Origin of the sequence: Myroides sp. WP-1, assembly GCF_014145635.1 — a bacterium.
GTDB lineage: Bacteria > Bacteroidota > Bacteroidia > Flavobacteriales > Flavobacteriaceae > Flavobacterium.
Genome location: NZ_JACHTC010000007.1, coordinates 1 through 57,671, shown reverse-complemented (window position 1 = coordinate 57,671; position 57,671 = coordinate 1). Strand labels below are relative to the sequence as shown.

At 37.1% G+C, this 57,671-nt stretch carries 56 protein-coding genes, 3 tRNA genes and 1 riboswitch (1 of these 60 running past the window's edge); of the genes, 31 read left to right on the top strand and 28 right to left on the bottom strand.

Going from position 1 to position 57,671, the window contains the following annotated elements:
* Nucleotides 1–566, top strand: partial view of a M56 family metallopeptidase gene (locus tag H4K33_RS08670; RefSeq protein WP_182648062.1) — the 3' end only. It extends 673 nt beyond the left edge of the window; only the last 566 of its 1,239 coding nucleotides appear in the window; the start codon falls outside the window, past its left edge; its stop codon occupies nucleotides 564–566.
* A 2-nt stretch (nucleotides 567–568) separates the two neighbouring features.
* Entirely contained in the window at nucleotides 569–1,345 is a 777-nt protein-coding gene (locus H4K33_RS08665; protein ID WP_182648061.1) for a hypothetical protein, read from the top strand.
* Between the two features lie 69 nt (nucleotides 1,346–1,414).
* Here H4K33_RS08665 and H4K33_RS08660 read toward each other — a convergent pair whose 3' ends face one another.
* From H4K33_RS08660 to ruvC, 4 genes are read right to left on the bottom strand one after another with little or no spacing between them, the layout of a single operon-like run.
* On the bottom strand, nucleotides 1,415–1,774 hold the full coding sequence (locus tag H4K33_RS08660; RefSeq protein WP_182648060.1) for an MmcQ/YjbR family DNA-binding protein: 360 nt from the start codon (nucleotides 1,772–1,774) through the stop codon (nucleotides 1,415–1,417).
* Nucleotides 1,775–1,785: 11 nt separating this feature from the next.
* On the bottom strand, nucleotides 1,786–2,556 hold the full coding sequence (locus H4K33_RS08655) for a cyclase family protein (RefSeq protein WP_182648059.1): 771 nt from the start codon (nucleotides 2,554–2,556) through the stop codon (nucleotides 1,786–1,788).
* Nucleotides 2,557–2,560: 4 nt separating this feature from the next.
* Nucleotides 2,561–3,694, bottom strand: coding sequence for a radical SAM family heme chaperone HemW (gene hemW, locus H4K33_RS08650; protein WP_182648058.1), 1,134 nt, complete (start codon nucleotides 3,692–3,694; stop codon nucleotides 2,561–2,563).
* Nucleotides 3,694–4,248, bottom strand: a complete 555-nt coding sequence (gene ruvC, locus H4K33_RS08645; protein ID WP_182648057.1) for a crossover junction endodeoxyribonuclease RuvC — start codon at nucleotides 4,246–4,248, stop codon at nucleotides 3,694–3,696. The genes hemW and ruvC overlap by 1 nt, the downstream gene beginning before the upstream one ends.
* A gap of 60 nt (nucleotides 4,249–4,308) precedes the next feature.
* On the opposite strand from ruvC, the gene H4K33_RS08640 reads away from it, so the two are divergent.
* Nucleotides 4,309–5,247 carry a hypothetical protein gene (locus tag H4K33_RS08640; RefSeq protein ID WP_182648056.1) on the top strand — a complete coding sequence of 313 codons (939 nt, stop codon included), beginning with the start codon at nucleotides 4,309–4,311 and terminating at the stop codon, nucleotides 5,245–5,247.
* Here H4K33_RS08640 and H4K33_RS08635 read toward each other — a convergent pair whose 3' ends face one another.
* On the bottom strand, nucleotides 5,248–5,727 hold the full coding sequence (locus H4K33_RS08635) for a hypothetical protein (RefSeq protein WP_182648055.1): 480 nt from the start codon (nucleotides 5,725–5,727) through the stop codon (nucleotides 5,248–5,250).
* Nucleotides 5,728–5,778: 51 nt separating this feature from the next.
* On the opposite strand from H4K33_RS08635, the gene H4K33_RS08630 reads away from it, so the two are divergent.
* Nucleotides 5,779–6,297 (top strand): DUF456 domain-containing protein, encoded by a 519-nt coding sequence (locus tag H4K33_RS08630; protein WP_182648054.1) that lies wholly within the window; start codon nucleotides 5,779–5,781, stop codon nucleotides 6,295–6,297.
* Here the strand turns inward: H4K33_RS08630 and H4K33_RS08625 are convergent.
* The 8 genes from H4K33_RS08625 to trxA all read right to left on the bottom strand — a co-directional run bounded on the left by H4K33_RS08625 (nucleotide 6,277) and on the right by trxA (nucleotide 14,187).
* The gene (locus H4K33_RS08625) at nucleotides 6,277–7,149 is read right to left on the bottom strand and encodes a DMT family transporter (protein ID WP_182648053.1); all 873 of its coding nucleotides are present in this window, start codon (nucleotides 7,147–7,149) and stop codon (nucleotides 6,277–6,279) included. The two genes, H4K33_RS08630 and H4K33_RS08625, sit on opposite strands and share 21 nt — an antisense overlap.
* Before the next feature lie 146 nt (nucleotides 7,150–7,295).
* Nucleotides 7,296–8,384, bottom strand: coding sequence for a DUF4465 domain-containing protein (locus H4K33_RS08620; protein WP_182648052.1), 1,089 nt, complete (start codon nucleotides 8,382–8,384; stop codon nucleotides 7,296–7,298).
* Between the two features lie 7 nt (nucleotides 8,385–8,391).
* Nucleotides 8,392–9,336, bottom strand: a complete 945-nt coding sequence (locus tag H4K33_RS08615) for a PKD domain-containing protein (protein WP_182648152.1) — start codon at nucleotides 9,334–9,336, stop codon at nucleotides 8,392–8,394.
* Between the two features lie 21 nt (nucleotides 9,337–9,357).
* Entirely contained in the window at nucleotides 9,358–10,491 is a 1,134-nt protein-coding gene (locus H4K33_RS08610; protein ID WP_182648051.1) for a YncE family protein, read from the bottom strand.
* A gap of 4 nt (nucleotides 10,492–10,495) precedes the next feature.
* Nucleotides 10,496–12,565, bottom strand: a complete 2,070-nt coding sequence (locus tag H4K33_RS08605; protein WP_182648050.1) for a TonB-dependent siderophore receptor — start codon at nucleotides 12,563–12,565, stop codon at nucleotides 10,496–10,498.
* Between the two features lie 104 nt (nucleotides 12,566–12,669).
* A riboswitch (cobalamin riboswitch) is annotated at nucleotides 12,670–12,853 on the bottom strand.
* 224 nt (nucleotides 12,854–13,077) lie between these two features.
* Nucleotides 13,078–13,154: transfer RNA gene (locus H4K33_RS08600), tRNA-Asp, on the bottom strand.
* A 114-nt stretch (nucleotides 13,155–13,268) separates the two neighbouring features.
* A tRNA-Asp gene (locus H4K33_RS08595) sits at nucleotides 13,269–13,342 on the bottom strand.
* A 527-nt stretch (nucleotides 13,343–13,869) separates the two neighbouring features.
* Entirely contained in the window at nucleotides 13,870–14,187 is a 318-nt protein-coding gene (gene trxA, locus H4K33_RS08590; protein WP_182648049.1) for a thioredoxin, read from the bottom strand.
* A 260-nt stretch (nucleotides 14,188–14,447) separates the two neighbouring features.
* Between trxA and H4K33_RS08585 the strand changes: the two genes are divergently transcribed.
* Nucleotides 14,448–14,954 (top strand): MepB family protein, encoded by a 507-nt coding sequence (locus H4K33_RS08585; RefSeq protein ID WP_182648048.1) that lies wholly within the window; start codon nucleotides 14,448–14,450, stop codon nucleotides 14,952–14,954.
* A 60-nt stretch (nucleotides 14,955–15,014) separates the two neighbouring features.
* Here the strand turns inward: H4K33_RS08585 and dnaE are convergent, their stop codons facing one another.
* Entirely contained in the window at nucleotides 15,015–19,547 is a 4,533-nt protein-coding gene (dnaE, locus tag H4K33_RS08580) for a DNA polymerase III subunit alpha (RefSeq protein ID WP_182648047.1), read from the bottom strand.
* A 117-nt stretch (nucleotides 19,548–19,664) separates the two neighbouring features.
* The gene (locus tag H4K33_RS08575; RefSeq protein WP_182648046.1) at nucleotides 19,665–20,261 is read right to left on the bottom strand and encodes a DUF6252 family protein; all 597 of its coding nucleotides are present in this window, start codon (nucleotides 20,259–20,261) and stop codon (nucleotides 19,665–19,667) included.
* Between the two features lie 490 nt (nucleotides 20,262–20,751).
* Between H4K33_RS08575 and H4K33_RS08570 the strand changes: the two genes are divergently transcribed.
* From H4K33_RS08570 to H4K33_RS08555, 4 genes are all read left to right on the top strand, one after another.
* Nucleotides 20,752–21,276 carry a 30S ribosomal protein S16 gene (locus H4K33_RS08570; RefSeq protein WP_182648045.1) on the top strand — a complete coding sequence of 175 codons (525 nt, stop codon included), beginning with the start codon at nucleotides 20,752–20,754 and terminating at the stop codon, nucleotides 21,274–21,276.
* 12 nt (nucleotides 21,277–21,288) lie between these two features.
* Entirely contained in the window at nucleotides 21,289–21,819 is a 531-nt protein-coding gene (gene rimM, locus H4K33_RS08565; RefSeq protein ID WP_182648044.1) for a ribosome maturation factor RimM, read from the top strand.
* Nucleotides 21,820–22,142: 323 nt separating this feature from the next.
* The gene (locus H4K33_RS08560; protein WP_182648043.1) at nucleotides 22,143–22,838 is read left to right on the top strand and encodes a DUF1003 domain-containing protein; all 696 of its coding nucleotides are present in this window, start codon (nucleotides 22,143–22,145) and stop codon (nucleotides 22,836–22,838) included.
* A 479-nt stretch (nucleotides 22,839–23,317) separates the two neighbouring features.
* Nucleotides 23,318–23,848 (top strand): ATP-binding cassette domain-containing protein, encoded by a 531-nt coding sequence (locus H4K33_RS08555; protein ID WP_182648042.1) that lies wholly within the window; start codon nucleotides 23,318–23,320, stop codon nucleotides 23,846–23,848.
* Between the two features lie 33 nt (nucleotides 23,849–23,881).
* Here the strand turns inward: H4K33_RS08555 and H4K33_RS08550 are convergent, their stop codons facing one another.
* Both H4K33_RS08550 and H4K33_RS08545 read right to left on the bottom strand, forming a co-directional pair.
* The gene (locus H4K33_RS08550) at nucleotides 23,882–24,082 is read right to left on the bottom strand and encodes a helix-turn-helix transcriptional regulator (RefSeq protein ID WP_182648041.1); all 201 of its coding nucleotides are present in this window, start codon (nucleotides 24,080–24,082) and stop codon (nucleotides 23,882–23,884) included.
* A 4-nt stretch (nucleotides 24,083–24,086) separates the two neighbouring features.
* The gene (locus H4K33_RS08545; RefSeq protein ID WP_182648040.1) at nucleotides 24,087–24,551 is read right to left on the bottom strand and encodes a hypothetical protein; all 465 of its coding nucleotides are present in this window, start codon (nucleotides 24,549–24,551) and stop codon (nucleotides 24,087–24,089) included.
* 214 nt (nucleotides 24,552–24,765) lie between these two features.
* On the opposite strand from H4K33_RS08545, the gene H4K33_RS08540 reads away from it, so the two are divergent.
* From H4K33_RS08540 to thrA, 4 genes are all read left to right on the top strand, one after another.
* Nucleotides 24,766–25,473, top strand: a complete 708-nt coding sequence (locus H4K33_RS08540) for a tRNA1(Val) (adenine(37)-N6)-methyltransferase (RefSeq protein WP_182648039.1) — start codon at nucleotides 24,766–24,768, stop codon at nucleotides 25,471–25,473.
* A 303-nt stretch (nucleotides 25,474–25,776) separates the two neighbouring features.
* Complete coding sequence (locus tag H4K33_RS08535) at nucleotides 25,777–27,051, top strand: O-acetylhomoserine aminocarboxypropyltransferase/cysteine synthase family protein (RefSeq protein ID WP_182648038.1); 1,275 nt, start codon at nucleotides 25,777–25,779, stop codon at nucleotides 27,049–27,051.
* 49 nt (nucleotides 27,052–27,100) lie between these two features.
* Nucleotides 27,101–28,060, top strand: a complete 960-nt coding sequence (locus H4K33_RS16530) for an alpha/beta fold hydrolase (protein ID WP_255493622.1) — start codon at nucleotides 27,101–27,103, stop codon at nucleotides 28,058–28,060.
* A gap of 12 nt (nucleotides 28,061–28,072) precedes the next feature.
* Nucleotides 28,073–30,475, top strand: a complete 2,403-nt coding sequence (thrA, locus tag H4K33_RS08530; RefSeq protein ID WP_255493621.1) for a bifunctional aspartate kinase/homoserine dehydrogenase I — start codon at nucleotides 28,073–28,075, stop codon at nucleotides 30,473–30,475.
* Nucleotides 30,476–30,603: 128 nt separating this feature from the next.
* On the opposite strand, the gene H4K33_RS08525 is transcribed toward thrA, so the two are convergent.
* Nucleotides 30,604–31,719, bottom strand: a complete 1,116-nt coding sequence (locus H4K33_RS08525) for a TlpA disulfide reductase family protein (RefSeq protein WP_182648037.1) — start codon at nucleotides 31,717–31,719, stop codon at nucleotides 30,604–30,606.
* Nucleotides 31,720–31,928: 209 nt separating this feature from the next.
* On the opposite strand from H4K33_RS08525, the gene H4K33_RS08520 reads away from it, so the two are divergent.
* The 9 genes from H4K33_RS08520 to H4K33_RS08480 all read left to right on the top strand — a co-directional run bounded on the left by H4K33_RS08520 (nucleotide 31,929) and on the right by H4K33_RS08480 (nucleotide 39,300).
* A complete protein-coding gene (locus tag H4K33_RS08520) occupies nucleotides 31,929–32,738 on the top strand; it encodes a DUF4349 domain-containing protein (RefSeq protein WP_182648036.1) in 810 nt (269 codons plus the stop codon).
* A 270-nt stretch (nucleotides 32,739–33,008) separates the two neighbouring features.
* Nucleotides 33,009–34,187: an acyl-CoA dehydrogenase family protein gene (locus H4K33_RS08515; protein WP_182648035.1), complete on the top strand. Its 1,179-nt coding sequence runs from the start codon at nucleotides 33,009–33,011 to the stop codon at nucleotides 34,185–34,187.
* A 90-nt stretch (nucleotides 34,188–34,277) separates the two neighbouring features.
* Nucleotides 34,278–35,048: a DUF3050 domain-containing protein gene (locus H4K33_RS08510; RefSeq protein WP_182648034.1), complete on the top strand. Its 771-nt coding sequence runs from the start codon at nucleotides 34,278–34,280 to the stop codon at nucleotides 35,046–35,048.
* A gap of 27 nt (nucleotides 35,049–35,075) precedes the next feature.
* Entirely contained in the window at nucleotides 35,076–35,795 is a 720-nt protein-coding gene (locus H4K33_RS08505; RefSeq protein ID WP_182648033.1) for a 3-ketoacyl-ACP reductase, read from the top strand.
* A 119-nt stretch (nucleotides 35,796–35,914) separates the two neighbouring features.
* Entirely contained in the window at nucleotides 35,915–36,610 is a 696-nt protein-coding gene (gene mtgA / locus H4K33_RS08500) for a monofunctional biosynthetic peptidoglycan transglycosylase (RefSeq protein WP_182648032.1), read from the top strand.
* A gap of 77 nt (nucleotides 36,611–36,687) precedes the next feature.
* Nucleotides 36,688–37,143: a hypothetical protein gene (locus tag H4K33_RS08495; RefSeq protein WP_182648031.1), complete on the top strand. Its 456-nt coding sequence runs from the start codon at nucleotides 36,688–36,690 to the stop codon at nucleotides 37,141–37,143.
* Between the two features lie 161 nt (nucleotides 37,144–37,304).
* The gene (locus H4K33_RS08490) at nucleotides 37,305–37,778 is read left to right on the top strand and encodes a Dps family protein (protein ID WP_182648030.1); all 474 of its coding nucleotides are present in this window, start codon (nucleotides 37,305–37,307) and stop codon (nucleotides 37,776–37,778) included.
* Between the two features lie 90 nt (nucleotides 37,779–37,868).
* On the top strand, nucleotides 37,869–38,483 hold the full coding sequence (locus H4K33_RS08485; protein WP_255493620.1) for a DUF1684 domain-containing protein: 615 nt from the start codon (nucleotides 37,869–37,871) through the stop codon (nucleotides 38,481–38,483).
* Between the two features lie 61 nt (nucleotides 38,484–38,544).
* The gene (locus tag H4K33_RS08480) at nucleotides 38,545–39,300 is read left to right on the top strand and encodes an SDR family oxidoreductase (RefSeq protein ID WP_182648029.1); all 756 of its coding nucleotides are present in this window, start codon (nucleotides 38,545–38,547) and stop codon (nucleotides 39,298–39,300) included.
* 56 nt (nucleotides 39,301–39,356) lie between these two features.
* Here H4K33_RS08480 and H4K33_RS08475 read toward each other — a convergent pair whose 3' ends face one another.
* The 5 genes from H4K33_RS08475 to H4K33_RS08455 form a co-directional block, all read right to left on the bottom strand.
* Complete coding sequence (locus tag H4K33_RS08475) at nucleotides 39,357–41,477, bottom strand: prolyl oligopeptidase family protein (RefSeq protein ID WP_255493619.1); 2,121 nt, start codon at nucleotides 41,475–41,477, stop codon at nucleotides 39,357–39,359.
* 112 nt (nucleotides 41,478–41,589) lie between these two features.
* Complete coding sequence (locus H4K33_RS08470; protein ID WP_182648028.1) at nucleotides 41,590–42,120, bottom strand: DUF4625 domain-containing protein; 531 nt, start codon at nucleotides 42,118–42,120, stop codon at nucleotides 41,590–41,592.
* 59 nt (nucleotides 42,121–42,179) lie between these two features.
* Nucleotides 42,180–42,503, bottom strand: coding sequence for a hypothetical protein (locus tag H4K33_RS08465; RefSeq protein ID WP_182648027.1), 324 nt, complete (start codon nucleotides 42,501–42,503; stop codon nucleotides 42,180–42,182).
* Nucleotides 42,503–44,869 (bottom strand): TonB-dependent receptor, encoded by a 2,367-nt coding sequence (locus H4K33_RS08460; protein WP_182648026.1) that lies wholly within the window; start codon nucleotides 44,867–44,869, stop codon nucleotides 42,503–42,505. The genes H4K33_RS08465 and H4K33_RS08460 overlap by 1 nt, the downstream gene beginning before the upstream one ends.
* A gap of 70 nt (nucleotides 44,870–44,939) precedes the next feature.
* Complete coding sequence (locus tag H4K33_RS08455; protein WP_182648149.1) at nucleotides 44,940–45,296, bottom strand: DUF2946 domain-containing protein; 357 nt, start codon at nucleotides 45,294–45,296, stop codon at nucleotides 44,940–44,942.
* 544 nt (nucleotides 45,297–45,840) lie between these two features.
* Between H4K33_RS08455 and H4K33_RS08450 the strand changes: the two genes are divergently transcribed.
* From H4K33_RS08450 to H4K33_RS08435, 4 genes are read left to right on the top strand one after another with little or no spacing between them, the layout of a single operon-like run.
* Nucleotides 45,841–47,034 (top strand): aromatic amino acid transport family protein, encoded by a 1,194-nt coding sequence (locus H4K33_RS08450; protein ID WP_182648025.1) that lies wholly within the window; start codon nucleotides 45,841–45,843, stop codon nucleotides 47,032–47,034.
* 30 nt (nucleotides 47,035–47,064) lie between these two features.
* On the top strand, nucleotides 47,065–48,213 hold the full coding sequence (locus tag H4K33_RS08445; protein WP_182648024.1) for a BamA/TamA family outer membrane protein: 1,149 nt from the start codon (nucleotides 47,065–47,067) through the stop codon (nucleotides 48,211–48,213).
* A gap of 11 nt (nucleotides 48,214–48,224) precedes the next feature.
* Nucleotides 48,225–49,946, top strand: a complete 1,722-nt coding sequence (locus H4K33_RS08440; protein ID WP_182648023.1) for a phosphoethanolamine transferase — start codon at nucleotides 48,225–48,227, stop codon at nucleotides 49,944–49,946.
* 4 nt (nucleotides 49,947–49,950) lie between these two features.
* On the top strand, nucleotides 49,951–50,916 hold the full coding sequence (locus tag H4K33_RS08435; RefSeq protein WP_182648022.1) for a PCMD domain-containing protein: 966 nt from the start codon (nucleotides 49,951–49,953) through the stop codon (nucleotides 50,914–50,916).
* 78 nt (nucleotides 50,917–50,994) lie between these two features.
* Here H4K33_RS08435 and H4K33_RS08430 read toward each other — a convergent pair whose 3' ends face one another.
* The 3 genes from H4K33_RS08430 to H4K33_RS08420 form a co-directional block, all read right to left on the bottom strand.
* Nucleotides 50,995–51,372 carry a DUF805 domain-containing protein gene (locus tag H4K33_RS08430; protein ID WP_182648021.1) on the bottom strand — a complete coding sequence of 126 codons (378 nt, stop codon included), beginning with the start codon at nucleotides 51,370–51,372 and terminating at the stop codon, nucleotides 50,995–50,997.
* 172 nt (nucleotides 51,373–51,544) lie between these two features.
* On the bottom strand, nucleotides 51,545–52,159 hold the full coding sequence (locus H4K33_RS08425; RefSeq protein WP_182648020.1) for an FAD-dependent oxidoreductase: 615 nt from the start codon (nucleotides 52,157–52,159) through the stop codon (nucleotides 51,545–51,547).
* A gap of 6 nt (nucleotides 52,160–52,165) precedes the next feature.
* A complete protein-coding gene (locus H4K33_RS08420) occupies nucleotides 52,166–52,360 on the bottom strand; it encodes a hypothetical protein (protein ID WP_182648019.1) in 195 nt (64 codons plus the stop codon).
* Nucleotides 52,361–52,713: 353 nt separating this feature from the next.
* Between H4K33_RS08420 and H4K33_RS08415 the strand changes: the two genes are divergently transcribed.
* Nucleotides 52,714–53,283 (top strand): DUF3109 family protein, encoded by a 570-nt coding sequence (locus H4K33_RS08415; protein ID WP_182648018.1) that lies wholly within the window; start codon nucleotides 52,714–52,716, stop codon nucleotides 53,281–53,283.
* A gap of 2 nt (nucleotides 53,284–53,285) precedes the next feature.
* Here H4K33_RS08415 and H4K33_RS08410 read toward each other — a convergent pair whose 3' ends face one another.
* Nucleotides 53,286–53,723 carry a retropepsin-like aspartic protease gene (locus tag H4K33_RS08410; protein ID WP_182648017.1) on the bottom strand — a complete coding sequence of 146 codons (438 nt, stop codon included), beginning with the start codon at nucleotides 53,721–53,723 and terminating at the stop codon, nucleotides 53,286–53,288.
* A gap of 80 nt (nucleotides 53,724–53,803) precedes the next feature.
* Between H4K33_RS08410 and H4K33_RS08405 the strand changes: the two genes are divergently transcribed.
* From H4K33_RS08405 to H4K33_RS08390, 4 genes are all read left to right on the top strand, one after another.
* A complete protein-coding gene (locus H4K33_RS08405) occupies nucleotides 53,804–54,574 on the top strand; it encodes a TatD family hydrolase (RefSeq protein WP_182648016.1) in 771 nt (256 codons plus the stop codon).
* 54 nt (nucleotides 54,575–54,628) lie between these two features.
* Nucleotides 54,629–55,765, top strand: a complete 1,137-nt coding sequence (locus tag H4K33_RS08400; RefSeq protein WP_182648015.1) for a 1-acyl-sn-glycerol-3-phosphate acyltransferase — start codon at nucleotides 54,629–54,631, stop codon at nucleotides 55,763–55,765.
* Complete coding sequence (locus H4K33_RS08395; RefSeq protein WP_182648014.1) at nucleotides 55,755–56,783, top strand: asparaginase; 1,029 nt, start codon at nucleotides 55,755–55,757, stop codon at nucleotides 56,781–56,783. Before H4K33_RS08400 ends, H4K33_RS08395 begins: the two co-directional genes overlap by 11 nt.
* A 7-nt stretch (nucleotides 56,784–56,790) precedes the next feature.
* Nucleotides 56,791–56,875, top strand: a tRNA-Ser gene (locus H4K33_RS08390).
* Between the two features lie 317 nt (nucleotides 56,876–57,192).
* Here H4K33_RS08390 and H4K33_RS08385 read toward each other — a convergent pair.
* Nucleotides 57,193–57,546 (bottom strand): hypothetical protein, encoded by a 354-nt coding sequence (locus tag H4K33_RS08385; protein ID WP_182648013.1) that lies wholly within the window; start codon nucleotides 57,544–57,546, stop codon nucleotides 57,193–57,195.
* Nucleotides 57,547–57,671: the final 125 nt, after the last annotated feature.

Here is a 57,671-nt window from a genome sequence, read left to right as displayed (position 1 = left end):
AACTATTGTTGAAGCAAACTTATCAACAAAATGAACTCCCACTGAGTAGTTCTTTCAACTTTAACCTAACTAAAAAACGTTTTACTATGTTAACCAAAACCAACAATCCCATACAAAATACCTTAGCTATTTTGGGAACATCTACGCTGTTGTTGCTCATTGGAGCCACGACTGTTTTTGCACAATCGACAGCTAAACAAACCGAGACAATTACACCTGCTACACCATCAAACGATCCTGACGAGGTTTATATAGCGGTGAGTGAACCAGCGAGTTATCCTGGAGGGATGCAAGCATTTAATCAGGCGTTTATTTCCAATTTTAAAACACCTCCATTTGAGGGAGCCTCAATCCGTGTAATTATCATGTTTATCGTGGAAAAAGATGGTAGTTTAAGCGAAGTAAAATTAGTGAGAGATCCGGGCTATGGTGTAGGTGAAGCTGCTTTAGCTGCTTTAGCACAAACGGATAAATGGATTCCTGCCAAAGAAAAAGGGCAAGTTGTACGCAGCCAGTTTACACTTCCTATCACGATTCAAGGAGTTCCTGCAAACAAAGATTCATAAAGATGAGAGCTCTTTTACACCTTGTAGTGTTTGGTTTATTACTTGTAACTGGTCAGACTTATGCACAATCGAAAGACAATTCTTTACAAAATTACAGTGATTTCCTCGAAATATTATTCTATGAGTCAACACCTTACATCAAAGTAAAAAAAATTGATGCTACGAGTTCACATGCGGCGGTAGTTAATGAACAATCGTCCTTTTGGGAATTTATTACGACCAATTATATTGCACGGTTGGACTATGATGCTTTACAACAAATCAAAGACACCACAGTTGTAGAAAAGCAAGTAATGTATCACATGGAACAAGACACTACTTTTAACCATCTTGTCAGCACCTATCAAGCCAAGGTAATTGATCATACGCAACCCAAAGACACGGTTACTATAGACAACATACTCAATGTAGCGGTTAAGTTTTTTAATATCACAGGAATTAATACGCAAGGACACTATACCGGTAGAATATGTGTAGGTATACATGCGCTACCCAAAACAGAGAAAAAGCGATCTCCCTATTTAGAAGCCTTTGCTTTTGATGCGATTATCAATCATCTAACTAGTGAAACCTATCCGTTTTACGACGATTATAAGGAGAGTATATACAATGTGTATAAGCTCAATTTAGGGACAAATGACGAAGAACAACTACTACGCACCCAAGGTGCTATATTCATTCAGATGTTTCAATCCCCTCAACTCAAGCAACTCCTTTTGGATGAGTATGAACGCAAGAAAGACATTCTTCCTTTTATACTCAAAAGCAAAACTTCCTAAAAACGACAAAAGAGCGATTCAATCGCTCTTTTGTCGTTTTATATCGCTATTCCTTTTACGGGTTTTCTTCTACGATAAACTATCTTTCACTTTTTTTGTCAAGCTCGCATAAACCAGTTCATATGAGTGATCAATTAATTCTTTCAATAAACTCCACTGAACAGATCCTCCCAATTGTACGCTATTCCAATGTTTTTTACTCATGTGATAACCAGGAGTAATTTCACTGTAATCTGCTCGTAATTCTTCTGCCTTTTCAGGATCACATTTTAAATTGACAAAACAATTTCCCTGCTCCCATTTTGTTAAGTTGAGTAATAAATAAATCTTTCCTCCTACTTTAAAGGTCAGCGTTTCCTCGTCAAAAGGAAAATCTTCTGTTGTTCCTTTTTTATTGAGACAATAATCGTAAATCACATGTACATCCATCGCGTATGAGATTAAAAAATTTGATACAAAATTGGTTTACTTGGTGAGGCATCGTTTACAAAAGAGGCTATTTGTATATTCAAGATATAAAAATCGTCTTTTACTGTTGTAGGCACGTAAATCATTTCGGTAATGGTTGCATCGAATTGAGCATCGGCATTGACTTGATCTACATCATCTACTTTCCAAAAGGCCTTATGTGCTAAGAGTTTTCCTTCGTCTTTTTCTTTATCCACACTGGGTAAGTCGATCAACAAATGTTTAATGCCTTGTTCGCGTAAAAAAGTAGCAGCTTCAGCGGCTAAATACGGTGGATTGGTATGTGAGTATTTGCTGTGTTTCTTTACTTCTTCATTGGGCAAGGTACGAATTACAATGGCCTGTTGTCCTTTCTCTTGCCACAATTGACGAATTTGCCCCAAAGTAATTACTGCGTCTCCATTGCTTATTTTTTCAGGCTGAATAGTAACTACTTGCGCTAAAAAAACAAATGTTTTCAAGGTATCATTAATGCTGTAAAAGTTGCGCGTAATATGCCCTAAACACTCCGTATGTGTACCGTGTCCATGCGGATTAAAGGCGATATTATTGAAGTTTGTAGACGATTGTCCTTCGCTAACTTTCCCAATCCAATCACCCATACGTACAGGTTCAATGATTGGTGTATCAAGATACCACGCAATGGGATTTTTTTCCGTATTCGATAGGGGAATTGAAATATCAATAGGTTGAGAAAAATCAACCGTATAGTTATGGTCAGAAATAGAGAGGGTTGCTTTCACTGTTTTAGTTCAAATCTAACCAAAATAAATCAGATGCAATACCGTCACTTAAAAATTTTCCTTTATCTGTTATCGTTAATATACCTGCTGCTTCATGCATCAATCCATCTGCAATAAAAGAAGCCGATTCTCGCACTAGATACTCATGTAACGTTGAACCAAATTCATGTTCAATACGCGCTAAGTCAACCCCCCAAATGGTGCGTAAACCTGTCATTACGTATTCATTGTAACGATCAGTGATGGACAATTCTTCGATTTCTGAAGGTAGCTCACCTGCTTCAATTGCTTTGATATACAAGGGGTTATTGGAAATATTCCAACTGCGATACTTTCCATCAAAACTATGTGCTGAAGGACCAATACCCAAATACTTTTTACCGAGCCAATAGGCCGAGTTATTTTTAGAATAGTAGCCCGGTTTGGCAAAATTAGACAACTCGTAATGGATATAGCCGCTTTGTTTTAACTTGTCGATCAACAGCATAAAATGAGCATGAGCAACCTCTTCTTTTGGACTAGGAATAACTCCTTTTTGAATCAGTTTGTTCAATGCAGTTCGTTCTTCAACCGTCAATGCATAGCAAGAAATATGAGGAATACCAAGATCTAAAACACGTTGAATATTGGCTAACCATCGCTCATTAGACAAATTGGGTATTCCGTAAATTAAGTCAATCGAAATATTGTCAAAATACTGAACTACCTCTTGTAGACAAGTAATGGCCTCCGTAGCGTTATGCGCGCGATTCATCATTTTCAAATCTTCTTCACCAAATGATTGAATCCCTATACTCAAGCGATTGACCTTGGATTGCGCTAATCGCAAAATTGTAGCAGAATCTAAATCGTCTGGATTGGCTTCTAAGGTAATTTCAGGTTGATCTACAACGGTGTAATTTTGATAAACTGCTTCGATCAACGCATTGATTTCGTCCATAGCAAGGATACTCGGTGTTCCACCTCCAAAGTAGATTGTTTCAATTTCTTCTCCATTGAGTTCTTGTTTTCTCAAGAAGAGTTCGTGCTTCAGCGCGGCTAACAACTCCTGCTTTTTCTTCAGCGAAGTAGAGAAGTGAAAATCACAATAATGACACGCTTGTTTACAAAACGGAATATGAATATAAATACCTGCCATTATTTCTTTACTCGATCTTGATTTTGTTTGACAAAAGCATCCCATCCGCTATAAGATTTCCCTACTACCGTTTTTCCAGAGTTAAAGAAATGACATACAGCAGCAGCTAATCCGTCAGTACTATCTAAGTTTTTAGGCAATTCTTTTAACCCTAAAAGTTGTTGTAACATTTTTGCTACTTGTTCTTTACTGGCATTTCCATTGCCTGTAATAGCCATTTTTATCTTTTTAGGTTCGTACTCTGTAATGGGAATTCCCCTCGAAAGTCCTGCTGCCATTGCAACTCCTTGTGCGCGTCCCAATTTTAGCATAGACTGTACATTCTTTCCAAAAAAGGGTGCTTCAATGGCAATTTCATCTGGACAATGGGTTTCAATCAGCTCAATGGTTCGTTCAAAAATTCGACGTAATTTGGTATAGTGATCCTCATACTTATTCAATTGCAATTCGTTTAACTGAATAAATTCCATCTTCTTATTAACCACGCGAATGAGTCCAAATCCCATAATCGTCGTCCCTGGATCAATACCTAATATAATTCTATCTATTGTCAAATTCTTAATTTTTGTTATTGTAATCATCAAGACACGAAAAAAAGGATTTACTTTGTGTTGATGAAAATTCTATCCAACAAAACTAAGCAATTCCTCGTACTTCTACTGAAGATAATTGTTGTATGTAGTGCTTTTTATTATATCTATAACAAACTATCTAGTGACAAGACCTTAGATCCTGCTTTATTGCAAGAAGTTTTGCTCAATCCACAACATACATGGGCTTTAGTTGCTTTGCTTTTGTTGACTTTTTCCAACCGATTTGTCGAAATTTTAAAATGGCAAAACCTGTCATCCTTGATACAACCCGTTTCAGTAGGACAAGCGACCAAACAGGTTTTAAGTGCTTTAACATTGGGGATTTTCACTCCTAATGGTATAGGCGAATATGCGGGCAAAGCCTTGTATTTTCCAAAAAAAGACACGGGAAGAGTCATTTTTCTCAATATGGTTTGCAATGGAGTACAAGTCATTTACGCTATTGTTTTTGGGCTCATTGGGTTAACCATCCTCAATCATAAACACGAGTTCATCCCTCCCTATTACCTTTGGATACTCTATGGAATTGCCTCGACCATTCTACTCCTGTTTTTCTCCTTGCGTCGCCTAACAATAAAGGGGTATTCAATCAATACCGTTCTTGAGATGTTACGGGATATTCCCCAAAAAACGCATCGCAAAAATTTGTTTTTAGCATTGTTGCGCTATGCTTCTTTCACTCACCAATATGTTATTTTGTACTATTTATTTGGTGTAAGTATTCCATATTTTGAACTGTTATGCGCCGTTTCTGCTATCTATCTGTTAGCGTCTTCTTTACCTAATTTTCAATTTTTGGAATTTGCGGTAAAAGGCAGTATTGCCATGTTCATTTTTACTGCTCTAGATGTCAATCAATGGGTAGTTGCTTTAGTTGCAACCTTGATTTGGTTACTGAATATTGTGTTGCCGATCTCTATTGGCAGCTATTTTGTCTTGACGTTTAGGTTGAAAAAATAACTATTGCTTGTGCAAAACCAAAGGCAGTACAAATTGACTGGTTACAGGAACGCCTCTTTTGATTGCTGGTGAGAGATGGTGAAAATTTTTGCTCTTTTCTTGTAGGAGACTATCGACACTTTTTAGTTGTTGTTTGAGGCTGTCATTCAACTGATACAACGACAAAGACACTTGAGCGTTAGACTGAATGGTAACCAATATGTTGAGTGTATCTACCTGTGCAAAGGTTCCTCTCAGGGTGTCAACGCGAAGTTTTTCTTCTAATTCAGCAGTAATATAACTAAAGAAGCAATCTTTACGGGCTTCATCGTCAAAGATGGAGTCACAGCTAGCCACACTTGGGTAGGTATCGACTTTAGTCCAATCGATTTTATTTAATTCTTCCTCCAATAATTGTTGCTCATCAGGGAGTCTATTGGACATCCACTGACAAGAAGTGATTAAAAAGGGAAAAAAGAAAACGATCCAACTGAGTTTCATCAAACAATATTGTTGTAATTTTAGTTAATCAAAAATACGAAAAAAAAAGAGATGGACTATTTCTTATTACTATTAAGCGTTTTACTGTTAGTTTTTGGGATTATTGGCAGTGTTCTTCCAGCGTTACCTGGACTACCTTTGAGTTGGCTTGGCATTTTGTGCTTGTACTTTGTCGATGGTATCACCATGAGCAGTTTTGCCCTTTGGGGAAGTTTAGCGATTACGCTTGTTATTTCAGTGTTAGACTATGTAATTCCAGCGCAAGGAACTAAACGGTTTGGCGGTAGTAAATACGGTGTTTGGGGAACTAATATTGGATTGATTGTAGGTATTATTACACCTATCCCATTAGGCTTTATTATTGGCCCATTTCTAGGCGCTTTGATTGGTGAGTTAATCTTTGACAGTCGCGATATTTCTCGTGCCTTAAAAGCTGCTATAGGTTCTTTTATTGGATTCTTAGCGTCTACCTTTTTAAAAGTAGTCTTTGCTCTTGCTTTTCTGATTTGGGGAATTGTATTAATTGTTGGAAAGTTCTCCTCTCAAGCTTTATTTTGGTCGTCCAATTAGCGGTTTATTGACAAAGGTAATTCCGATACCAAACAAAATAATACAACCACCTACAACCATTTGTAGGGAAATCGCTTCATCTAAGAAATACCAGGCAAGTAAGGCTGCAAATAGGGCTTGACTTAACAGACTCAAGGATACACGGGTAGCTCTCATATGTTGTGTAGCATAGCTAATGAGTAACCACGCGAGTAGCTGACATACAACACCTTGCACCACAAGTGTCATCCAACCTTCTATTGAAAATCCAGTAAAAGCAGATCCCATAATTCCGTTTAAAATAGCGAGAAAAATTGTTGATACTGAAATACTATAAGACATAAAAGGCACAACCTCGACTTGTCCTAATACCCTTTTACTCAATAAAATATAAGTTGCATAGAGCAAACCAGAAAGAATACTGAACAGAAATGGAATATCAAAAGACAGGTTCACGAAAACATCGATCCCAACAAGCGTAACCATACCGATGAGAGCTAATAAAGTTCCTATCCAAAAATTAACGGATGGTTTGATCTGAAGAAAAAAGTAGCTCCCGATTCCCACCCATACTGGTGCTAAGTTACCTAACAAGGTTGCTTGGGTAGCAGTAGAGCCTTGGATGGCAATATTCCAAACCCCAATATCCAAACCAAAACACATCCCACACAACACCATTAAGGTTGTTGTTTTTCGATCGTATACTTTGATCTGTTTGGTAAAAAAAGCATAGGGAACAATAAACAAAGCCGCGATAGCCATGCGATAAAAGGCCGAAATTAACCCTGGTACAAGGGCCATTTTGACCAACACTGGAAAAATAGAAATACACAAAATACCAATAAACAGTGCTATTCTAGGTTTAGATCCCATTTTTTATGCTTTTTAGTTTCGCTGCAAAATACGGTAGTTTTTCTGTGTTTCTGTCCTTTTTCTCTTAGTTTTTTACTTTTAATCTCGAGGAAAAAAAAGCCTCACCGCAAAGGGCAAGGCTTTCTATTATTGTATACTAGTTCTTCTTATTGAACTGGATTAACTGTTAATTGATCCATTGTAAAATAAAGTGCTGTATTAGCGTATCCTTGTGCATTTTTATCTGTTGTATCAAGGAAGAACAATAGGTATTTTACTTCACCTAATGAAGATAAATCTACTTTGTTCCAATCTTTACTAATGGTGTTAACTCCATTTCTAAAGTCAACAAAATAGTGCGTTACAGGCTCTGCAGCAGTTAATTTCATGTCTGCATCAACTCCATATACTTTAAGCGCAAAGTAATCTCCTGTTTCAAATTTAGTAGCGAAGTCATCCCCTTCTGTGATACCGTAGTAAGCCCAAGGACTCATAGCTACTTGTGTACTGATCGCTTGATACTTAGCTTCATCATCTAACGTCACAACAGCGCTGTAATCTTCAACATTAACCGTTGCTCCTTGTTGCAATCCTGCTGGTGCTTGATCAGCATAAGCTACTAAGTAATAACCACCATGTCCTTCAACACTGCCTTTAGCCATTGTTCCCCATTGGTTTTTCGCCCATCCGCCTTCTGTATCAGCGTGATTTGCATTGTCTGTACTGCTTGATACAGTAAATCCAGACCAATAAGTGCCCTCTGCTGAAGCCATATGATTAAAGGTGTATACATCCGACTGTAATACCGCCTTTTCTGTAAATGTTTGATCCCAGATGTATCCTCCAGCTGTTTCAATTCCCTCTCCTAAATCAAAGGCAGAAAGATCCAAAGTAATATAATCGTAGTCTGCTGATTTCGAAACCTCAACTAAATAACTATATAGCTCAGTTTTGCTATTATGCTCAATTTTCAATGAGATTTTGTGCTCACCTGGCGTTTTAAATGCGTGTTTTAAAACCGCTTCTTTTGAAATCACTTGTCCTGTCGTGTGATCGAACCAAGTATAAGTAGCTCCATTAATTGTAATTCCTGTATCAACTGTAATTTCTTCAAAAGTAACTGCTGTTAACTTTCCTTTATCAACGTTGATGTTATATACGCTATTGTCATCGCTTGAACAACTTGTTAGCGTAACCGTTGATAAACCCAGTCCTACCATTACTAAGGCACTAAGACTAAATAATCTTTTTTTCATATTTCCTTTATTTAAGTGTTTTTGATTTTTGTTCTTCTATATGTAAATCAATAGCCCCAGCCACTTCTGTTGATGTTTCTCCTAACTTCCCTGCCTCTTGATTTAATCCTGTATAGATTTTTATAAAATCTACCCCTGGTAAATTTGCTTTATTCCCCTTGTGATCGACTGCCCAATCAATATCTATCTTTGAGCCTTCCTGTCTATTGGGATAATTGTCCGCATATCCCCAAGCCAATGTTTTCAACTGCCAGCTATTTTCAGAGTCTCCCGTTTGCACTGCATTATCGGGCAGCAATGTCCCTTTAAATGTTAGGGTTTCAGCTTGAATCCATTGTGGATAATAACTTTGATTATGAAAAGTATTTTTCTTCTTCCATCCTCTATTTCCTTTATTATCCGACCATTGAATATATTGCTCAATTTCTTCCAGACTCTCATCTGCTACCTTAGTAGGTCGATAATAGGTGATTTCATATCCTAAAACAGCCTTATCGTGTTCACTTCCCGCAATCTCATACCACTCATCTTCATCAGGTATTCCATTTTTATTTGCATCGTAGGCCACCCAAATAATACCTGGTTCAGCATTATTTGCAAACGCATTACCCAAAATTTGAAAATCGCGCTTGCCTGCTACATTGTCAATAGTGTGATCAAATCCAAATACAACATACCCTCCAAATCCACCTAAGGTGATAACCTCGTTATTTTGTAAAGCCTTTTCTGCTTTTACGCGCATGCTCTCTACTGTATCTCCTGCTTCATATACTGGCAACTTATTGACAAACTGTCCAAAAGCTGGTGCATATTCCAACACGCTAGTAATCGTCGCTTTGTACTCTTTTGGATTCTCATCTTGGTCTACATTGTCACTTGAACAGCTCATCACCGTTCCAATACAAATACTTGTGACTGCAATTATTCCTAATCTTCTTATCATAGTTCTTATTGTGCGAATTTACGTACGCTTTTATTTTTTTATGAATGCCAGATGAGCAGGAATATTACCTGTAATGGTCTTCCATTTTAATTCTCCATTCGGAGACAAACAGTAAATATAACCATTTCCAATATAATCTTGCGCATCTGTTAAAAAAATATCTTTTGTCTCTGGATTTACTGCGATTCCATAGGGCATTAACAGCTGTTGATCTGTGCCGTCCGTGGCTATCGAATTGCGAATTATTTGTTTCGTTTGGGTGTCTAACACGCCGAATGCAATCGAATTATTCCCTGTATTCAATTGGTAACTGGAAGTATAATAATACAACATAGTTCCATCTAAAGTCATATTAGCTACGGGTATATCAAGTTTGTGTTTGACCTGATCAGCTTTTGAATCAAGCACGTACAAAGCAGGAAGAATCCCAGCATAATTTCCTCTAGAGCTGACATAAATATCACCTGTAGGATCTACTTGCATTCGATGTAAATTAGGGGCAACTTCGATTTTTTTTATTTCCGTAAAGGTGGTTAAGTCCACGACAGATACAGTTGTATCGTACTTCGGTTCTCGATATCCTCCTGAATTAGCAACATATAGTTTGTGGTTATGCACAACGAGTTCTTCTGGCTGGTATCCGACATTGACCTTTCGGGTAACTGCAAGCGAAAGCGTATCGATCTCAGCTACAAAACCTATTTCAGCATTGGGGTTTGCTTCTATTTTTCCTGCAAATGAGCTCACATATACCTTGCCATTGTCAGAAGTTAAATACCGACAATTTGGCAAGTGAATTTGTTTGATGTGCTTACCTGTTTCTACGTCAAACACTTCTATAAAATTGGAGGCATTAATCGTTGCATACGCTTTTTTGCCATAAATCATGAGATCATTACCTACATCTCCTAATTCACGAGGCAGTGTAGGGTTGCGTTCTGAAAAAATATCTCGAGTATAGATTCCCGTTTGATATTCAAAGTAATCAATCGTTGCGCGATTCATTCCCATATTCCCTTCATTGAGAAGATAGAACCCACTGTACTTCTCTAGGTCAACTGGAATAGAAACTACCGAACTATCCGACACAAAAATCAGTTCATCTTTGCGGCAACCACTCAAAAAAAGGCTTAGACTAAAAATTAAAAAAACAACTATTCTCATGGTTCTATATCGCTACGTTTACCGCTACTCTAAAATTTCTACCTGGCATAGGAAAATTTGTTACTACTTCATAGTACTGATTGGCTAAATTATGAGCTTCTAAGCTCACCTTCATTTGCCAATTCTTCCACTTTATTTTTCGTTGTAATGCTACATCGTGGGTATACCAAGGTTGTAATTCATTGCGTTTGTTGTTATTTTTATTTCCATTGTATCGTTTCCCTACATAAATAAAGCTGTAATTGACGCTCCATTCTCGATAGTCTAATCCGACCATGGCAGATCCCGAATGCCAAGGAGCATAGGGAATTTGATCTCCATAGTAGGACGGTTTTCCAGTAGGTGTAACGCTTAAATCTTGTGCAACCGTATACTCATAGGTAATCCCTACATGAGCCATTACATCAGTTAAAGGTTGCCATGTCGTTTTTACTTGACTTTCGATACCATAACTTTCAACCTCTCCTAGATTAGACATCATCCAACGCATCATACTCGATGTAGGTGAAGCAATAATCTTATCGCGAATCTTAGCATAATACCCATCAACGGCAAAGTAGAGTTCTTTTAACCCTTTTGAAGTAATCGGTTGTTGATGAGAAAAACCAAACGTAAGTTGACGGGCATACTCTGGTTTTAAGTGAGCGGTTCCCATTTGTGTATAGTACAAATCGTTAAACGAAGGCAATCGATAGGTGTGTTTGTAAAAAGTGTGAAGTTCAAATTGGCGATTCTTCCAAGGATGATAGCTTAGAAAAATCGAAGGAGTAAATACGCTGCGATCAGGTGCTTGATAATTATGCTTCACTTTTTCTTTTGTAAAAGTACCCAATACAGCTGCCTGTGCGTTCAATGGTCCTATATTTATTCTAGTTGATAGTGCTGTATAAAGGGCATAACGTTCAGGAAAAGAAAATAGAGATTCTTGTCCCACTCTACTCGCAAGAAGTTTATTGTATTGCATATCCGTTGCGATATCAACCGTCCAATACGGTTTAAGAGTGAGTGAATGAGCAGCAGACACATACCAATCTTGTTGCTCATAGGTGTTGTCAAATTGAGGATTATACGTTACCTCATCCCCTTCAAAAGCAACTGTTTTTCTTGCCTTATAATGCATTTGATCGTAGGCAAACTTTCCTTTCAGCACAAATTGATAGAACGGCGATACTTTGCGTTTCCATTCTGCTTGCAGCAGCACATTTTTATCGCCTTGTTGTTCGTTTTGCTTTTCTGTTGCTTCCGTAATATCACTTTTCTTTATAATAGCACTCGGTAAACCACGTTGAGATTGATAGAAATACGCCGTTGCTTGCCAAGTATTAACGTTGTCCTTTCCAAACCAATTGTTTTCGATTCGGTAGGATTCAATACCACTATTTTTTCGATAATCTGTGAGATCATAAGCAACGGAACCATCTAGATTATGGCGTTTTTGCCTGAATTTATACCGTCCATTAGAATAAAGATATGCTCCGCTAATACGGGTACTTACTTTTTCATTGACTTTAATTTCGACACCTGCTGAAGGATTGACCCATTGAATAGATCCTAATGTGTAATTTACATGTCCTTGCACCCTTTTCTTATCGTCAAAAACAGGTTGTTTCGTTTGGATAGACACCAAAGATGCCGAAGCAAATTCTTTAGCAGATTGAAGTGTTCTGCTGCGTTGTCCGTTGTACAGTTCAATTTGTTCGATATTATCAAGAGAAAACTTACCGAGATCAACGATTCCATTTTGAGCATTTCCCAATTGGATACCGTTGTATAAAACTCCAACATGATGGGTTCCCATATGGCGGACATCTACTGTTTTCATTCCACCCATACCTCCGTAATCCTTTACTTTTACACCGGCAAAATAACGTAAAGCATCTGCTACAGTATATTGATTCAAGCGCTGTAGCGCTTCACCCTCTAAACGTTGAGGAGGAATAACATCCATTGCCTTTTCTTTTTGAACGACAATTTCCCTTAATGTTGTTATACTGTCTGTAGGCTGCTGGGCATAGCTACTTGAGGATCCCATAAACCACAAAAAAACAACCAATAAAAAGTACTGTACCTGCATAAGTGTAAATCATTTCGACACACAAACGCATAACCCGTATACACATTAGCAAAAAGACTATGTGCATAAAAGGAACAACGTTTACTGTTTTGGCATCGAAAACATGAAACAAAACCTAAAATGGCAGGTATTCTGACTTACTCTTAGCAAGGTCCTTCCCATTTTACACAGTGGACAACTAAGCTTGCTAAACCAATGAGCTTACAGCAGCGGGCCTGTTGGAGACTTACACTCCATTCCCTTTTGACATCTTCTTGTTACAGAAGAACCATTTTATTAAAAAACAAAGATAGAAAAAATGCTTTATAGTTACGGAGCGTGGTTGTCCGTTATTCATACCCTATAAAATCAAAAAAGCTCTCCGTGAAATTCAGGAAAGCTTTTCATTGGTCTAACTACTAAACCTTAGTGCTTACGCACTTAACAACACAACTAAGTTTTACACTCTATTAATTCAGTGATTATTAGAGGGCAAAAAAAGCCTCCCACGAAATGAGAGGCTTCTTTTTTACTGGCGGTCTGGACGGGACTCGAACCCGCGACCCCATGCGTGACAGGCATGTATTCTAACCAACTGAACTACCAAACCAGTATTAACCATAAAATCATTACAGCGACAAAGATAGACTTTTTTTAAAAACTACAAAGAAATTTATTCTTTTCTTCGTCTTTTTCGCTGACTCAAAATTGCTTTTGAGTTTTGCGGTCTGGACGGGACTCGAACCCGCGACCCCATGCGTGACAGGCATGTATTCTAACCAACTGAACTACCAAACCTTGTCTTTATTGCTGTAATGCGGTGCAAATATACGACCATTTTCTACACTTCCAAATCCTGTGAGAAAAAAAATTAAACTTTTTTTCATCAAAACCAGAAGCCACCTGAGTTTCAACACTATATATACCTAAAAAAAATCAACTTTTTTTGAAGCTTTTTTGATTCACTGCGCTTTTTGAAGGAATAATTCCTTTTCTATTTCGCTCCAAAACACCTTCGCACTCGTATTTTTTATTCTTTTTCAACCATTATCCTCAAATTCTCCTTCATTTTTTATGCGCTGTTTCTCCTTTTTTAGCTCTTTTTTGTTCTACACGTACTCTTTTTTTCTGCTCCACCACGCTATCCTACACTTCTTTTAATCTAATTCGTGCTCTTTTTTTTACTTTACACCTCCTATTACACCCTCCTTTTTGCTCTCAGCGATCTATTATTTTTCTTTTCTTACAAAAAAGAGCAAAAAAAAACAGCAGTAAATTCTAATTCACTGCTGCCTTTTTATCTTTTTTAATCTTATCAATGCTTCTTATAAAGCGTCGTTGATTAAATCTTCATATGTTTTTTTAGGAGCTACTCCTACTTGACGACCTACAACTTCTCCATTTTTGAATACTAATACTGTAGGGATGTTGCGAATTCCATATTTTGAAGCGAATTCTTGGTTGTTGTCTACGTCAACTTTTCCAACTACTGCTTTTCCTTCGAAATCTGTACTTAATTCAGATACAACTGGAGCTAACATTTTACATGGTCCACACCATACTGCCCAAAAATCTACTAAAACTGGTTTGTCTGATTTTAATACTACTTCTTCAAATGTAGCGTCTGTTATTTCTAATGCCATGATAATACTTTTTTTTACGTTATAGGACAAAACTACTAAAATTATTATACTTACCTCATCCTTTTTAATCAATTTTATCTATTTGGTAATATACAAAGCTAATTCCTCGCGCTTTCGCATTCTCACAAACAAGCAGTTCTATATCTTGTAGTCTTTAGATCAACTCCCATCCTGAATTGGAGTATACGAGTACAACACGGGTATTGAATAATGGGAGATTGAAATTGAACGTGGCTTTTTTGCTATTTTTACTAAAAAAAATGTCTACCGATTTAGCAAACTTACAATCCCTACTGCTCCAACATTTGGATCTAACCTTCAGCACCTGTACTAAAGATCCAGAATGCGAAGACTATTCAGGTCAAAATTGTGTCTTATCTTCTTTTCTTGTTAAATTCCGAAAGGCAAAAATTACCCCCAAAAAGACAGGGCAGTTTGTTACTGTATGGCAAAGAAACATTGCGGGAATCACAATCCCTTTCACCTCAACAGATCCTTTTGATTTCTACATTATAATGACTGAGGATTACAATCGGATAGGATATTTTATTTTTCCTCGATCTGTATTGAGCGAAAGAGGCATCCTTACAACTGCTAAAAAGGAAGGAAAGCGCGGATTTCGCGTCTATCCTGATTGGGACACACCAACGAACAAACAGGCTACACAAACCCAACAATGGCAGAGCTTATACTTTATTGACTGTACCGCTATAACCCCTCAAGTTTTAGAAAAAGCGAAAAACATCATACAACAGTTTTCCAGCTAAATAAAAAAGCCTTGGTCTTTCAAAATCGACCAAGGCTTTTGCTATTTTATGTATCGTCTTCTAGTTTAACTTAAACATTACTTGCTGACGTTCCAATTCTTCTAATAAATCGGCACTGATAGTAATGCGGCTATTTCGACTAGCCATTTCGATGCGATTAACAATTCTAAATTCTTCTTTCTTTTCTTCTAATTCAAACGTCAATTCTTCTCCATCCATCATTTCATCAAGTGGTTCACCATCTTCATTCACAGTACGGATCATTGCAATTGGCTTAATTTCTTCTTCCAACTCCACTCTTTCCAACTCATAAATATCAAAGAAAACCTGTTTATCTCCATTGTATTTATCAAGCGTAGCTTTAATCTCGTCTAATTTACCTTGGTTTACATCTTTAATATTCATTTGTACCACAAGTTGTTTTGCGAATGAAGGTATCACTTCATGCAACAATTTCATCTCCATGAATTGCAAGCGAGGTTCACCGCGTTCGCCCGTATCTTTTCGAATCCATCCTTCGTTTACTTGGACGCGCACAAAGACAAAAGTATTGGTCAATAAAAAGTGTCTAAACTTTAAGAAATCCTCATTAAACAAACGAAATTCAAAAGATTCGTCATACCCTTCAATAGTAAAAGCAGCCCAATCTTTTCCCTTTGCAGAAGTTCTGAACTGAACATCACTGATCATTCCACCAAAGCTCACAATACGCCCTGTAAAGTTTTCTAAACGCGCCAATTCTTCCACTCGCACATTACAGAAACTTTTCAATTCAAAGCGAAAATCATCCAATGGATGTCCTGAAATGTAAATTCCTACAACCTCTTTTTCCTTCGCGAGTTTTTCCATGGTACTCCATTCTTCACAAGCCGGTAAAAGGGGTTCTGGAATTTGAACTTCGCTACTGTCTCCAAACAAACTTACTTGCGCAGAATTTTCACTTTCTTGCGTTTTAGCCCCGTATTTAATAGCTTTTTCTAAGAATGTATTTGGATCTGTTGGATCTGTATAGAAATACTGAGCGCGATGTGTATTCTCAAAACAGTCGAATCCACCTGCCAAGGCTAAATTTTCGAATGCTTTTTTATTAGCAGCTCTCAAATCTATTTTCTTGGCTAAATCAAATATAGATCGGTAGCGACCATTTGTTCTATTATCAACAATTGTCTTTACAGCACCTTGTCCCACTCCTTTTACAGCTCCCATTCCGAATCGAATCGCATACTCATTGTTCACCGTAAATTTATAGAACGATTCATTGACATCAGGGCCTAATACGTGTAATCCCATGCGTTTACATTCCTCCATAAAGAAAGTTACTTGCTTGATATCATTCATATTATTCGACAGTACTGCTGCCATATACTCTGCAGGATAATGTGCTTTTAAATAAGCCGTTTGATAAGCAATCCACGCATAACAAGTGGAGTGCGATTTATTAAAAGCGTAAGATGCAAAAGCCTCCCAGTCTTTCCAAATCTTTTCTAATACAACAGGGTCGTGTCCTTTTTGTGCGGCTTGATCTACAAATTGAGGCTTCATCTTATCCAAGACGTCCTTTTGTTTTTTACCCATTGCCTTACGCAAGACATCGGCTTCCCCTTTTGTAAACCCAGCTAATTTTTGTGACAAAAGCATTACCTGCTCTTGGTATACCGTAATTCCATAGGTTTCCTGTAGGTATTCTTCACAAGCATCTAAATCATATACAATAGGTTCTTCCCCGTTTTTACGGCGAATAAATGACGGAATATACTCTAACGGACCTGGTCGATACAAGGCATTCATGGCAATTAAATCTGCGAAAACCGTTGGTTTTAATTCGCGCATGTACTTTTGCATCCCGGCAGACTCATACTGGAACACTCCAATAGTTTCACCGCGCTGAAAGAGCTCATAGGTCTTTTGATCGTCAATGGGAATCAAATCAGGATCAATTTCAATCCCTGTTCTATACTTAACAAGTTTAATGGTATCCTTAATTAAGGTAAGGGTTTTCAACCCTAAGAAGTCCATTTTCAACAATCCTGCACTCTCCGCAACGGAGTTATCAAACTGAGTGACATATAAATCAGAATCTTTCGCTACAGTAACAGGAACGAATTTCGTGATATCATCAGGCGTAATAATTACCCCACAAGCGTGAATTCCCGTATTTCGCATGGAACCTTCTAATATTTTGGCTTGCTGAATTGTTTCTGCAGCTAGGGAATCTTCTTTCGCTAAGGCGATTAATTCTTTGACCTTATCAAACTCTTCACTTCGCAAAGCGCCTTTTATCACATCTTCACTTTCTGACAAGAAGCGCGCTAAGTTCCATTTAGAAGGCATCATTCCCGGGATCAGTTTGGCAATTCGATCTGCCTCAAACAACGGCAAATCCAATACACGAGCAGTATCTCGAATCGCTGATTTGGTCGCCATTTTACCATAGGTAATAATTTGCGCCACCTGATTAGATCCATATTTATCAATTACATAATCCATAACCTTACTACGTCCTTCATCATCGAAGTCGATATCGATATCGGGCATGGATACACGATCTGGATTTAAGAAACGCTCAAAAAGTAAGTCGTATTCAATGGGATCAAGATTGGTGATTCCCAAGCAATAAGCTACTGCAGAACCCGCAGCAGAACCACGTCCCGGACCAACAGAAACTCCCATTTGACGAGCAGCAGCAATGAAATCCTGTACAATTAGGAAATACCCCGGATATCCGGTGCGTTCAATCGTTTCTAATTCAAAGTCTAGACGTTCACGTATATCCTCAGTTACTTCAGGATAACGACGCTTCGCTCCTTCATAAGTTAGGTATTTTAAATAATTGTTTTCCCCTCGTTTTCCAGAACCATCACCTTCAAGATCTCTCGCATCTTGGAATTCTTCGGGAATATCAAATTTAGGTAATAGTACGTCGCGATGTAAAACAAATGGTTCTACTTTATCGACGATTTCTTGTATGTTGTAAATTGCTTCAGGTAAATCCTCAAACAATTTTTTCATTTCTTCTTCTGATTTGAAGTAGTATTCTTGATTAGGCAATCCATAGCGATACCCTCTACCTCTTCCAATTGGGGTACTTTGTTTTTCTCCATCTTTTACACATAGTAAAATATCATGTGCATTGGCATCTTTTTTATCAAGATAGTATGCGTTATTGGTTGCTACCATTTTGATGTTGTGCTTACGCGCTAATTCGACCAATACCTGATTAACGCGATTCTCATCTTCTTGACCATGGCGCATTAGTTCGATGTACAAATCCTCACCAAACTGCTCCTTCCACCAAACCAAAGCTTCTTCTGCCTGACGTTCACCAACATTCAAAATCTTACCTGGAATTTCTCCAAACAAGTTTCCGGTCAACACCATAACATCTTCCTTGTACTGTTCTACCACACTCTTATCAATACGCGGAACATAGTAGAAGCCATCTGTATAAGCAATAGAGGCCATTTTTGCTAAATTGTGATAGCCATTTTTATTCTTTGCCAACAAGACAACTTGGTATCCGTTGTCTTTCTTGGTGCGATCCAAGTGGTTTTCATTGATAAAAAACTCACAACCCACGATAGGTGTCAACAAAGGCAAAGCCTCTTCTCCTTGCTCAAGTCGTGTTTTATTTTGTGCTTCTATCCCTTTATTATGGTTATTCACAGCCATTACGAAATGGAATGCTCCCATCATATTACCGTGATCCGTCATAGCAATAGCAGACAAATTCATTTCTCCTGCTTTTTTAACCAAATTGGCAATACCAATGGTCGATTGCAAGACAGAAAATTGAGTATGTACATGTAAATGTGCAAATCGAGCTTGTTGAAATTGTTGACGTTCTTCTGTAGAGATCGTTTCCGCAGCACTTCCTTGCATTTTAGCAAGACGAGCTCTGATTTCATCTGAAGCTTTCTTTAAATTGATGTGCTTTAATCCAACAGGTTGAAAAGGCTGAGGATTACATGCTGTATAGCGTTCAATATAAGTATCATCACATTGTAATTCCTCTTTAGAAAACGTTTGTCGTTTTACTAATTCAAGAAAACAACGCGTTGTTGCCTCCACATCGGCAGTAGCATTATGTGCTTCTGCAAAAGCTTCTCCAAATAAATATGTATGTAACTCCGTTAAAGTAGGCAATTTATAGCGTCCACCTCTACCACCAGGTAATTTCAGCAATTCGGCAGTAACTTCAGTACAGGTATCTAAAACAGGCATTTGCGTCAATATGCTATCAACACCCATACGATAGAATTCACATCCCATGATGTTGACGTCAAATCCGATATTTTGTCCAACGATAAAACGCGCTTTGGACAAAGCGATATTGAATTTAGCTAGTGCTTCTTCCAGCTCAATTCCTTGTTCATCTGCTAATTCAGTAGAGATACCGTGAATTCGTTCCGAGTCATAGGGAATGTTGAATCCTTTTGGTTTAATCAGATAATCTTGATGTTCAACAAGTCGTCCCATATCGTCGTGTAACTGCCAGGCAATCTGCACACATCTTGGCCAGTTATCAGTATCCGTTAAGGGGGCAGACCAACTCTTCGGAAGCCCAGTAGTTTCCGTATCAAAAATTAAATACATACTTGATTTATAGATTATTAACCCAAAAACAGGGGGATTTGTAACAATTTCAAAGGTACAAAAAAAGCCGCTTACTTCGTAAGCGACTTTTTCCAATATAAATAAATTTACAAATCTCTATTTTCCTTTTTCTAGTGGAATTCTATAGAATGTACCACCGTCAAATGTTTTTCTATCTACGTAGCGTTTGATCGGATTATTCATTTCATCCACTTCCGTTTCAGGTAATTTAGACGCATTCATGTTGATAGCAAATGTTCCGGAAATCGTTCCTGGCACTTGTTTATCCGCAGAATCTAGGATAATATATCCTGGGCGATTAACTGGTTTTTGATCCTTTAATGAAAGTGCATCTGTAGAATACATAGAAGTAACGACATCAAAATCATTTAACACCAAATAATCCGCTTTAATATTTTCTGTTGCGTTAAATTCATATTTCGCACCAAACTCATAGTCTGGCAAATAAATTCTCAATTGAGTAGAATCGGTTTTAGCATCAATAATCAGCGTTTTGTCATTAACCACATAAGCTTTAAAACTTTGCGGTTTATATTCTGTAAAATGACTATATGGATTCCCCTTAATTTTCGCTGTATCAACTATCGCGTCTAATGTCATTGTAGCATGCATACCAGGATTTGAAAATTTAACATCATTTTCACATGCCATAAATCCTAGAGCTAAAGCAAATATTCCTATTATCTTTCTCATATTGTACTAACCTATTAGTGATATATATACATCGCAAAAATATATTTTTTATTGTTCATAAAAAAATTTTTTTAATAAAACTTTAACTTTGAAAACAAAGTACTATTTATATTTCCTTAAGATTAAAAACTAATGCACCCCTATACGAGGGTCAACTCTTCAATCTTTTGAGAAAAATACAATTTTTACGCTTTTCAATTTAAGAAACCGCCTACTTTTTTTACATTATTCACAAAAAGGAGAAGTAGCGTTTTCCAACGCGAAAAAAGTCTGTTTTTTCCAGCGACCAAGAAGCGACCAAGTAGTAATAAAACAGAGAAAAACAACGCTCTTGTGCTTGATCACACTATTTGATCAAACATAACTCGTTTGTAATCAAGCCTCTTAGAATTATATTTTTTCTATTTTAATCCTTCAACTAATTAAAAAAGTTAGTATCTTTGCGCAAATTTTTAACCGAGGTCGGGTACCTCAAACAAAACAAATTATTATGTCTGTAAAAATTAGATTACAAAGACACGGTAAAAAAGGGAAACCTTTTTACTGGGTAGTAGCTGCTGATTCACGCGCTAAAAGAGATGGTAAATACTTAGAGAAAATCGGTACTTACAATCCAAACACTAACCCTGCAACTGTTGAACTTAATGTAGATTCAGCTGTTAAATGGTTATTCAACGGTGCACAACCAACGGATACTGCTAGAACATTACTTTCTTACAAAGGTGCTTTATTGAAACACCACTTACAAGGTGGGGTAAAAAAAGGTGCTTTAACACAAGAGCAAGCTGATGCTAAATTCGCTGCTTGGTTAGAAGAGAAAGCTAACAAAATCAACGCTAAGAAAGATGGTTTAACATCTTCTAAAGCTGCTGAGAAAGCACAAAAAATCGCTGCTGAGAAAGAAGCTAACGCTAAACGCGCTGCTGCTGCTCAAGAAGCTAAAGCTGCTGCTGAGTCTGCAAATGTAGAAACTGAAGAAGCAACTGAAGAAAACAACGAAGAAACTCAAGCATAATTTCTAAGCGATATGCATAAAAAAGATTGTTTCTATTTAGGCAAAGTCGCAAAAAAATTTAGCTTCAAGGGGGAAGTTTTGATCTATTTAGATACAGATGAACCTGAGTTATACGAAAATTTGGAATCAGTGTTCGTTGACTTTAACGGACAACTGGTTCCTTTTTTTATTGAAGACGCTTTTTTGCACAAAAATGATTTCTTACGAGTAAAATTTGAAGATTGTAATTCCGAAGAGGATGCCGATCGTATTATTGGTTCAGAAATATATTTGCCTTTGAGCCTATTACCCAAATTAGAAGGGAATAAGTTCTATTATCACGAAGTGGAAGGTTTTGAAGTGGTTGATACAACTTTGGGTTCTATCGGAACTTTAGTGCGTATCAACGACAGCAACTACCAAGCCCTTTTCGAAATTGACCACAAGGGAACTGAAATTCTAGTACCCATGATCGACCAATTTATCGAAGAAGTAGATCGCGAAAACAAAAGATTAATTCTCCATATTCCTGCTGGTTTAGTAGACTTATATTTAGATAATTAATTCATCGTTGATAGTTAAAAAGAACCGCCAAGTGAAGATCTTCACTTGGCGGTTCTTTGTTGGTTATTACTTGTTGGTTGTAAAAATTTTTGATTTAAGGTGAAAATAACTCATAACCGATTGCTGATCACTTATAGCAAGAACCAGCTCTAGATAGGTTTTCTTGTATCATTTAGTTAAGATAAATCAAGCTATGTATGGTAGTGCTATCTTTACTAGTAAAGCGAAGATAAAAAAAAGGTCAACCGTATTTGGATTGTTCATCTGATAACTGATCTCTGATCACAGATAACAAAAAATTCTCTACTTTTAATAGAAAAAAAATGAAAATCAGTGCAATCAGTAAACTTACCATTAATTCGGGGGAAGAAATAAGAGCCAAAGAAATAAGAAAAGGTATTTTTGAACTTATTCAACGCGATTATCCCTCTTTTTCAAAAGAGGATTACATCACTCTTGGGGAACTCAATCGATATAGACGTTTATACCTCACCGAACTAATGCTCCAAGAAAAAGGAGAACTGGCGATCCTCGATCAAGATGTTGTAAATGCAATAAAAAACAATGCCATTCTCTCTGAGAATATTCAAGATGACATCGAAACCAAGTTAACACTTGGGCAGAAAATTGCAGATAAAGTCGCCGCTTTTGGTGGAAGCTGGACCTTTATTATCACCTTTTTTTCCTTTTTAATTATTTGGATGGCCATCAATATTTGGGTGTTTACAACCAAACCTTTCGATCCCTATCCCTTCATCTTACTCAATTTGATCCTCTCCTGTTTAGCGGCTATTCAAGCACCTATTATTATGATGAGCCAAAACAGACAAGAACAAAAAGATAGACAACGAGGAGAACACGATTACAAAATCAATCTCAAAGCAGAATTAGAAATCAAATTACTCAGCGAAAAAATAGATCACTTACTCGTCCATCAGAACAAAAAACTCTTGGAAATTCAAGAAGTTCAAGTAGACTACTTGGAGGATTTAATGAAAGAAATTAAAAAGAATAAGTAAGCGGGGTTTGTGTGCTTTGTGAGGTTTGTGAGGTTTGTGAGGTTTGTGAGGTTTGTGAGGTTTGTAAGGTTTGTGAGGTTTGTGAGGTTCGTGAGGTTCGTGAGGTTCGTGAGGTTCGTGAGGTTTGTGAGGTTTGTGAGGTTTGTGAGGTTTGTGAGGTTTGTGAGGTTTGTGAGGTTTGTGAGGTTTGTGAGGTTTGTGCTTTTAAGACTCATCATCTCACCATCTATCTCACCTAGTTTATATTGGTTTTGGTGTTCGATGAATCTACACTGCGTTTCGATTTCACCAACTCATCAACTAACCAACTCATCAACTAACCAACTAACCAACTAACCAACTCATCAACTAACCAACTCATCAACTAACCAACTCATCAACTAACCAACTCATCAACTAACCAACTCACCAACTCATCAACTCACCAACTCATCAACTCACCAACTCATCAACTCACCAACTCACAACACTCAACAAAAATGATTCCATTAGAAACCTTAGGAAAACGCATTTGTATAATTGGCAATAGTGGTGCAGGAAAATCTACCCTTGCACAGCATTTAGCACAGCAGCTCGATTTGGCGATTTGTCACTTAGATCAACTGGCTCATATTCCTTATACCAATTGGCAACCGAGAGATCGCGAACTCCTGCGTTCAGATCATCAAACGTTTTTAACGCAGCATGATCAATGGGTCATCGAAGGAAATTACAGCTTTCTCATGCCAGAGCGTTTTGCTCAGGCAACTGCCATCATTTGGTTAGACTTCTCTCGATGGAATTCCCTTTATCGCTATACAAAGCGCGCCTTACAAAATGACCCCGATCGAGCAGGAAATCTTGAAGGTGCAACACAACAATTTAATTGGAACATGATTCGCCATATTCTTTTTAAATTCCCTAAAAGCAAAGCCAAATACCAAAAGTTAGTAGAAACCAGTGGTCTTCCTTATGTACGTATTACTTCCTTTCAAGCATTGATGAAAGCGTATCAAACGTGGGGATTGTAATAGTAATTCACGTTCCAACACGACTGCTTTTACTTAATCCGTTTCTTCCAAACTAAAAATATCTTCAACAGCCACTTCGAAGTAACGAGCAAGTTTCAGCGCTAAAACGGTTGACGGAACGTATTTGTTTTTTTCCATTGCATTGATTGTTTGCCTACTTACACCAATGATATTCGCTAACTCCTCTTGCGTAATGTTCTTAATGGCCCGCTGTACTTTTAACGTATTCTTCATGGTTCTACTCCTTGTTTTGTCGTAATAAAAAATGAAAGCGCAAAATAAATAAAATCAACATGGTAAACATATTATAAACCATTACGTAATAAAATTCCATCCCATAAACAAATAGAAACAACAAGAGCAAGAGCACGTAATTAATCAAAAAGGACCACTGAAAAGATTGCAAACGCAACTTTGAAATAAATTCATCTTCTATTTTTTCTCTTGAAAAAGCAACTAATAGCCCTCCAATCAAAAATAAACTCCCCATCAAGGTAGAAGTAATATTGGTTTCGATAAAGCCAAAGTAACTCGTTTCACCTTTAAGGAATGCGCTTCCCACTAAGGTAAAAACATTCATCTCTAAAAAAGGGATATCGTCTTGTAACACGATAACGGCGTAAATCCAAATTACAACACTAATTGCCAATAAGGTCCACCCTATCTTTTTACACGAATGAGGTAATAAAAATTTTGTTTCCATAGTAAGTTGATTATAAAGTTGATTCAAATGTAATAAAAACTCTTTACAATGTAAGAAATACTTTACATTTAGTCGTAATATCTTTACTAAAAAACTAGTTATATCTAAATAGTTAAGGTATACACTACAGTTAATCTCAGCATTCAAAGATAAATTGCCTTCCCTACTCTTGCATTTTTTGTACTTTTGAAACACAGAAATTATACTTATTCTTATGTTTCAATTCAAACAATTCACCATACAACAAGATCAATGTGCCATGAAAGTGGGTACAGATGGCGTGCTTTTAGGTGCTTGGACACCTGTTGACCATAACCCTAATAAAATATTAGATATCGGTACGGGTACGGGACTCATCGCCTTAATGTTAGCACAACGCACCCATGCAGAACAAATTGATGCCGTTGAAATTGATGCAGATGCACACGAACAAGCTATAGACAATTTTGAAAATAGCCCTTGGGGTGATCGATTATTTTGCTACCATGCTGGATTAGAAGATTTTGCTAATGAAATGGATGAAGAATACGATTTAATTGTATCGAATCCTCCTTTTTACAGTGAAGACTACTACTCCAATGATTCAAAGAGAGATAAGGCTCGTTTTCAAGATTCACTGCCCTTTGAATTATTAATTGAAGCTGTGGAGTATTTTTTATCAGAAGAAGGTGTGTTTAGTATTATTGTCCCTGCTAAAGAAGAAGAACGCATTATTTACTTAGCTGCAGAGTTTGAAATCTATCCGATGCAAGTAACACGCGTAAAAGGAACACCTACCAGTGAGATAAAACGCAGTTTACTTGCCTTTTCAAGAAAGCGCATAGAGAAAATTCCTCTGAATGAACTAACAATTGAAGAAAAAAGACACTGTTACACCCCTGAATTCACTACCCTAGTTCAGAATTTTTATCTAAAATTATAGTGTTACAAGTTTTTATAACTGCTATTCAAAATATTTTACAGAAATTTGCTCTAGAATAATTCAAGTAAGCGGATGTATAAAACAAGTACAACATTCTGCTACTTCAAAAAAAATAAAACCATGATTTTCAATGTTACTTCTTTGATGATGGCCTTAATGATGAACACGATGTGTCCACTCTTTTACTATGGCCGAAAGTCAATGAATTAACCTGATATAAAGTAGGATAAATTAGTTGAAGTCTCATCGGTCAAACGGTGGGGCTTTTTTTTATGTCTTTTTTCAACCAAAATCTAAATCACAATGAGCAATTTTAATTTTTCAACACAAGCGTTACACGCAGGTCATCAAGTAGGACAAACATCAGGATCAAGAGCGGTTCCCATTTATCAAACCTCTTCTTATGTTTTTGAAAATGCCGACCATGCAGCTGGAGCTTTTAATCTATCTGTACCTGCCTACATCTATACGCGATTAAACAACCCTACGAATGATATTTTAGAACAGCGATTGGCCGCTTTAGAAGGTGGAATTGGCGCGGTTGTTACAGCTTCTGGCGCGTCAGCTATTAGCACTACTTTGTTAACCCTATTAAAAGCAGGTGATCATATCGTTGCGTCGAACAGTTTATACGGTGGTACCTATAACTTACTCAATGTAACCCTTCCGCGATTGGGCATCCACACCACTTTTGTCGATCCTTCAGACCTTGCTAATTTCAAGAAGAACATTCAACAAAACACCAAGGCTATTTTTGTCGAAAGCTTAGGGAATCCAAAGCTCGATGTTTTAGATTTAAAGGGGATTGCTCAAATTGCCAAAGCTCACCACTTGCCCTTTATCGTCGATAATACGGTTCCTTCTCCTGCTCTCCTTCAACCGATTGAACATGGTGCGGATATAGTAATTCATTCCTTAACCAAATACATTTCGGGCAATGGTACGGCTTTAGGTGGCGCAATTATTGACGCAGGAACATTCGATTGGAGCAGTGGTAAATTTCCAGAATTTACTGAACCTGCAGCGGGTTATCATGGGTTAATCTACCACGAGGCATTGGGACGTGCGGCCTTCATCGCCAAAATTCGATTAGAGGGATTACGCGATTTAGGCGCTGCTTTAAGTCCGTTTAATGCCTTTCAGATTATCCAAGGATTAGAGACTTTACCTATTCGTTTACAAAAACACAGTGAAAATGCATTAGCTCTTGCACAGTGGCTTGAGAAACAAGAATCAGTGGCTTGGGTAAACTATCCCGGATTGCCTTCAAGTCCTTATCATACACTTGCGAAAACCTATTTGCCTCACGGACAAAGTGGAGTTGTCACTTTCGGATTAAAAAAGGGCTTCGAAGCAGCTAAGAAAGTAGCAGATGATACTCAACTTTTTTCGTTAGTTGCCAATATTGGCGATACAAAATCGCTGATTATCCACCCTGCCTCAACCACGCATCAACAGTTGACAATCGATGAGCAAAAAGCTACAGGAGTGACTCCTGATTTGGTACGTCTTTCTGTTGGTATTGAGTCTGTGGAAGATTTGAAACAAGATTTGGATCGCGTATTCAAAACGCTATAGTTCTTTCACTTTTATTTCCAGACAAACCCTAAACGAATTTCATACGATAATGCCACACTTGAACTCCTTAGAAATCACCGATTACCTTTTGCCTGATCAAACAAAACAAACCTTATACCTCAGCTATGAATTATTTGGTCAACCTCTACACCAAGCACCTGTAGTTTTGGTCAATCACGCCTTAACGGGAAACAGCACAGTAACTGGCACAAATGGTTGGTGGAGCAAAATCATAGGCGAAAAACAAGTAATTGATTTAAACAAGTATACCGTACTTGCTTTTAATATTCCAGGCAATGGGTATGACGAGGATAAAACAAATCTATACTCCAATTACAAGGCTTTTACAACTGAAGTGATTGCTGCTTTGTTTTGGAGCGGAATTGATCGTTTAGGCATTAGAACGCTATATGCAGTGATTGGCGGTAGTCTAGGAGGCAGTGTTGCGTGGGAGATGGCGCTTCAGCGTCCGAAATCAATTAATCAACTCATTCCAATTGCAACGAACTTGCAAGCTTCGGACTGGCTAATAGGGCAAGTACACGTACAAGAAACCATTCTCAACAACTCAAACCAACCTTTGGAGGATGCACGAAAACATGCGATGTTGCTTTATCGCACACCCGAATCCATTGCACAAAAATTTAATCGACAATATGAGGCAGGGTATTACGCTATTGAGAGTTGGCTCACTCATCATGGTGAGACACTGAAAAAAAGATATCCATTATTGGCCTATCGCATGATGAATCATTTATTAAAAACGATAGGACAACGACTGACAGCGGATCAATTGTTCGTTTTTAGTCAAGAAACCACAACAAATATTACCCTAATAGCCATAGATTCTGACTACATGTTTACCCAAAAAGAGCAGTTGCAAACCTATGAAAAATTAACGCAGCTTGGAGTAACCGTTCGCTATAAAGAAATACAATCCATACACGGTCATGATGCTTTTCTCATTGAGTACGAGCAATTAAACCGTCTATTACAACCTTTATTTTAAAGCCATACAACCATGAAGATATTAAAGTTTGGAGGAAAGTCACTTGCATCAGGACAAGCTTTCGACAACGTTATACAAATCGTACAAAAAAAAGCAGCTCAAGGTAAAATTACCTTAGTAGTTTCTGCAATTGGCGATACGACAGACACCCTCGAATCTATTTTAGAATTAGCTAAGAACCAAGAAGACTACCTTACGTCATTTCATGCTTTTCAAACAAGGCCTTATCACCTAGGAATAGATTTACAGGAGGAGTTTATCCTATTGCAAAAGCTATTTGAAGGAGTATCACTTTTAGAAGACTACAGCTTAAAAATCAAAGATAGTGTACTAGCACAAGGAGAACTTATAGCGAGTAAAGTAGTAACCCATCATTTAGTACAGCAAGGGATACCCGCTGTAGCTGTAGACAGTCGTCATTTTTTCGTTACTGATACCTCTTTTGGTCAGGCACAAGTACAAGAAGAAGTTTCCAAAGCCAAAACATCTTTATACTTTAAAAGTTTAGATTCTCATGCACTTGCTGTGGTGACTGGTTTTATTGGAGCAACAGACAAAGGAGAAACGACGACTTTGGGGAGAAATGGCAGCAACTATTCCGCAGCTTTACTCGCTAATTTTACTGCTTCAGATGAATTGCAAAACTACACGCATGTTGATGGCATTTACACTGCAAATCCAGATTGGGTAAAAAACGCACAAAAAATTGACGAACTCCATTTTGATGAAGCGAATGAACTCGCTAATTTTGGAGCTTCAATCTTACATGCGAAGACCATTTTACCGCTTTTACCCAACAAAATTCCCCTTCGCATTTTAAACACCTTGAATCCCGAAAACAAGGGCACCCTAATCTCTGCTAATCCGAGTAAGAAAGGTATCAAATCCCTTTCTGTACAATCAAATGTAGCTTTAATCCAATTAGAAGGACGTGGTTTATTGGGTATTGTCGGTATAGATGCTCGCATTTTTACTGTACTAGCTCATGCAGGAATCAGTATCGGTGTAATCTCACAGGGTTCATCTGAACGAGGATTGGGTTTTACCGTAGAAAGCAAAGACGCTCAATTGGCTCTTGAAGTTCTCAAAAAAGAATTTCAACCAGACTTCTACACCAAAGATGTCGATCAGATTGTTATTCATCCTGATATTGCTATCATTTCTATTATTGGACAGGATCTCACCACCTTTGACAAACCTTATGCGGCATTAGTCAAAAACAAAATTACGCCCATCCTCTTTCACAATACCGTAACAGGTAAAAATGTTAGCTTAGTCGTACGCAAAGAAGAAGCTCAAAAAGCATTGAACGTGATTCACGGGCAAATATTTGGGATAGCCAAGAAAATTAACCTTGCTGTTTTTGGTCATGGTTTGGTTGGAGGAACCTTGATTGATCAAATTTTAACTTCTGCAACAGCAATCGAAGCAAAAAAAGACATCGCACTGAACTTATTTGCTGTTGGAAATTCAAAAAAAATACTTTTATCCGATACAGGTATTTCTGGCGATTGGCGTCAACAATTAGCTCAAAAAGGAACTCCCTATTCAATAGAGGAGGTCATTGCCTTTGCCAAGCAACATCACTTAGAGAATCTCATTGCGATAGACAATACCGCTTCTAAATCATTTGTATCACATTATATTCCTTTAGTAGAGGGTGGTTTCGATTTGATTTCGTCTAATAAAATTGCGAATACTATTGCGTATTCTTTTTATCAGCAATTGCGTCAAACATTAAAAAACAATCACAAAGAATATTTATATGAAACCAATGTTGGGGCTGGGCTTCCACTAATTGATACCATTAAATTACTACATCTCTCGGGAGAGAACATCACGCGTATCAAAGGCATTTTCTCTGGTAGTTTAAGCTACATTTTCAATCGATATTCTATTACAGACCAACCATTTAGTACAATCTTACAGGAAGCTATTGACAAAGGGTATACAGAACCAGACCCTAGGGAAGATCTTTCAGGTAATGATGTTGGAAGGAAGTTGCTCATTCTTGCGCGTGAATTGGATCTACAAAATGAATTGGAAGAAATCGAAATTCAAAATCTGATTCCGCCTGCGTTGCAAAGTTTAGAAACATCCGATTTTTTAACGCAACTCCATCTGCTTGATTCGCCTTTTGACATCATAAAAAAAGCACTAAAACCAGACACCGTTTTGCGTTATGTAGGAGAACTATCTGGTGATTTACAGCAAGACAAAGGTGTTTTAGAGACTAAATTAATTGCAGTACCTCGTAATTCTGCCTTAGGACAATTACAAGGTTCAGATAGTTTATTCGAAATCTATACGGAGAGTTATGGCGAAAACCCCATTATTATTCAAGGCGCGGGTGCGGGCGCCTCTGTAACCGCTAGAGGAGTATTTGGTGATATTCTCCGTTTGGCCGATAAATAGGCTTTCTCTTTCAAAAATAGGCTATACTTCATTTATAGTTAACCAAGGAAAGAGCGTTGTTAACTCTTTCCTGGTTGTTGTTTATTCTAAATTTCAAATAAAAATGTCCTTCTAATGAAGGACATTTTTTATTTTAACCATGCTTTGACTTTCTGTTCAAATACTCCTGCATCATATCCCACTTCTATATGAGCTACTTTTCCTTGAGCATCAAAGAAAATATAAGTTGGTGTACCTTCTATTTTGTATTTTGCACTCATCAGACTCATACGTCCTTCTTTATTCCAAAGCATTATTCCTTTGTTGCCTTTTAATTCGTAATACATCTGCATAGCATCTTCTCTGTTGTCGACATAATACGTCACATAGGTCACTTTATCTTTTATTTCTTCCGCTAATTTTGACGTATGAGGAGCCGCTTCCTGACAAGCTCCACAATGCATCGTAGAGAATTCTAAGATTACGGGTTTACCTTGAAATAATTTACTAAACTCTACTGTATTTCCCTTTTGATCTAGGGCGGTAAAATCGTAAAACGAATCGCCCTCTTCTAGCGTTTTATAATTTACCAAAGCATCGAGGTAGACAACTTCTTTAGTCTGTTTATACTTTGGCTTGATTAAATTCAACAAGTGTTTCAATTGATCATCTGTAAATCTGTTCTTCACATATTGTAACATAGATCGTCCATACGCTGTATTAATATTCTTTTCAATAAAAGCATAATCAATTTGGTCTACTTGTTTGTAGATTTTAGTCATCTTACCTAAAGGCTCTACTTGGTTGTAGTAAATATATTGTATACTATCCGTTTTGCCTTGTTGCCAAAGTTCCATCGCTTCTTTTTGTATTTTGTCTCCTTCTAAACGCAGGGCTCTACTTGCCAAGTAATTTTCATAGCGCAGTTGATCGTTTTTTGAATTTACAGCACGGATATCTTGAGAAAAATTATCCATTGATCCTTCAATAACTACAGATTCATTTCCTAAAAAGAAACGAGTATTTTTCTGTCCACTCGCATCACTTATATATAAATATACAGTTGCCGGAGCTTCGATTAGTTGCAATTCGATTTCGAAATTCTCTCCTTGTTTTACTATTTCCTCTTCTTGATTTCCACTAAGTAAAAAGAGTCTTGCATCTTCTGTTAGTCCTTTTAACTTTCCCTTGATATGCAATTTTTCTTGAGCCATACTTAGCGTTGATACCGCAAATGTCAAAAATAAAAGAGTTGCTTTTTTCATTTCGTATTTATGTATTGGATTGGTTATCGTGCAATTTAACATTTTTTACACTTCTGACAAGTGCAATTTTATTTGATAAATTCAGTCCTTTATCCCTAGTAAAAATCACTACCTGACTTTCATTTGTTTTTAATAATTTTAAGGACTGTAGTCGCTTTGTTCATTTTTCTTTTCCGGAAACTTGTCTGGCGCATAAAAAATAGAACGCTATGAAAAAAAGAATTTTATTCCTCGTATTAGGGTGCAGTGTACTTTTGGCTGTATTCTCGTGCAATCAACATCAGGAGCACATGAGTGCTGACGCAGCAGTAAGTTTAGAATCTGCAGATACAAATTCCGCTTCAGCCGAAAAAATAGAAGGGCAACAAGCGGTAGAGCGCAAAATAATCAAAGAAGGAAGTATTCGCTTTGAAACTGATGCTGCTTCAGAAACGCGCAAGCAAATTACAGCAGCCTTAGCAACCTACAAAGGCTATGTTTCACAAGATCACGCTGAAACCTATGCGAGTCAATCGGTTTATACCCTTACGGTACGTGTTCCTGCAGAAAATTTTGAAAAACTTTTGTCGGATATTACCACGGCAGCTAAAAAAGTAGAGAACCAAGACATTCGCGCATTAGATGTTACAGAAGAATTCATTGATGTAGAATCGCGTATTCACACCAAAAAAGAGTTGGAAAATCGATACAAAGCCTTGTTGAGCAAAGCGAATAAAGTAGAAGAAATCTTATCCATTGAAAAAGAAATTGAAGCACTTCGCTCCGATATAGAGTCCTATGAAGGGCGATTGAATTACTTAAAAAACAGCGTGGCTTATAGTACACTTACTGTAGTATTCTACGAAAAACAAACGAGTACATCAACTTTCGGTTACGAATTTTCGACTGCGTTTAAGGAAGGATGGAGCAATCTCGTTTCTTTTACTCTAGGGTTATTTTATATTTGGCCTTTTATCCTAATCACGATCGGGGTTCTATACCTTGTTAGACGTCGTATAAAACGTCGAAAAAACAAATAAACAGAACTTACTGCCTAGCTAAAAAAACAAGGTCACGATACAAGCATCCGGTATCTACAAAGTAACAACCACTTACTCTGCGTAATCTTATGGAGAGGAAAGTTGAAGTGCAGGTCGTTCTATTGGCTATCGTCTAAAAATGTAGTTTATAGCTCGTTTGGGTTTAATAGACAAAATAACGGCAATTTAAGCATACTTTCACGTGCAAAAATTGCACATCTATAAATATTACTTATTTTTGTTGTCACAACTGATAAACTTAAGAATATTATGAAACCAGATTTATTTCAGGCGCCAGATTACTATCTTTTAGATGATTTGCTTACAGAAGAGCACAAATTAATTCGCGATGCAGCGAGAGCATGGGTAAAAAAAGAAGTATCTCCAATTATTGAAGAATATGCTCAAAAAGCAGAATTCCCAAAACAAATCATCAAAGGTTTAGGTGAAATTGGAGGATTTGGTCCTTATATTCCAACAGAATACGGAGGAGCAGGATTAGACCAAATTTCGTATGGTTTAATTATGCAAGAAATTGAAAGAGGTGATTCAGGTGTACGTTCAACATCATCTGTTCAGTCTTCATTAGTAATGTATCCGATTTGGAAATACGGTAACGAAGAACAACGCAATAAATACTTACCAAAATTAGCAACTGGAGAAATGATCGGTTGTTTTGGTTTAACTGAGCCTGACCATGGTTCAAATCCTGGAGGGATGATCACCAACTTTAAAGATATGGGAGATCACTACCTATTAAACGGAGCTAAAATGTGGATTTCAAACGCGCCATTTGCTGATATTGCAGTTGTTTGGGCGAAAAACGAAGAAGGTAGAATTCACGGATTAATCGTAGAAAGAGGAATGGAAGGTTTCTCTACACCAGAAACACACAACAAATGGTCATTAAGAGCTTCTGCAACAGGAGAGCTTATTTTTGATAACGTAAAAGTTCCTAAAGCAAACTTATTACCTAACAAATCAGGATTAGGAGCACCTCTAGGATGTTTAGATTCTGCACGTTACGGAATTGCTTGGGGAGCTATTGGAGCGGCAATGGATTGTTATGACACTGCATTGCGTTACTCTAAAGAGCGTATTCAATTTGACAAGCCAATTGGAGCTACTCAATTACAACAGAAAAAATTAGCTGAGATGATTACGGAAATCACGAAAGCACAATTATTAACTTGGCGTTTAGGTGTTTTGAGAAACGAAGGAAGAGCTACATCTGCTCAGATTTCTATGGCAAAACGCAACAACGTGGCAATGGCTTTAGAAATTGCACGTGATGCACGTCAAATGTTAGGAGGTATGGGGATCACAGGTGAGTATTCAATTATGCGCCACATGATGAACCTTGAATCAGTTGTAACATACGAAGGAACACACGACATTCACTTGTTAATTACAGGTATGGATGTTACAGGATTCCCTGCATTCAAGTAGTCTAGCTTATAACAAAATAGATAAACTTTATATAAAGAGCTTCTCCTTACGGAGAAGCTTTTTTATTTTTGTATAAATCTTTTACTCATTATGAACATTCAAACCGTAAATCAGCTTATAACTCCAGAGCGTCACGCTTTATTAGAGCATCCATTATATCAAAAAATCACAACAATTACCCATCTCCAAAAATTCATGGAAGGCCATGTATATGCTGTATGGGATTTTATGTCTTTACTCAAAGCGCTACAACAAAAACTAACCTGTACTACCACTCCTTGGTTTGCTTCTCCTTATCCTCAGACGCGTTATTTAATTAACGAAATTGTCTTAGCAGAGGAGTCCGATCTAGCCATGGATGGACAGCGTTTGAGTCACTTCGAAATGTATATAGACGCGATGCAAGGTGCACAAGCTGATACACAAACAATTGCTGATTTTCTACAGCAACTTCAAGAGGGAAAAACCATAGATCAAGCTATTGATCAACTAGCTGTTGATCAAGATATCAAAGACTTTTTAACTTTTACATTTGACATTATTGCACAAGGAAAACCACATGAAATTGCCGCTGCATTCACTTTTGGACGCGAGGATTTAATTCCTGAGATGTTTACAGAAATCTTAAAAGGGTTTCAACTTAACTTTCCAGAAACAGACTTGTCAAAATTAATTTATTACTTTGAACGACACATCGAATTAGATGGAGATGAGCACGGCCCAATGGCCATGCAAATGATTGTTGAACTATGTGGTTCTGACGAGCAAAAATGGCAAGATGTCATTCGCGTATCTAAAGAAGCCTTGGTGAAACGATATGGCTTATGGAATGCTATTTCGCGTGCTATCGAATCAAATTAATTCATTCATATATAAAAACACAAAGCTATGAATCCATTACAAGGAAAAAATGCCATTATTACAGGCGGAGGAAGAGGATTGGGAAAAGCTACAGCTATTGCTTTTGCTAAAGAAGGTATTAACGTAGCCATCACAGGTCGAAACGAAGAGCGTTTGAAACAAACGGTTACAGAATTAACGGCTTTAGGTGTCAAGGCAACGTATGCAGTATTTGATGTAGTAGATAAACCCGCAGTTCACACCGAGATTGCAAAAGTAATTGAGTTTTTAGGTGGAATTGATATTTTAGTAAACAATGCAGGAATTTCAGAATTTGGAAAATTTGTAGATATGCCTGCAGATCGTTGGGAAGAAATCTTACTGACAAATGTGATGGGCGTATACAATGTAACCCGTGAAGTACTACCTCATCTAATTGCTAAAAATGAAGGAGATATTTTCAACGTTGCTTCTACTGCTGGTTTAAATGGAAATCCTACAACATCAGCTTATTCAGCATCAAAATTTGCTGTTATTGGGCTATCAGAATCTTTAATGAAAGAAGTGCGAAAAAACAACATTCGCGTGTGTACACTAACACCTAGTACGATAGCATCAGACATGTCTATTGAATTGGGGTTAACGGATGGCAATCCAGATCACATCTTACAACCCGAAGATTTTGCAGAACTACTTGTAGCAACGCTAAAATTACCGAGAAGAGCCCTTTTAAAAACAGCCTCTTTATGGACGACAAATCCAGTATAACTACTAAAAAAAGCTACCACTAGAAGGTAGCTTTTTTTTATCTATTTTTTTTTATCCCCTCGAATTAGAATTGACAATATGTTAGTACATTTGTGCTAGTTTTTATATGATATAAATCTATGGTTCGCAAACTTATACGCTTTATTTTTAAGCTTGTGTTGTGGTTCTTTGCATTGAGCATTCTTTCCGTTATCTTTTTTCGCTTTGTTCCAATTCCTTACACACCTTTGATGTTTATTCGATTATATGAACAAAAGAAAGAAGGAAAATCATTTAAATTAGAGCACGATTGGGTTTCTATAGACAAGATTAGTCCGAACTTACAAAAGGCGGTGATTGTCAGTGAAGACGGTCACTTTTTGAGTCACAACGGGTTCGACTTTAAAGCGATTGAAAAGGCGATGAAAAACAACGAAAAAGGCAAGCGTATCAAAGGAGGAAGTACAATTTCTCAACAGACAGCCAAGAATGTTTTTCTATGGCCCGGTCGAAGTTACATTCGCAAGGGATTTGAAGCTTATTTCACGGTACTGATTGAATTACTTTGGTCTAAAGAACGCATCTTGGAGGTTTATCTCAACAGCATTGAGATGGGAGATGGTGTTTATGGTGCAGAAGCGGCGGCTCAACATTGGTACAAGAAGAGTGCGGCTAAACTCAGCGTACAAGAAGCAGCGGGATTAGCAGTTATATTACCAAGTCCGAGACGTTATAATCCCGTACAATCAGGTCCTTATGTAAGCAAGCGAAAGCAAACTATTGCCAGATACATCAGAGGGCATGGTCCATTAGACTTCAAGGCGAAAAAGAAATAAACCTTTACATTTTATACATTTTATTTCCTATTAAGCTATATTTTTCATAACTTTAATCAAACTTAAATATTTTTGTTATGAAAAAAATTGTATTATCATTAGCTATTGGTGGATTGTTATTTGCTACATCTTGTAAAGAAAATAAATCAGAACCTACAGAAACTGATACCCTTCCGGCAACTGAATTAACAGAAGCAAAATCAGAAGCTGAGGTAAAATTTGATGAGGCGAAACAAGCACTTGAAGAGGCTGTAAAAAGTGGAGACAAAGCAGCAGAAGAAGCGGCTAGAAAAACGCTAGACGAGGCCCAAAAAGCGTGGGACGCTACAAAAGCTAAAACAGAAGAGGTGGTGAACCAGATGGGTGAAAAAGCAGAAGAATTAAAAGATGACGCTGCAAAATCACTTGATGAAGCAAAAGGGAAAGTAAATGACCTTAAAGAAGATGCGAAAGCAACTAAAGAAAATGTAAATGACGCTGCAAAAGAAGCACAAAAAGGCTTAGAAAATGCAGCAGATAAATTGAAAAAATAAACCGAAGAAGGATCTGGAAACAGGTCCTTTTTTTTATACTTTTCCATTACAAAATTCGAACTTTTTCTAGTTACAAATCAATTTTATCATTAATTTATAACCTGAATTTAGGGTATTTTCCTCCTTTTTCGTATCTTGTAAGGAACTAAAAATCAAATACTATGAAAACAAACATTGGTCTAAAAGACGAAGTAAGACAAAAAATAACAGACATCCTCGCTCGATTATTAGCAGATGAATTTGTGCTCTATACTAAAACTAGAAAAGCGCATTATAACGTTGAGGGTATTGACTTTCACTCTATGCACTTATTCTTTCAAACACAATACGAAGCGATCATTGTAGATGTAGACGCCATTGCAGAGCGAATTCGTCACTTAGGACATTATGCACCTAGTAGCTTAAAAGAATACCTTGCATTAACTCAGCTATCCGAATCAAGAGATAATGCCGGAAACGACAGTGCTTCTTGGATTAAAGATCTATGTAAGGATCACGAAGCGATTATTATTTTCTTGAGAGAGAATATTGATCCTATTAATGATCTGCACGATCAAGGGACTGCAGATTTCTTAACAGGATTGCTAGAAAAACACGAAGAAGCAGCATGGATGCTACGCGCTCATATAAAGTAATTTTCGATTCAATACTTATTCTAGAGGTTTGTCTTTAAAAGGCAAACCTTTTTTTGTTATTTTTACGGTCAACCCAGAACAAAACAAAAAATGAAACGATTGATTATGCTTGGAGCTGTGATTTTATTACAGCTTGCATGCACTGCACCCAAAACAGAAAAAGACAAAGCCCTTATATTTCAAAAGAGTTTGAATAAAGAATTCTCCAACAAGGAGACTTCACCCCTTGTACCTGATGCTTTAAAAAATTTCAAAGGACTTGATTTCTTTCCTGTGAATGAGCGTTTTATCATAGAAGCCACCTTCAATCGTACCCCAGACGAATTACCCTTTGAAATGCCTACAACAACAGAACGCAAACCGATTTACGTGAAGTATGGTGAAGCTACTTTTAGTTTGAATGGTAAACAACAAACCTTAGCTCTTTTTCAAGACATTAATCTTCGCAATCAAAAAGAATACGAAAAACACCTGTTCCTGCCTTTTACAGATCTAACTTCCGGAGTTAGTACCTATGGAGGTGGACGATACATTGACTTAGAAATACCTGAAGGAGAAGTAATTATATTAAATTTCAATCTCGCTTATAATCCGTATTGCGTGTATAACCCAAAATTTTCATGCCCAATTCCCCCGGAACAAAATTTCATCAATGCAGAAATTAATGCAGGAATTAAAGACTACAAATATGAAGCAGTAAAGTAGCAAGAAACGGATTGTACAATGAGTGCAATGATTCTACTTTTGGTTTTTAAAATCTAACAATATGAAACTAAAAGGCAAGATTGCACTTGTAACAGGAGGCACAAGTGGTATAGGAAAAGCAACAGCACAATTATTAAGTGAACAAGGCGCTCAGGTAATTATTACAGGTAGAAACCAAGAAACCGTAGATTTAACTGTTGCTGAAATCGGATACAACACCATTGGTTTAGTATCTGATGCGGGATCTATGAATGATTTATTAAATTTAAATCATTTGCTTCGTCAATATGTAACTCAGTTAGACATCGTATTTGTCAATGCTGGTTTTGGAAAATATGCTCCTTTAGAGCAAATTGATGAAGCTCATTATAATGAAATGTTTGATGTACTGGTTAAAGGAACGTTATTCACCGTACAACAAGTGGTTCCTCTTTTACAAACTGACAGTTCGATTATTCTCAACACTTCAATTGTAACTGAAATTGGGATGGCAAATTCGAGTGTATACTCAGCAGCCAAGGCGGCAGTACAATCCTTTACAAAAACTTTTGCAGCTGAACTTATCCCCAAAGGAATTCGTGTAAACGCCGTTTCACCAGGTCCTATCACGACGAATTATTTCGATCGTTCTAACCTCTCTGCAGAGCAAGTGGCCCAATTCACAAGTTCCTTTGCTCCTCAAGTTCCCATGCAACGTTTTGGAACAGCAAAAGAAGTTGCTCAAGTTGTGCTTTTTTTAGCTTCTTCCGATTCTTCCTTTATCGTTGGAACAGAAGTTAGCGTGGATGGTGGTTTCCCAAAGATAAAAACTACATAATACTATAAAAAAAACTCAATCTTTCGATTGAGTTTTTTTTATAGTTATAGCAACCATTATTTTAATTTCTTTACTCCCATATTATACAAAGTAAAAGCTTGTAAGTCTACGTGCTCTTGAATTTGTTGGGCAATTGATTTACCAGCACCATGTCCAGCATTTGTTTCAATGCGGATTAACATTGGATTCTTTCCGTTGTTTTTTGCTTGTAATTCAGCAGCAAATTTAAAGCTGTGTGCAGGAACAACGCGATCATCGTGATCTCCTGTTGTTACCATTGTTGCAGGATAAGCCTCTGCTTTAACGTTATGTAAAGGAGAGTATCCTTTTAAGTATTCAAACATTTCTTTGCTATCTTCTGCTGTACCGTAATCATACGCCCATCCAGCTCCTGCTGTGAACGTATGGTAACGCAACATATCCAAAACTCCTACTGCTGGTAGAGCCACTTTCATTAAGTCAGGACGTTGTGTCATTGTTGCACCAACTAACAACCCTCCATTTGATCCACCTTTGATTGCCAAGAAGTCTGAAGAAGTGTATTTATTGTCAATTAAGTATTGAGCAGCTGCGATGAAATCGTCAAACACATTTTGTTTTTGCATTTTTGTTCCTGCAACATGCCATGCTTTTCCATATTCACCACCCCCTCTAAGGTTTGGCACTGCATACACTCCACCATTTTCTAACCAAATTGCGTTAGCAATGCTAAATGAAGGTGTTAGGCTTACATTGAATCCACCATAAGCATATAACATCGTTGGATTTTTACCGTTTAATTCAATTCCTTTTTTATACGTAATGATCATCGGTACTTTTGTTCCATCTTTGGAAGTATAGAATACTTGTTTTGATTCGTACTGAGTAGCATCGAATTTTACTTTCGGTTGTTCATATACTTTAGAAACTCCATCTTTTACATCTAAAGCATAAATAGTTCCAGGTGTAATGTAGTTTGTGAAAGAATAATACAGTGTTGTATCTTCATCTTTACCACCAAATCCACTTGCCGTTCCAAGACCAGGTAATTCAATCGTTCTGATTTCTTTTCCTGTGTAATCATACTGTTTCACCATAGAAACTGCATCTTTTAAATAGCTAGCAAAAATGAATCCACCACCTTTTGTTGGAGATAATACATTTTCAGTTTCCGCGATAAAATCAGCCCAATTAGCTTGTTGTGGTTTTGTAGCATCTACTGTTACCACACGCGAATTAGGGGCTTTGAAATCAGTTACAATATACAATTTACCCGCTTTGCTATCCAACACGCCATTGCTGCTGTCAAAGTTATTTACCATCGTTACAATTGGACTATTTGCTTTAGTCAAATCTTTGATGTACAATTCATTTCCGTAAGTTGAATTAGCAGCTGTAATCACTAAATACTGATTATCTCCTGTTACATATCCACCCACATATCTTCTCTTTTGGTCTTTACCAAAAATTAGAGCATCGTCTTTTTGAGCAGTTCCTAGCTTGTGGTAAAATAGTTTGTGTTGATCCGTTTTCGCAGACAACTCACTTCCTTGTGGTTTGTCATAGCTTGAATAGTAGAATCCTTCATTTTTAAACCAAGAAACTCCACTAAATTTCACGTCTACTAAGGTATCTCCAATTACTTCTTTGGTTTCCGTATCGATAACGATCACTTTTCTCCAGTCGCTTCCCCCTTCTGAGATAGCATAAGCCGCTTTACTTCCATCTTCTGAGAAATCAATACTTCCTAAAGAAGTTGTTCCGTCGGTAGAAAATTTATTTGGATCTAAGAATACTTCTTCTTTTCCTGCTTCGTCTTTACGATATAAGATAGACTGATTTTGCAATCCGTCATTTTTGAAAAAATACGTGTATTTTCCTTCTTTGAATGGTGCACCAATTTTCTCATAATTCCATGCTTCTTCCATTTGTTTTTTCAATTGATCTCTAAATGGAATTTGAGCTAAGTAACCATGTGTTACTTCATTCTGTGCTTTTACCCAAGCTGCAGTTTCTTCGGAACGGTCATCTTCTAACCAGCGATAGGGGTCAGCTACTTCAACTTCAAAGTAAGTATCAACGACCTCACCTTTTTTCGTTTCAGGATATTGAATATCCGCCACCTGTTCCTTTGCTCCTTCATTTTTACATGAAATAATCAAAGTTGCTACAAGAAGTGTCATAAACGATTTTCTCATAATAAATAATTCTGTTTTAAAATTTATGTGAAAGTAAATATATTAATAATAAATGCAAAAGCAAGGCATTACACCTTGCTTTCTACAAATATAAACCAATTAAGGCGGCTACTTAATGTGCGTGATTGTGATCGTCGTGGTCGTGATCGTGGTCGTGGTCGTGACCACCGTCTCCTTCTCCACTTGGTACTATTTCGATATTTCTAAACACCATTGTTTGATTTCCTGCTTTGTCTAAGACTTTTACAGCAAAATGATATTTTCCTGGTGTTGCATTTTCAGCAATTACAATCTCATGATGGTGAATTTGATCATTCTTAACTCCACCCAAATCCCATGTATTATTATAAGCAAACGGTTTTGTTTCCGCCAAAGCTTTTATTGCATGGGTATGGTTTTCGCCAGTATGACCATGACCATCGAAATTATTGTGTATATCCACATTATATGATCCTAGTCCTTCGTTGTCAGAAACGATCATATCAAAGTGGATGTCTTTTCCAGCTTCTAATTTGGCTCCTTCTTTGGGTGCTACCAAATTGACAACTGGCTTTTCTGTATCGGTGCTATCATCACTTGAACATGAAGTGAAAGCGAATAGACTTGCGATTGAAACTGCTGCTAAATATTGTATTTTTTTCATTGTATAAAATTTAAATGTTATTGTTGATCTTGTCTTATTGTTGTTTCCTATTTAAAATTTCACTCTCCTGGTGGTCCACGATTAAAGTAGAACCAAGACGAGAATTGTTCAACAATTTCACATGGGATTAATACAATGGTTTTATAGTTAACTAGTGGGGTAAATACAACAGGCGATTCAGGCGCTGCAATAGCGGGATGAATCTTACACAAGTATTGATCACAGTAGTGAATTTTACTGCCATCTACCCATTCTAAATCGCGATTTCGCTTTCCAAACTCATGTTCAATGATAACATAGTGTAGTAAGTTGCTAATAAGTGGAATAAAAAAGATAACCACCAAAGCAAAATACTTACTAACACTGCTATTCATTTGCTTCATTAAAAGGGTATTTGAATCATTAATTGGATGGATCTACCTAATTCTGGAATGCCTAATGGTCGATAAAAACTCATGTGATTCAATATTTTGGCATCTAGGATATTCGTTGCTGTCAGACTGGTTTTGGCTTCTACCTTACCGAGTCGGAGTGTTGAAGTGATTCCCATTCCATAACTCTGCGAGCTTGGGGTCGCCTCTTCTCCTTGTGCAATTCGCTTTTGTTCTGCGTACCATTTACCGTTTACAAACACCTCTGTTTGATTAAAAATCTTCCAGTCCTTTAAGGTATAGCTCAGTTGACCAAATAAATTGGCTGGTGTTGAAAAAGGCAAAGGATAATTTCCTTTTTTTCCATTGTCCAACTGTTTGTTGTAAATAAACTCAAACACCCCTTCAACAGTTAAACGATTCCAAAAGCGTTTTTCTGCTTTCCATTCAAACCCTGTAATTAAGGCTTTCGATTGTGTGTATTCATAAATTTGTCCGCTATCGGGTAGAATAGAAAATGTTCCAGTAGGTTTTAAGAAGATATAATTAGTAAAATAATAAGCATAAGGGCTCAGCGTTGTACTAAATGTTTCTGTTTTTACAGTTGCTCTAAAATCAACGGCTATTCCCTTTTCAGGATCCAAGTTTGGATTTCCTTTTTCATGGCGAAATGCTCCATGATGCACACCGTTGGAAGCTAATTCAATTGCCGTAGGAAAGCGAAAATTCGTTCCTATTGTTCCTGCGATATTCACGCGTTCAGACCAGTCAAATTTTGCACCAATCATTCCATTAAAACTGCTAAAATCTCGATCTTGTTTTACACTGCGTTGTGCATAACTTGTTGCTGTTTCTGTTGCTTGTCCTTTTTCAATGAGATAGTCATAGAGTATAGTATCATAAAACGGTTTCACGTGTATACTGGCATAGTCTGCTCGTATTCCTGCTTCCCAAGTAAGGCGATCATTGACAAAGTATTCGTACATTCCAAAAGCACCTACTCCAAACTTATTGAACTTTGGCAACAAAAAGCCATAACCGCCAATCGTGTTATTTTGGTAATTCTGCTGAATACCCACCGTAAGCTTGTGTTCTGTCGAGAAGATGTGTTCATATTTAACAGCTGCATCAAACGTATTCAATACAAATTCCAGCTCTAAATTCGGATTAGTTGCTGGTGGCAGCTGATTGGAAAAATGCGAGTGAAACAAGCTATTTTCTTGTCTTCTATTATTTTGAAAAGCCAACAAAACACTTACTTTTTGATTGGCTGATAAATCCCATGTAGCCGTATTTGTCACTTTAAAGTGATTAACAGATTGGTTGGGTAACTCAATATTTCTATGGTTACCGTCATCTTGTACCGCTTCTATATTGGGAATTCCATGCGCTCCTGGAAAAAAGCCACTTTTGTCGTAGACATTGCTAATACTCAAAATATTTTTAAAATTAGTATCAACATAACCAAGTTGTCCGTAAAGCGCTATGTTTTTTCCGGCAGTATTTTTCATTCGTTCTCCATAGATAGGAATGATGGTATTGAGGTAATCAATTTGTTTAATAGGCACACGATAGTCTCCATAATCTTGTCCGGTCACTTTCAATTTATAGAAAAAACGCTCTCCCCGCTGTTTAACCTGAACTGAAGCGCCGATTGCATCGTTGACTGATTTGCCATAAACAATTGCTTTTCCGTCAAAACTATGCACTTGAGGAACCTTTTCATTGTTGATTTTAATCACTCCGCCAATAGCATCACTACCATATTCGATAGCTCCAACTCCTTTGATCACTTCTACTTCTTCGGTACTCAATGCATCGATCTCCAAACCGTGATCTGCACCCCATTGTTGTCCTTCTTGTTTCGCTCCGTTTTCTGTAACAGCAACACGGTTAAAGCCCAAGCCACGAATAACAGGTTTAGATGCTCCAGCACCGATATCCATCGCATTAACTCCAGCTACAGATTCTAGTGTTTTCGCAAGTGATCCTGCAAATTTATCTACTAATTGTTGATGCGATACTTTATCGACATGTTGAACGGAGTGTTTCCCTTGACTAGAAACAACCACCTGATCCAAAAGGGTTGAACTGTCTTTGAGATGCAAGTCTAGCTCCTGATCCCCTTGCACATCAAGCTCGAGGGTTAATGTTTCATAACCAAGATAAGAAACGGTCAATGTATAAAGACCAGAATTGAGGGGATTAGATTGAAACTTTCCTTTGGCATCAGTCATAAAGGCCTGATCTCCTAAAGTAATCGTTGCACCAAGTAAGGTTTCTCCATGATAATCAGATACTCTTCCCTTGATTGTATAAGATTGCGCATGCATGCTTAAAGCGCATAGCAGCACCATCCATGTACATAGAATTTTCATTGTAAAATGTATGTTTAATTAATGAAATAACAGCCTGAACAATCATTGAACGGGCTAAAAAATCTAAAAATTAAACTAAAACTGGAGGGGCTCGAAGGGAGTAATAAACGTGAGAAAGGGGAGTAAACAATAACGTCACTTCCTCCTGAACTTGTTGCGTCGTTTGATATGAAATACTTTGCCATTCCACATAAACAGGTTCTAATCCTGAAGTAGGAATACTATCACAGGCAAAACAGTGATCTACATGTCCGTGGTCTTCGATGAGTTGAACACTGCTGTTCTCTCCACGTCCTTCTGTATAATGTGCATGTGTGCGATGTTCATTTTCATAAGCAACCGCAGTAGAAATATGTTGATAGCTATGTACCAATTGAAATACAGTGGTAAACATAAAAGCTACCACGAGTAATATCCTTGCTATCATTTTTTTTCTACTCATACTTGGACAAATATAGTGTAGATTCTTTAGTTAGACATTTTTTTTGTGTTTTTTTATAGATTTTAGTACGCTTCTTTGTTTTTTTATTTTATCTATCTTTAAAAAAAAGTACTTCATCACAGCACATTCCCTTGCGTTTTCTTCATCATATTTAATTAAAAACTATTGTTATGAGCGTCAAAAAATAGTTCACCTTACCATTTCATAACAATTACCTCCAATTTCAAGAACACTGACAAAATAAGGTCAGTCCTTAACAGTCGATAAATTTTAGTAAAAAAAACTTTTTGTGAATCAAAGAGAATAGTATTCTCTATTATAAAAGGAAAAAGTTGTAAATTATTCTCAATTAAATAAGAGAACTGAAACCATTATAGAAAAAACTCTTTTTCAAGAGGACGACAATTATACTAATCAAACACCTCGTATTTAACAATTAAAGCATTTTTACAGAACAAAATTATCTTAACATTAAAATAATAAGACATAAAGCTTTTTTATCTTTGTGTTTCGTCTTAATTTGAACGTAATGAAGAGTAAATTACTAGGTAGCATTTTAATTATCGCAGGTTCCTCCATTGGAGGAGGAATGCTTGCTATGCCAATAACATCCGCTGGTGTTGGTTTTTTGGGAACCACTGTACTTTTGGGCGTTATTTGGTTTGCAATGTGCTATACAGCTTTGCTCATGGTTGATATTTACGATTACAATGATTCTAGCGCAGGTTTTAACACCCTGACTAAAAAGTATGCTGGTTCCTTTATTAATAAACTAGCTGGGTTTAGTTTGATGTTTTTGATTTACGGATTAACTGCAGCTTACATGTCAGGAGGAGGAACGATAATCAAAGCGAACATCGATCTCTTGTTTGACACGAACTTAGGGAGTCGCACTGCTATCTTGCTGTTTTCACTTGTATTTAGTGGCATCGTTATTATTGGTACGCATTGGGTAGACTGGTTAACACGAGGTTTGTTTATTGCTAAACTTATCTTTTTGGTCCTACTGGTTGCATTATTGTTTCCATTCATACGTCAAGCCAATCTCTTACACAGCCCCATTTCTATTGGATTAACGATCACAGCTATACCTGCTATTTTTACTTCTTTTGGCTTTCACGGAAGTATTCCCAGCATTGTCAGCTACCTCAATGGAGATAAAAAACTACTTAAACGCGCCTTTATTCTAGGAAGTTTACTTCCCTTAGTTATCTATTTAATTTGGCAAATTGTCGTTTTGGGAAGCTTAGATCAAACGCGATTCATGCAAATTTTAAACGATAATGCAGAACTAAAAGGACTTATTTTAAGTATTCGAGAAATGTCGCACTCAGCACATGTGGAGACCTTGTTCAGTTTATTTGCAGCTACAGCGCTAGGAACCTCTTTTTTAGGCGTTAGCATCGGTTTATTTGACTACTATAAGGATGTTTTGCAAAAGAAGTCATCGGGATGGTTTAGAACAAGTGCAGCAGGCTTGTTGACTTTTATTCCTCCTTTGCTATTTGCCTTATTTTATCCTGAAGGGTTTATTCTTGCCTTGGGTTATGCAGCAATTGCAGGGGTAATCCTCGCTTTGTTCATTCCCCAATATTTATACATCAAAGCAATGGCGTATCACCAAAAAAAGATAAGCACGCTGCAAGGTATACTGTTAACTCTAATTTTCATTCTTGCCTTGATCATCATCTACGCACAGATTACAATAGCCTTACAACACTAAAATAAACACATTATAAAACACGCTCCCACCATGAAAAATATAACCGCTCTAGTTTTACTGTTGGTTTTTTGGGGTTGTTTGCCTTCCTATGGGCAAACGGAATCTCAACAGGTCAATGACTCACTAGAAAAGAAAAAGTTTTTTGAACGGATCATCCATTACTTTGAAGAAGCTAAAAAAGATAAATCACAGAGTAAGTTTGATATTTCCTTTATTGGTGGACCGAGCTATTCTGTTGACACCAAATTGGGGTTAGGGCTAATTGCTTCGGGTTTGTATCGCCTTGATCGAGAAAACAGCGAACTATCGCCTTCAAACGTTTCCATTTACACCAATATCACCACTAGTGGCTTTTTCTCTATTGGAATGGAAAACAACACCATCTTTCCCGATGATAAATACAGAATCAATGCAGATATGTCTTTTACCTACATGCCAAGTAAATATTACGGCATGGGATATGAGGCTGGTGCGGCAGGAAATTATTCAGAATACAATGAATATCGCTTATCATTAAAAGCTGATTTCTTAGCTGAAGTTGTTCAAAATGGCTATATTGGATTAACCTTTTCTGCCAAAAATCTTCGCGGCAGTGATTTTGAAATCAAAGAATTTCAACCTAATGAAAACTTAACGACAACGTTAGTTGGTGGGGGTTTTATCTTTTCTTATGACACACGTGATTTTGTTCCCAATCCGTATAAAGGAATCTTTTTACAATACCAACAAACGTTTTACTCGCGTACTTTAGGAAGTAATATACACCTCAGTCAGATTGAAACTACAGCAAGGTACTACCAGCGCTTAACGCCTAAAAGTATTTTAGCTTTTGATTTCAACGGTATTTTCAACAATGGAGATGTTCCTTGGAACATGATGGCACAAATTGGAGGACCTCGACAAATGCGTGGTTATCTCACCGGACAATATCGCGATCGAAAAGAATTAAACACACAAGTAGAACTGCGTCAAAAGATATACAATCGCCACGGAATAGTTGTCTGGGGAGGAGTTGGAAATGTCTTTAAAAAATTCAGTAGTTTTAATTGGGATGAGACCCTACCTACCTATGGTGTAGGGTATCGATGGGAATTTAAAAATCGCGTCAATATTCGATTTGATTATGGTATAGCACGAGGACAAAGTGGCTTCTATTTCAATATTAACGAAGCCTTTTAAAAACATTTTTTATGCGTGAAAAACTACAGAAAAGAAACCTACTAAAACGTATTGGCTATAGCCCTATTGCTTTATTCTGCATCTACTTGTTCGTAAATATGGTTCCTACCTTTTATTTTACGGCCTTTCAGCCATTGAATATACTAGGCAGAATCACGGTATTTGTATTCCCATTGAGTTTGTACCTACTTGTATTTTCTCTGTTTAAAAATATGGGACGTATTCAGGTGCTCTTGTTTCCTGTTTTATTTATTCACGCCTTTCAAATTGTGCTATTCTATCTTTTTGGAGAGGATGTTATTGCCGTTGATATGTATCTAAATGTGGCCACAACGAATGCCACGGAAATCACCGAACTCTTAGGAAGTTTACTTCCTTCGATCGCCTTCGTGTGTTTACTGTACATTCCTACTCTCATTTGGGCCATTTTGCAATGGAGAAGAAAAATATACCTACCTAAGGTTTTTAGACATCGCGCGTTCAACATTGGAGTTTTGCTCTTTTTTAGTTCGTTTGTCTTATCGTTAGGTGCTCAAAACAAAAACAGAGAAGCTTTTTCTTTTACGGTTGATGTATACCCTATTAATGCTTATTACAATCTACATTTTGCAGTTAACAAATGGAAAAAGGTCAATGCATATCCTCAAACTTCTAAGAACTTCGTATTTGAAGCTACCAAAATGCCTCAAGATAGTGTGCGTCAAATTATTATACTTGTAGTCGGTGAGACAGGACGAGCACACAATTGGCAACTATATGGATACGATCGCCCAACGAATCCTCTTTTATCCAAGCAGGAACACCTCGTTTTATTTGAAGATGCTCTAACTCAATCCAATACAACACACAAAAGCGTATCAATGATTCTTTCCGATGTTAATGCCGCTAGCTATCGCGACATCTACTATAGAAAAGGAATAGCCCAAGCATTTAAAGAAGCGGGATTTACAACGATTTGTTTATCCAATCAATCCGAAAACAATTCGTTTATTGAATACTTCACCAAAGAGGCGGATATTTATAAAACCATTCGAACAACGGATAGTAAAACGCGATTAACTGTGAATCATCCTGATGAGGAGTTGATTCCACTCATGACGGAATTGATTGAACAACAACCAGGCAACCTATTCATTATTTTACACAGCTATGGCTCACATTTCAATTACAAAGAACGCTATCCTAAAGCATTTCGACAATTTACACCCGATAATCTTACGGCGGTAAGTCGTCGACAAAAGGAACAATTGGTCAACACGTATGACAACAGTATTTTATACACGGACTACTTCCTATCAACAACCCTAGATGCATTGCAAACTGTTGATGCACAAACGATGTTGTTGTACACTTCAGATCACGGAGAAGATTTATTTGATGATGATCGAGGTTTGTTTTTACACTCCTCTCCTACACCTTCGTATTATCAATTGCATATTCCCTTTTTCTTGTGGTTCTCTAATTCGTATATCGATGCGCATCCGACAGCCTATCAACTGGCAAAAAACCGATACAAAGACCCGATTAACACACAGGTCATTTTTCACACGTTGCTCGATGCTGCTGCTATACAAACCCCCTATTTTAAACCGGAACACTCTCTTGTTAACCCTCAATTTAAAGTGGTACCTCGATTGTATTTAAACGATCACGATCTAGCGGTTCCCTATCAAAAAATGAATTTGAAAAAAGAAGATTTTGAACAAATCGAAAAACTTAATTTAAAAAAATAAAAATATGAAGACTTATTTGCGAATGATTTCCTTTATGGTTTGCCTTTTGTTATCCACAAGTCTTTGGGCACAAAAGGAACGATTTGAGTTACTCCCTTTTGGAAATATGAACCAATGGCAAGTACGAGAGATAAAAGAATCTCTACTTATTGGCGGCAATACGCGTTATCTCTATTCCATAAACGACAGTAAAGACACCTTAAAAGACAATACGCCCTATAAAAATATACGTTCTCCTTGGGCCACTTCTTCGGTTTTAGCCGTTGTAAGTGGTATTACGAAAGGCAGTGTAACTGTATTTCCCGAAAAGAGAGGCAAAGGATTTGCTGCTCGACTTGAAACAAAAGTAGAACGAGTTAAAGTTTTGGGAGTTATCAACATCAACGTATTGGCTAGTGGAACCATTTTCTTAGGCGAAATGATTGAGCCTATTACAGATACCAAAAATCCACAAAGCAAACTTGTAACAGGAATTCCCTTTACCAAAAAACCCAAGGCTTTGCAGTTTGATTATAAAGTAACCACTGGAGGCAAATCGAGTCGAGTGAATGGCATGGGAAAAGGAACAGTATTAAGTCAAAACGACAAAGCTGAAATACGCATTTTATTGCAAAATAGATGGGAAGACAAGGATGGTAAAGTTCATGCTAAACGCGTAGGAACCGCTTGGCTAAACTTAACAGAAACCGAAAAAGAGTGGAAAAATAAGTTTCAACTTAACATTCACTACGGCGATATTAGTCACCAGTCGATCTATCAAAAAGAAATGGCACTTCGCACAGGTATTTTCACTGATTATACCCGCAATAGCAAAGGACAAATGACAGAAATTATAGAAGAAGGTTGGGGAACTGCCAACGATCCAGTTACCCATCTTATCGTTCAGTTTTCTTCTAGTAACGGAGGAGCTTACATTGGAAATGAAAACAGCAGACTGTGGATTGACAATGTAGGATTAGTATATGAATAGGCAAGACTGTTTACGGTTGACAGCTTACAGTTTATGGTTTGCTGTAAACCGTAAACTGTAAACTGTAAACCAAAAAATCTATCTTTCTCCTGCTTTTGGATCCTGACCGTACTCATTAGAACCTACTGTTCCATCAATACAAGCGAAATAAAGTACAACAAGAGCACCAATTCCAGTTAATCCCAACAACATCCACCAACCACTTTTTCCTGTATCGTGTAAACGACGAGCTAAAAGTCCTAATGAAGGTACTAAAACAGCTAAGCTGTAAAGCGTTCCTACATAACCAAAACTTCCTAAAATACGATCTACAATTCCTAAAACAATAGAGATAATTACACTAACTAGGGTAAATGACCAATATTCTTTACGTCTTACACGTCCATCAAAATCAGTATAATGATTCTTTAAAATGTTGATAAAATTCTCTTTTAATGTAGTAAAATTCAGTTCCATCTCAATCTATTTTTAATTTTTATGTAGCGAAGGTAAACTTCTTTCTTTAAAGAAAATCAAAATCACATAAAAGATCACTATAAATAGGGAGAAATAAGAAAAATGCGAATATCCAACTAGAAAAAAAAGACATCGCAAAGGATGTCTTTTGTACTAAAATGATCTAATATTGTTATTTTCTAATACTGTCATGGCTGTGTGTTTCAACGCCATCATTCCACAGGGTAAGGATGTCTGTTGCAACAGCAGCGCCACTTCCAGCTGCAATAGCAAGTTGACTGCGATGTCCCGCTAATGTACCTGCTACATAAATCCCTTCGGCAACAAGGTGATCTATATTTTTCAATTGCACTCTATTCTTCGCTGGTATTGATTTTTTGTGTGGTTGCACATACTCCATCAATCCTTCAATTGCGAATGTTGCACTAGAATTAATAGCGACAACAAGTACACGCGCCAAATAGTTGGATTTATTCGTTTCTATCGCAAACAATTGATCGTGATTTCTCGTGATTTTGTTTACTTTTTCACCTTCTATTTGGGTAATGTTAGCATAGATTTGCAAATTTTCTTTCGCTTGGGTAAGTAAATCACTTCCTAATGTTCCTGGTTGGATACCAAATGCATTGTTAAACACTGCATCTTGTAACATACTCCCCTTTTGATGCATAATAATGCCGATTTTTTTTCCTTCCATGAAGGCTTTTTTTTCAGCACTACCTAAGATCTGGGCACAAGAAACTCCGGAAACTCCTCCTCCAATAATTAAAACATCATAAACCAACATGGTGATCTATTTTGTTTTCTCGTCAATTAACTTTGAAGTTCTGTAAATCAACAGAATACAAACAGCACACAAAAGTGCTACTATACCAATTAAAGCAATTAAACTGTTTCCTTGAAATAAGTTATTAAAATCAAGCATTGTGATATTTAATACAATTAAGGCAACAACAAATGCAATAATAATGTAACTGAATATTTTCATTATTTCTCAAAAGATTTTAATTCAATTCTTCGAAAGTACGAAATAAAAACCATCTAGAGAATGCTTTAACATTACCACCAAATAATTTAACAGCCGATAAATGATAAAAAAAAGGGTCAAAAGCTCATTTGATCAGTAAAACTTTCCGTTAGCAACCTTTACAAACTATCAATTTACAGGTTTGATATTACTGGCTTTGGGTAAGCATCTCCTTTTCTTATTTTTTAGAACACGAAGAAAGGATGTGTTTCTATACGAGCAATTTAGTTTGATTATAAAATAGAAGTTGAAGAAATGGAAAGCAGAAACATCCGAGAAAGATTTGTAATTTTGTGCGCTTAAAAATTATCAACATGTTTCAAATCGGTCAAGCCTTAGTATCTGAGGATATTTTAGAAAAAGAATTTGTTTGCAACCTAACAGCCTGTAAAGGTCAGTGTTGCATTGATGGAGATGCGGGTGCTCCTGTAGAGAAGGAAGAGACGGTTATTTTAGATGAAATCTTTGAAACGGTAAAACCTTATTTACGTCCAGAAGGCGTAGCAGCTATTGAACAACAAGGTACATACATCATAGGTGAAGATGGAGAATATGAAACACCTTTGATTCACGGAGGAGAGTGTGCTTATGTTATATATGACAACGGGATGGCATTATGTGGAATTGAAAAAGCGTATTTAGAGCAAAAAATAGATTGGAAAAAACCTATTTCCTGTCATCTATATCCGATTCGCATTAAGGAATATTCTTCTTTTTCGGCGGTCAATTACCACAAGTGGCATATTTGCAGCGATGCTTGTGCTTTAGGAAAAGAATTAGAAGTTCCTGTGTATAAATTTTTAAAAGATCCTTTGACTCGCAAATACGGTTCTGAATGGTATGAAGAACTGGAGTTAGTAGCCAAAGAATACTATAAAAAATAAGGTTATTTCAAATATAGGGTCTGTTGTCCATAGTCGAGAATTGCTTGACCTAATCCAAAAACATCAGACCCTACAATTCCGTGAACATTTTTTGTTTTATACTCTGTCAATGCGGTATTTACGTGACTTAAATCCAACAAGACAAAATTAAAACTGTTTTTCTTCCATCTTCCCATTTGGATTTCGTTATTGTACGACACTTGTGTCATCATACCATTTGCTCCAGCTCCCGAAGCTCTTGTTTCTGATTCTGAAGCAATTAATCCAAAATGCGAGGCTTGATCAAAATCAATACAACTGTTTGAGGCCCCTGTATCTAGGATGAAATCACCCCATACTCCATTTACTTTTACACGTACAAAAAGGTGGTTTGTTCGCGCTATCTTGAAGCGAATTTGCTTATAGCGCTCTTTTTTTAACCAATCTTTATAGTTTTCCATCAATTAAGTTTAGTTTTAATACTTTTTATAAGGTACTTTTGTAGTTTGAAAGATACTACTTTGTAGAATATTACCAAAGCATGATTTTTACCGATACTCACACCCATCTGTATTCAGATGCATTTGCGGAAGATCGCAAAGAAACAATAAATCGCGCAATAACAAACGGAGTTACGCGTTTTTTTATACCTGCCATTGATTCGAGCTACGCGCAAGCGATGTTTGATTTGGAGGCAGCGTTTCCTGATTGCATCTTTTTAATGATGGGATTACATCCCACCGATGTAAAGCCAGAGACGTATAAAGAGGAGCTCGCTTTTGTAGAAAAAGAGTTAGCAAGACGCAAGTATTATGCGGTTGGTGAAATTGGCGTGGATTTGTACTGGGATAAGACGACCTTGTCTATTCAACAAGAGGCTTTTCAGCACCAAATTCAGCTTGCAAAAAAGTACGATCTTCCTATCAATATTCATTGTAGAGATGCATTTGATGAAGTGTTTGAAGTTTTGGAACTCGAGAAAGGAAAAGACCTCCGGGGTATTTTTCACTGTTTTTCAGGAACGGAAGAACAAGCACAACAAGCCATCAGCTATAACCTAAAATTGGGTATCGGAGGTGTAGCAACCTTTAAAAATGGAAAGATTGATCAGTTTTTACATAAAATACCGTTAGATCATATCGTATTAGAAACTGATTCTCCGTATCTTGCACCAGTCCCTTTTAGAGGGAAAAGAAACGAAAGTGCCTATATTTTGAACATCGCTGAAAAGCTAGCCGAATTATATGCGCTTCCTTTAGAAACAATTGCTTACCAAACTACAGCCAATTCAAAAGCTATTTTTGGTGTTTAATTGTATAAGATAGAAAACATAACATTTCAGTTTACATAAATATTTAAAACACTAATGTCTAAGTTTGATTCAATACGCCATTATCACGACCATGAAGTCAATGAGGTCTTACAAAAGATCTCTAAGCATCCCATGGTTAAAGCGTTAATGGGTTTTACTTTTCCAAATAAAACCGAACAGGAATGGATGGAAGATTTGAGTAAAGTAACCTCAATTCAGCAATTTCAAGAAGAATTTGCCTACCACTCTATTCGTCGAATCTTAGAAAAGAGTTCCAACGGACTTTCGACGTCTGGTTTTGAGAAATTAGAAAAAGATACTGCTTACTTATATATATCGAATCACCGTGACATTATTATGGATACGTCTTTATTGAACGTAACCTTAAAAGATCACGGCCTGACGATGACGGCTTCTGCTATTGGGGATAACTTAGTACAGAAATCGTTTCTATTGGCTTTGGCCAAAGTAAACCGCAACTTCTTGGTGCGCAGAAAACTAACCCCTAGAGAACTATTAGAAAGCTCTCGTCTAATGTCAGAATACATTCACAATTTAATTGTAGAAGAGAATCGTTCGGTTTGGATTGCCCAACGCGAAGGCCGTACCAAAGACGGAAATGACGCTACGAATACAGGGGTATTAAAAATGATCGGTATGGATGCGGGGGAAGAAAATTTAATGGACTACTTCAAACAATTGAAGATTGTTCCTGTTTCTATCTCGTATGAATACGATCCGACAGATGCCTTAAAAATGCCTCAACTATTGGCGATTGCCAATAATGAGACTTATATCAAAGAAAAAAACGAAGATTTCATCAACTTATACAGTGGGATCATCGGTCAGAAAAAAGGGATTCACATTCACATTGGCGATATTATTGATACCGAATTGGATCAAATAAAAGCCATTGCCGATAAACCGAATAAGCAATTACAAGCTTTAGCTCAAGTAATTGACCATTCGATTATCACCAATTATCACTTGTGGCCGACCAACTATATCGCGTATGATATTTTGCACAATACAACTAAATTTGCTGACCGCTACAGCGAAAAAGAACGACAATTATTTGAGCGTCGTTTAGAGTTGCGCGTCAATAAACAGGAGCAAAAAGTGGTGGATAACTTTTTAGCGATGTATGCCAATCCTGTAGTGAATAAATTAAAGTTACAGGATGAATACTAAACCTTCTATTCTACTCATCTATACGGGCGGTACCATTGGTATGGTTAAAGATTTTAAAACGGGTGCTTTGCGCGCGTTTAACTTTGATCAATTGGTTGAGCGCATTCCAGAATTACATTTGCTGGATTGTGCCATAGAGACTTATTCGTTTGAAGTTCCGATTGACTCCTCCGATATGCAGCCGGATCTATGGGTTCAGATGGCTAGTATTGTAGAAGACAATTACGATCGCTTTGACGGTTTTGTTATTTTACACGGTTCTGATACGATGTCTTATTCTGCTTCGGCTTTGAGCTTTATGTTGGAAAATGTCCACAAGCCTGTTATTCTTACAGGATCTCAACTGCCTATTGGCGATTTGCGTACGGATGCCAAAGAAAATTTAATTACAGCGATTCAAATTGCGGCGCTACAGGAGAACAATGTACCAGTTATCCAAGAGGTTTGTTTGTATTTTGAATATAAATTATACCGCGGTAATCGCACCTCTAAAGTCAGTGCAGAATTGTTCAATGCGTTTACCTCTCCCAATGTTCCACATTTGGCAGAATCGGGTGTAAATTTGCGTATCAACCATTCGTTATTGTTACAAAAACCGTTATCTTTGCCGCTGACTGTTCACAAAAAGATGTCTCGTAACGTAATGATTTTACGTTTATTTCCGGGGATTCAGCAACAAGTTTTGGAGGCGATTTTGGCCATTCCAAATTTAGAGGGAATCATCTTGGAAACATACGGTGCAGGAAATGCTCCAACAGAACCTTGGTTTTTAGAAACGTTGCGTTGTGCAACCCAAAAGGGATTAAAGATTGTTAATGTAACGCAATGTTCTAGTGGTAGTGTGATGATGGGAAAATACGAAACAAGTACAGAACTCAAAGAGATTGGCGTTATTTCGGGGAAAGATATTACTACAGAAGCCGCCATTACAAAATTGATGTATTTGTTAGCACAACCCAATGTTCAAGATTTTAAAGTAGCTTTTGAAACGCCTATTTGTGGCGAAATGGAAGTTTAATATACAAAGAGAGGTGGCCGAGTGGTCGAAGGCGCACGCCTGGAAAGTGTGTATACGGCAACGTATCGAGGGTTCGAATCCCTTCCTCTCTGCAAGGAAAACCACCAACGGATGTTGGTGGTTTTTTTATTTGTATAAGTCTCGTGGGGAGCTCGCTCACCGAAGAGGCGTTACAAATAAAAAAACAAGGCAAAGCACAGCGGTGCCGTGGTTTTTCTTGAGAAAAATAACCTTATTTGGGAAAACCGTAGCGAAGCGGAGGTAATCCCTTCCTCTCTGCAATTAAAAAACAAAACCCTTTGTAATTCAGCACATTACAAAGGGTTTTGTTTTTCAGGGGACAAATAAGGGGACAGTTAACACCAATCGTCCTTAAAGTTTTGTAATTATCTTTTAAAAATATTAAATATCAATTTTTAGTAGATCCATACAAAATTATATCTGATATGATATACCTTAATTTATCTTTAAGATCATAGTCAATTTCTAATGCTTCTGCATTACCACACATCTCAATTAACTTAGAAAAATTAGAAATTTCATTATCAATTTTACTTTTAAAGATATCTGACAACTCTCTAATCCCTTTAAAAGGACTACGGTGACCTGTTATCTTTGCTAAAATTTTTATTCTTAATTCATCAGGAGTTTTAATAGTTGATATTTCTAATAATTCTTTTATAAAAGAATCACTCGTATTTAAAAACTCATGTGTATTAACTAATTGAGATATAACATTTATTGGCTTCGTAGTATGAAACACTTGAATTCAACTTATAAATGCAACTTTTTGGGTGCGGATAATAAGCAATAAAAACATTTATTTTTCAGAGAGGAAAGAGAGACAATGTCCCCCTTTCTCTCACTCTGAATGGATAAAGTTTGCTA

Excerpts from the sequence above, each read along its gene's own strand:
- H4K33_RS08665 (WP_182648061.1), top strand. The coding sequence starts at position 569 with ATGAGAGCTCTTTTACACCTTGTAGTGTTTGGTTTATTACTTGTAACT.
- H4K33_RS08660 (WP_182648060.1), bottom strand. The coding sequence starts at position 1,774 with ATGGATGTACATGTGATTTACGATTATTGTCTCAATAAAAAAGGAACA.
- hemW (WP_182648058.1), bottom strand. The coding sequence starts at position 3,694 with ATGGCAGGTATTTATATTCATATTCCGTTTTGTAAACAAGCGTGTCAT.
- H4K33_RS08640 (WP_182648056.1), top strand. The coding sequence starts at position 4,309 with ATGAAAATTCTATCCAACAAAACTAAGCAATTCCTCGTACTTCTACTG.
- H4K33_RS08635 (WP_182648055.1), bottom strand. The coding sequence starts at position 5,727 with ATGAAACTCAGTTGGATCGTTTTCTTTTTTCCCTTTTTAATCACTTCT.
- H4K33_RS08630 (WP_182648054.1), top strand. The coding sequence starts at position 5,779 with ATGGACTATTTCTTATTACTATTAAGCGTTTTACTGTTAGTTTTTGGG.
- H4K33_RS08625 (WP_182648053.1), bottom strand. The coding sequence starts at position 7,149 with ATGGGATCTAAACCTAGAATAGCACTGTTTATTGGTATTTTGTGTATT.
- H4K33_RS08620 (WP_182648052.1), bottom strand. The coding sequence starts at position 8,384 with ATGAAAAAAAGATTATTTAGTCTTAGTGCCTTAGTAATGGTAGGACTG.
- H4K33_RS08610 (WP_182648051.1), bottom strand. The coding sequence starts at position 10,491 with ATGAGAATAGTTGTTTTTTTAATTTTTAGTCTAAGCCTTTTTTTGAGT.
- H4K33_RS08605 (WP_182648050.1), bottom strand. The coding sequence starts at position 12,565 with ATGCAGGTACAGTACTTTTTATTGGTTGTTTTTTTGTGGTTTATGGGA.
- trxA (WP_182648049.1), bottom strand. The coding sequence starts at position 14,187 with ATGGCATTAGAAATAACAGACGCTACATTTGAAGAAGTAGTATTAAAA.
- H4K33_RS08585 (WP_182648048.1), top strand. The coding sequence starts at position 14,448 with ATGTCTACCGATTTAGCAAACTTACAATCCCTACTGCTCCAACATTTG.
- dnaE (WP_182648047.1), bottom strand. The coding sequence starts at position 19,547 with ATGTATTTAATTTTTGATACGGAAACTACTGGGCTTCCGAAGAGTTGG.
- H4K33_RS08575 (WP_182648046.1), bottom strand. The coding sequence starts at position 20,261 with ATGAGAAAGATAATAGGAATATTTGCTTTAGCTCTAGGATTTATGGCA.
- H4K33_RS08570 (WP_182648045.1), top strand. The coding sequence starts at position 20,752 with ATGTCTGTAAAAATTAGATTACAAAGACACGGTAAAAAAGGGAAACCT.
- rimM (WP_182648044.1), top strand. The coding sequence starts at position 21,289 with ATGCATAAAAAAGATTGTTTCTATTTAGGCAAAGTCGCAAAAAAATTT.
- H4K33_RS08560 (WP_182648043.1), top strand. The coding sequence starts at position 22,143 with ATGAAAATCAGTGCAATCAGTAAACTTACCATTAATTCGGGGGAAGAA.
- H4K33_RS08555 (WP_182648042.1), top strand. The coding sequence starts at position 23,318 with ATGATTCCATTAGAAACCTTAGGAAAACGCATTTGTATAATTGGCAAT.
- H4K33_RS08550 (WP_182648041.1), bottom strand. The coding sequence starts at position 24,082 with ATGAAGAATACGTTAAAAGTACAGCGGGCCATTAAGAACATTACGCAA.
- H4K33_RS08545 (WP_182648040.1), bottom strand. The coding sequence starts at position 24,551 with ATGGAAACAAAATTTTTATTACCTCATTCGTGTAAAAAGATAGGGTGG.
- H4K33_RS08540 (WP_182648039.1), top strand. The coding sequence starts at position 24,766 with ATGTTTCAATTCAAACAATTCACCATACAACAAGATCAATGTGCCATG.
- H4K33_RS08535 (WP_182648038.1), top strand. The coding sequence starts at position 25,777 with ATGAGCAATTTTAATTTTTCAACACAAGCGTTACACGCAGGTCATCAA.
- H4K33_RS16530 (WP_255493622.1), top strand. The coding sequence starts at position 27,101 with ATGCCACACTTGAACTCCTTAGAAATCACCGATTACCTTTTGCCTGAT.
- thrA (WP_255493621.1), top strand. The coding sequence starts at position 28,073 with ATGAAGATATTAAAGTTTGGAGGAAAGTCACTTGCATCAGGACAAGCT.
- H4K33_RS08525 (WP_182648037.1), bottom strand. The coding sequence starts at position 31,719 with ATGAAAAAAGCAACTCTTTTATTTTTGACATTTGCGGTATCAACGCTA.
- H4K33_RS08520 (WP_182648036.1), top strand. The coding sequence starts at position 31,929 with ATGAAAAAAAGAATTTTATTCCTCGTATTAGGGTGCAGTGTACTTTTG.
- H4K33_RS08515 (WP_182648035.1), top strand. The coding sequence starts at position 33,009 with ATGAAACCAGATTTATTTCAGGCGCCAGATTACTATCTTTTAGATGAT.
- H4K33_RS08510 (WP_182648034.1), top strand. The coding sequence starts at position 34,278 with ATGAACATTCAAACCGTAAATCAGCTTATAACTCCAGAGCGTCACGCT.
- H4K33_RS08505 (WP_182648033.1), top strand. The coding sequence starts at position 35,076 with ATGAATCCATTACAAGGAAAAAATGCCATTATTACAGGCGGAGGAAGA.
- mtgA (WP_182648032.1), top strand. The coding sequence starts at position 35,915 with ATGGTTCGCAAACTTATACGCTTTATTTTTAAGCTTGTGTTGTGGTTC.
- H4K33_RS08495 (WP_182648031.1), top strand. The coding sequence starts at position 36,688 with ATGAAAAAAATTGTATTATCATTAGCTATTGGTGGATTGTTATTTGCT.
- H4K33_RS08490 (WP_182648030.1), top strand. The coding sequence starts at position 37,305 with ATGAAAACAAACATTGGTCTAAAAGACGAAGTAAGACAAAAAATAACA.
- H4K33_RS08485 (WP_255493620.1), top strand. The coding sequence starts at position 37,869 with ATGAAACGATTGATTATGCTTGGAGCTGTGATTTTATTACAGCTTGCA.
- H4K33_RS08480 (WP_182648029.1), top strand. The coding sequence starts at position 38,545 with ATGAAACTAAAAGGCAAGATTGCACTTGTAACAGGAGGCACAAGTGGT.
- H4K33_RS08475 (WP_255493619.1), bottom strand. The coding sequence starts at position 41,477 with ATGAGAAAATCGTTTATGACACTTCTTGTAGCAACTTTGATTATTTCA.
- H4K33_RS08470 (WP_182648028.1), bottom strand. The coding sequence starts at position 42,120 with ATGAAAAAAATACAATATTTAGCAGCAGTTTCAATCGCAAGTCTATTC.
- H4K33_RS08465 (WP_182648027.1), bottom strand. The coding sequence starts at position 42,503 with ATGAAGCAAATGAATAGCAGTGTTAGTAAGTATTTTGCTTTGGTGGTT.
- H4K33_RS08460 (WP_182648026.1), bottom strand. The coding sequence starts at position 44,869 with ATGAAAATTCTATGTACATGGATGGTGCTGCTATGCGCTTTAAGCATG.
- H4K33_RS08455 (WP_182648149.1), bottom strand. The coding sequence starts at position 45,296 with ATGATAGCAAGGATATTACTCGTGGTAGCTTTTATGTTTACCACTGTA.
- H4K33_RS08450 (WP_182648025.1), top strand. The coding sequence starts at position 45,841 with ATGAAGAGTAAATTACTAGGTAGCATTTTAATTATCGCAGGTTCCTCC.
- H4K33_RS08445 (WP_182648024.1), top strand. The coding sequence starts at position 47,065 with ATGAAAAATATAACCGCTCTAGTTTTACTGTTGGTTTTTTGGGGTTGT.
- H4K33_RS08440 (WP_182648023.1), top strand. The coding sequence starts at position 48,225 with ATGCGTGAAAAACTACAGAAAAGAAACCTACTAAAACGTATTGGCTAT.
- H4K33_RS08435 (WP_182648022.1), top strand. The coding sequence starts at position 49,951 with ATGAAGACTTATTTGCGAATGATTTCCTTTATGGTTTGCCTTTTGTTA.
- H4K33_RS08430 (WP_182648021.1), bottom strand. The coding sequence starts at position 51,372 with ATGGAACTGAATTTTACTACATTAAAAGAGAATTTTATCAACATTTTA.
- H4K33_RS08425 (WP_182648020.1), bottom strand. The coding sequence starts at position 52,159 with ATGTTGGTTTATGATGTTTTAATTATTGGAGGAGGAGTTTCCGGAGTT.
- H4K33_RS08420 (WP_182648019.1), bottom strand. The coding sequence starts at position 52,360 with ATGAAAATATTCAGTTACATTATTATTGCATTTGTTGTTGCCTTAATT.
- H4K33_RS08415 (WP_182648018.1), top strand. The coding sequence starts at position 52,714 with ATGTTTCAAATCGGTCAAGCCTTAGTATCTGAGGATATTTTAGAAAAA.
- H4K33_RS08410 (WP_182648017.1), bottom strand. The coding sequence starts at position 53,723 with ATGGAAAACTATAAAGATTGGTTAAAAAAAGAGCGCTATAAGCAAATT.
- H4K33_RS08405 (WP_182648016.1), top strand. The coding sequence starts at position 53,804 with ATGATTTTTACCGATACTCACACCCATCTGTATTCAGATGCATTTGCG.
- H4K33_RS08400 (WP_182648015.1), top strand. The coding sequence starts at position 54,629 with ATGTCTAAGTTTGATTCAATACGCCATTATCACGACCATGAAGTCAAT.
- H4K33_RS08395 (WP_182648014.1), top strand. The coding sequence starts at position 55,755 with ATGAATACTAAACCTTCTATTCTACTCATCTATACGGGCGGTACCATT.